This is a genomic window from Sporosarcina luteola (assembly GCF_023715535.1).
Classification (GTDB): Bacteria; Bacillota; Bacilli; order Bacillales_A; family Planococcaceae; genus Sporosarcina; species Sporosarcina luteola_B.
In genome coordinates, this window is record NZ_JAMBOI010000017.1 from 1 (window position 1) to 47772 (window position 47772).

Here is a 47772-nt window from a genome sequence, read left to right on the forward strand (position 1 = left end):
CGCAACTTTCGTGGAAGAGCAGTTGGCTTTTTAACTGCTCTTTTACGAAAGTACACCAAGCGCAGCGCGGTAGGCTTTTCGAAAAAAACGCTCATTTTCTCGTGTCCACTTTCTTGACCGAAGACCAGAAGGCCTCACTTTGAGCGCAGAAGGCCTCGCTTTGAGCGCGGGTGGCCTCACTTTGAGCGCGGGTGGCCTCACTTTGAGCGCGGGGGGCCTCGCTTTGAGCGCGGAATGTCTCGTTTTGAACGCGGGTGGCCTCGCTTTGAGCGCGGAATGACTCACTTTGAGCGCGAGCGGCCTCGCTTTGAGCGCGGAATGACTCACTTTGAGCGCGGAAGGCCCCGCTTTGAGCGCGAGAGCTCGCTTTGACTTAAGAGGTTTTCTTTGAACGCGGTGCTTTTTAAAAAAGCATCAGGGTTGTCCAGATACTGACTCTCTGGACAACCCCGAATTATTTTATCTTATTGATTTCCTTTTTTAACCCATTCTGCAACGGTTACTGTACGTTTTGCTTGATGTTTAACAGCTGCTTGCACATCCTCAATCATTTTACCGTCTTGACTAACTGTTACGCTTGTTCCATACGGATTTCCACCTGCTCCAAAGAGGACGGGATCTGTGTAGCCAGGTGTTGCAATGATTGCACCCCAGTGCATCATGGATGTATATAGAGAAAGCAGTGTTGCTTCTTGGCCGCCGTGTGGATTTTGTGCCGACGTCATGGCACTTACGACTTTATTGACCGTCTTTCCACTTGCCCACAGACCGCCTTGAGTATCAAGGAATTGCTTCATTTGCGATGGCATATTTCCAAATCGGGTCGGAACACTGAAGATAACCGCATCTGCCCATTCAAGATCTTCGGAAGTCGCGACCGGAACGTCTTTTGTCGCTTCAACAGTTGCCTTCCAAACTTCATTTCCGTCAATTACTGATTGTGGAGCCAATTCCTGTACTTTTAGCACTCTAACCTCAGCGCCTGCTTCTGTTGCTCCTGCTTCCGCCCATTGTGCTAATTGATAATTTGTACCACCCATACTATAAAAAATTACGGCGACATTAACATTTGTCATTTTTTTCATCTCCTTTGATTTTCCAAACAATTTAGCTAAAAAGCCCATCGTTGCACCTGTTTCTTTGGTATTTTCAAAACTGTATCCTTCTACTACTTTCCCAATAGAAACAGTTTTATTCTTTATTCCACATAAGCCAATGCATATAAAGAACTCATCAAAGCTTGAACGCCGACTGCCAATTGTTCCGGACTTGTATACTCCAGTGGATTATGACTGATTCCCTCACGGCTAGGCACGAAGATCATCGCAGTCGGCAAAACTGGTGCAATGATCTGCGAATCATGGCCCGCACCGCTATGCATCATTTTATAATTGAGTCCATTTTCTTTCGCCTGCTTTTCTATAGCTTCAACGATATGTTTATCCATCGGAATCGGATCCTCGTCCATCCACATATCGATAGACGTCTCCACCTTAGACTCGGCAGAAATCTTTTTAATAATAGTTGTCAGTTCTTCCGTAAATTCCAGTAAGGCCTCTTTTTCTGTATGCCGAACATCCAACGTAAATAATGCCTCCCCTGGAACAACGTTTACAGTGTTCGGTTTCACTTCAATCTTCCCGACTGTCGCAACTAGAGGATCGCCGTATTCTTTCGCCCTGCTGATGACGCTATTTATCATCTGACTTGCGGCAAATAAAGCATCTTTCCGATACCCCATCGGTGTAGTCCCCGCATGGTTCGCAACGCCGGACACTTCAATCGTAAAACGTCTTTGCCCGACAATGCTATGAACGACACCAATATCTTTTCCTTCTGTCTCCAAAACATTGCCTTGTTCAATATGGATTTCCACAAATCCTTTCAGATCATTGCGGAAAACTTTTGATTCATCCCTGAAAGTAAAACCAGCTTCTTTCATCGCATCGACAAATGGTACATCGTTGAAATCAGTAATGTTTTCAACCTCATCCTTCTTCGCGATGCCGACAAAGTTTTTCGAACCCCAAAACGCGTATGGGAATCGGCTTCCTTCCTCCTCTGCAAATGACACGACTTCAAGATTGCGGAGAGGCTGTCCATGTTTTTCTTTTAGAAGTCGAATTGCTAAAATACCTGCCAAGATTCCGAAGGCTCCATCCAATTTGCCGCCGTTTTTAACTGTATCCACATGAGAGCCTGTAAGAATAGTTTCGTCTTTATAAGTACTGCCCTCTAAACGGCCAAACAGATTTCCGATTTCGTCAAATTGAGTAGTTAATCCATCTTTCTGCATTACGTTTTCCAACGCTTTTTGCGCTTCCACCCACTCTTTCGTATAAAGTAACCGGGTGACCCCGCCTTCGGGATCTTTTCCGAATTCACCTAGCCACTCTTCGAGATGAGCAATTTCACGTGTTATATCTGTCACATTCATCTGCCCCTTTTTTAAATTTTTTTCATACAATTATTTACTGTTTACGGCATCTGTCACTTTTGCTTTTGGACCTTCTTTAAAGAACAGCATTAATACGAAACCGACTGCTAGAACAATGACCGCGGAGTAAAATCCTGCAGTCATGCTGCCTGTTTTATCCGCAAGAAAACCGACGAACCAAGGGGCGATAACTGACGAAATCATGCCTACAAAGTTAAAGAGACCGAAGGCCATCCCATACACTGATTTATCGACGTTTTCGGAAACAGAGGAGAGAAGAATCGGGTCCAGCGCAATCTTTCCGAATAACCCATAAATTAATAATGCCGTGATTAGCAATGCGGTAGTCTGAACGTATACAGTTGCCCATAATGCAATCGCAGCGATCGGAATGAGCACGAAAGCGAAAGGCTTCTTCCGCCCTAGACGATCGGATATATAACTGGCAACAAGCGCCCCAGGTATAGAAGCCAATGGAACCAAAGCAGATATTAACCCAACTTCACTGCCCTGAAATCCTCTTTCTGTTTGTAAAAACTTCGGCAGCCACGTAACTACGACCGTGAACCCATAAAGGGAACAGAATAAGACTAGAAACGTAATGAGCAGATTACGGTTTTTAAGTAAGGAAAAGATGGAAACTTTTTCTCCTCTATCTATCGTCTCTTCTCGCTGTTCGTTTGATGTATCCCGTTTCTTCTCTTTGACCAATATCGTAATTAAAATTCCGACAAGTATGGTCAGCACCCCGAAAATATAAAAAGGCACCGTCCAATTCATCCCTTTTTCCAACACTAATGTGCTCGATAGGATGAAGCCAAAAGCAATTCCTATCCCGGACCCACTGTTAATGATCGCACTTCCAACAGTTCTATTTTTTTCCGGTATCGCTTCAGATGATATTGCAAATTGGGGACTGAAATAAGTTGCAGATGAAAGTCCTGCAAGTGCACGAGCGACCAGGAAGCCTGTAAAACCAGCCATGAGCCCACTGACACCGGTCAAAACTCCATATAAAATAAAACCGATGACCAGTAACTTTTTCCTGCCAAATTTATCACTGAAAGCTCCTGCAGGAATTTGGGCAACCGTGTACGTTAGAAAAAATATACTATTGACCAGTCCGAGCTGGGAATTATTCAGGTCATACTCCAAACCGATATGCCCTAAGATAGGATTCAAGAAATATTTATTGGCATTTATGAACATCCATCCTAATGTGAATGCAAAAACCACTTTCCACCAATAGGGGATTGTGAATTTCTTGTTCTGTCCCGGTTGAGGTTGCACTTTCTTCGATGTCATGTAAGAAATCCCTCTCCCCTAAATAATGATTTTCCATCCAACCAGCCATTATTTCTTTGTTATTGGTTGCTCGTTTTCAAACACTACTTCACCGCCGACAATTGTCGTTTTCACATTCCCTTTAAATGTCCTGCCAACATAAGGAGAATGTTGGTGACGGTAAAACAGATCTTCCTTTTTAAGTTCAAAGCTTTCATTCAAATCAACGAGCGTCAAATCAGCATCATAATCGGCTGCGATTGTTCCTTTCGTATCAAGGCCAAATATCTTTGCCGGGTTCGTTGCAGTCAATTCAACAATTTTCTCTAGCGGAAGATTCCGTTTGAAATGCCCCTCCGTCAAAAGAATATTCAACATGGACTGGGCTCCGGAAATTCCTCCCCATCCATCAAAAATATTATCCGATATTACTTTCATCGACGCTGGCGCCGGGGAATGGTCAGACCCAATCGTGTCGATTTCTCCGTTCGCGACTGCCGTCCATAAATCATCCACTTCTTCTTGATCTCTTAATGGAGGGGCGCATTTTGCGATGACTCCCTGTTCCTCCAGATCTTTTACAGTCAATGATAAATAATGAGGGCATGTTTCGACCGTGATATCGACGCCTCTTTGTTTCGCATCATTGATTACTTCAACGACTTTCCGGCTGCTTGCATGCACGATATGAAGTTTGCAGCCCGTCAGTTCTGCATAAGAAAGTATTCTTCGGACCGCTTCAATTTCCGAAATGACCGGACGCGATTCGACATAATCTCTTGCCGTAACTCTGCCTTGACCGATTCTTTCCTCCGCAAGCTGTTCACACATGACCGTACTTTCAGCGTGAACGGCTAAAAGAGATCCCAAAGACGCAATCTCTCTCATACCTTTATAAATTGTCTCGTCATCCACGTTATGGAAGTCATCTATTCCACTTGGCGACATAAAGGCTTTGAATCCGATGACGCCGCCTTCGTGTAGATCTCTTAAATCAGCCAAGTTTTCTGGTACAAGCCCGCCCCAGTAATATGGATTCACAATTGATTTTTCCTCCGCCAATTTTCGCTTCAGTTCTAAATTGGCTTTATTGACCGTAGGGGGCTTACTATTCAGCGGCATATCGAAAAATGATGTCGCTCCACCGGCGGCAAGACTTCTGCTTCCCGTCTCTAACCCTTCCCACTCAGTTCTGCCCGGCTCGTTAAAATGCACATGTGAGTCGATGACGCCAGGAAAGACATGAAGCCCTTCCGCATTTATCTCCCGATCCGCCGTTGCCTCCAGCGGCTTGCCGACAGAGACTTCCACGATTTTACCATTCTTGACTGCTATATCTCCTTTTGCCGTTGAATCTGCTGTAACAACCGTTCCATTTTTAATGATCAAATCGTATTTTTCCATAATAAACCCCTCCACATTTTTAATTCATTAGTAAGCCTTAGCAGCTCTTCTCATCTCCAGTACGCTGTAAAGGACAAAGGCTGATATAATGCCCACAAACCACGACATATCATAAAGCGGTTCAAAGAACGGGACGAAATTGCCGATTAAGCAAAGAACCCCTGAGACAACTAGGGTTATAAGGGCATTTTCATTAAAACCATTCTTGTAATTATATTTTCCGTTCTTTGAATACAATTCGCCCAAGTCAATTTCCGTTTTTGAAACTACATAATAATGAGCGAGCATAACACCTGCGATTGGAGCCAATAAGCCGCCAATAATATTCAGGAATGTAAAGATGCTAGTCGCATTTTCCATCAGCTTCCACGGCATGACAAGAATTCCAACGACCGCAGCAATCGTCGCACCCGATTTAAAGGTCAGCTTTTTCGGGAATAGCGATGCTAATTGGTAACCGGCGGGAACAATATTACCTGTCACGTTCACTGATAAGGTCGTCAAACAAAGGGTTAGGACGGATACCGCTATTGCAAATGTACTGTCAAATCGGGCAACGACATCTAGCACATTCCAGATGGGAGTTCCAAAAGCAATCTCAGATCCGACAATAATTGAAATACTAGCGACGGCAAACAATAAATAAGTTACAACCAGCCCTACTGTTTGACCGATCGCCTGGCTTTTCGTCGAGCTGGCCAATCTTGTGAAGTCCGATACACTTACCATCGGAGCCGCCCATGCAGCAATGACTGCCGTGACCGCGGCAATAAAGATGACCACTTGATTTCCACTGACCCCGGTGCCTGTGTAAGCTAAGATGGGGGCAACCCCTCCAGCTAGTTTAATCGCCCAGATCGCCATACCCCCGAAGACAAAATAGACAATTGGCGAAAGGATATTTGTAAATTTCCCCAGAAACTTCATTCCCCCATAAATTAAAGCGACATTGAACAGCCAAAATATAAGGAATGAAATTAATGCGGGCAATGACAACCCTAAAAGATTCCAGTCCCCGCCCAATGTCAAAAATGGCGGCCACATCTTCGCGATGAGAATGGACAAAGCTTGGCTCCCTGCATATGTTTGAAAACCAAACCACATGATGGCGGCAATTACCCCTCTTAATATCCCCGGGACCATTGCGCCTTTTGTCCCAAAAGAAGAGCGGATCAGCATAGCAAAGGGTAGACCATATTTCGAACCCGCCTGTCCGTTTAACACCATCACTACCGATATAATAATGGCTGCGACCATAATTGCAGCAAAAACTTGTCCAACAGACAGCCCTAAAGCAAAAAGTGCGCCAATGGCAATATAGTTCGGAATATTATGTACGGACCCCATCCATACGGAAGCAAAATTTCCGATACTCCAGCTTCGTTCCTCCGGCTTCGTAGGCAAGATGTCATCATTAAAGCCTTCTTTTTTCAATTGCTCTCGATTGAGTTCCTCCAATCGGATCGACCCCCTGGTTCGGATGAATTAGCATTTATGCTTGGAGCAAAGTCTTTATCGCACTTGTATGTTTGACTAAACTGCCCTTATTATGTGTCTCATCTTACTTCTATATCCACTAACCTTTGCCTCGCAAACATATAACAGCAATAATCACCAGCAAATAGGAATTCCGTATTGTGGGCACTCTCAACTTCTATACAAAAAGTGATGATTACGCTATGATGGAATATCAGCTCATAAATAGAGGAGGAATTATGATGGCAAGAAAGGCTTATGAAGTAAAGGGCTCAACAGCATCAGGTCCATATTCGGCTGCGGTGGACGCAGGTGATTTAGTTTATTTATCCGGGCAAACCGCAATGAACTCCGCTTCGGCAGAAAACATTTCAGGTGACATCGGGGCACAAACGGAGCTATGCTTCGATCATTTGTTTGAGGCATTGGATGCAGCTAATCTGACACCTGATGATATTGTAAAAGTGAATGTATATTTAACGGATATGAAGTATTTTTCCGCAATGAATGAGGTATATGCGACGAAGTTCTCCAAACCTTACCCTGCAAGGACATGTGTCGCAGTTCTAGCGTTGCCACTGGGCGCAGACGTAGAAATCGAAGCGATTGCAAAAAAACCTAACTAAACTGATGCAAAACAATATAGAAGGCGTCCGGAAAGTAAGTGAAAACCCATCTTTCCAGACGCCTTTTGTCTTTCTTCGAATGAATTTATTGACGGTGAGTTATAAGCATGTTATTATTACCTTGAATTAAAGATAAATTAATTTGAACAGAATTTAATAAGCTGAAATACTGTTAGTGTACCCACTAACAAAATTTTTTACCTATATATCTCGAATTCAAGATAAAAATAAGGAGGAACTTGCATATGAACGAATTGAAAGGCATTCACCACGTAACAGCCATTACGAGCAGTGCAGAGAAGATCTATGATTTCTTCACGTATACATTAGGTTTGCGCTTAGTTAAGAAAACAGTGAACCAAGACGACATTCAAACGTACCATCTGTTTTTCGCAGATGACTTAGGCAATCCAGGTACAGATATGACATTTTTCGATTTCCCCGGAATTCAAAAGGGAGTTCATGGAACAAATGAAATCTCCAAAACCTCCTTCCGTGTGCCGAGTGATGCTGCGCTAGCATATTGGGTAAAACGTTTTGATAAATTCAACGTGAAGCATTCAGGCATCCAGGAACAATTCGGTAAAAAGACCTTGCCGTTCGTGGATTTTGATGATCAGCACTACCAGCTCATTTCTGACGAGTTCAATGAAGGGGTTGAATCTGGGACCCCATGGCAAAAAGGACCAATTCCTTTGGAGTTCGCAATTACAGGACTCGGCCCTATCCATATCAGAACTTCCTTCTTTGATCACGTGAAAGAAATCTTGGAAAAAGTCTTCGTAATGAAGGAAATCGCACAAGAAGATGCATTCCATTTATTCGAAATGGGCGAGGGAGGCAACGGTGCTCAAGTCGTTGTTGAATTTAACACTGTTCTCCCGCAAGCACGTCAAGGTTTTGGCACCGTCCACCATACAGCGTTCCGTGTAGAGGATCGCGCTGACATAGAGGCCTGGCAAAAACGTCTTCACGGCTTCCAACTGCCGAGCTCGGGCTATGTAGAACGTTATTATTTCGGCTCTTTGTATACAAGAATCACCCCTTCTATTCTGTTCGAATTAGCCACGGATGGTCCTGGATTCATGGGGGATGAGCCGTATGAAACGCTTGGCGAAAAACTATCATTGCCGCCCTTCTTTGAAGAAAAACGTGAAGAAATCGAAGGGCTTGTACGACCGATTGATACAGTCCGCAGTACAAAGAACTTTGAAAAAGAGTACTTGTGAGGAGGTGAACAATAAAAGATGGGACTTTTTGATAAACTATTCGGTTCTAAACAACAGGAGGAACAAACAATGACAAATTTAAATATCGGTATTATTTTAGGATCAACTCGTGATGGACGTGTGAGCCCTCAAGTAGGAGCTTGGGTAAAAGAATTAGCAGATCAACGCGGAGACGCTACTTATACAGTTATTGATATCGCAGATTATAAATTGCCGTTGCTAGGCGAGCCGGGAAGCGATGCTTCAGGAGCGGCAGCATGGTCAGAAATCGTTGGAAAACAAGATGGATTCGTATTCATCGTCCAAGAATACAACCACTCCATTACAGGAGCTCTTAAAAACGCGTTGGACTACCTTCGTGAAGAATGGAACAACAAAGCAGCCGGCATCGTATCATACGGTTCAGTCGGCGGCGCACGTGCTGCGGAACATTTACGCGGCATCCTAGGCGAACTATCCGTCGCGGACGTTCGTGTCCACCCAGCTCTATCTCTATTTACTGACTTTGAAAACGGAACGGAATTCAAACCAGCAGAAGTACAAGCCTCGTCCGTAAACCAAATGCTTGACCAAGTCATCCCCTGGGCAACAGCTTTGAAAACAATTCGATAATCTCTTTCTATATGATGGGGACTGATTCAGAAAGTCGGCGTTATTCCACTTTCTGAATCAGTCCTCTTTATATTCCCGCCGCGCTGTAGCCCATTTATTCGCACATCAGGCGGTTTCAACCATACTAAAGACCCGCACTTCCGCTTCCACGGGAGTGTGGGTCTTTTTCAATAAACTCGGTTCTGCATGGCACGGACAATCAGCATATTATTCTCGTACTCCCCCTCCGTACTTATCAATCCCATAACCAACCACTGCAGCTACAAACGCCGGCACGATCCAGCCTAACCCGTGCTCAAAGAACGGCACAACGTCTAGCAGCCATCCGGTTAAGGCTTCCATTTTATAACCGATATTCGTCAATACCTCGTAAAACGCAAAGATCGCTGTCACAGATACCGATAGTCGGTACATCATCTTCCCTCCGCCCGCAAAATGCTGGAACAAGGATAGAATCACTAACACAATCGAAATCGGGTAAATGAAAACCAACAACGGAACTGCCAAACTAAGTATCGTATTCAGCCCTAAATTAGACACCAACAAGCCGATTAACACAAAAACAGCGACATACGAACGGTAATGAATTTTCGGATAAATTTCGTTGAAGAATCTCGCACAAGCATTGATCAAGCCAACACATGTCGTCAAACATGCGAGAGTTACAATTAAGCCGAATAGAAGCCCGCCGCCACTGGCGAACAATAAGTCTGATGCGACTGTCAAAATTTCAGCGCCATTTGCAAAGCCGTTTTCGTTCGGTATGACCTTGCCGATCCACCCTAACGAAACATATACAATAGCTAGTCCAAGGCCAGCTATGATACCAGCCCATAATGTTCCTTTCACAAGCTCTGACTTGGATGCCGCGCCTTTATCCTTCAAAGCATTGATGACGACGATCCCGAACGCCAGCGCCGCTACAGCATCCATCGTGAAATATCCTTCCACGAATCCTTTGACAAATGGGTTTGTCGCATAATTTTCCGCCGCAGGAGATGCGATATTTTCAAATTTCATGAAAGCACGGATAACGAGTATAGCCAATACGAGCAATAAAATAGGAGTCAAAAGCTGTCCGATGCGATCGACGATTTTCTTAGGGTTTAAGCTAATGAAGTATGTCACTCCGAAAAACACTAAGGAGAATATGAGAAGCGCAACCCAGCCATTTACGTCTACAATTTGTTTGACGCCAAGCTCGTAAGCAACATTTGAAGCTCTCGGTATCCCATAAAAGGCCCCGATCGACATATAGATGATGACTGCAAAAACCAAGCCGAACAGCCTATTCACCCGGCTCCCAATAGATACTAGTCCATTTTCAGACAAGGCAATGGCCATGATTGCCATGAACGGCAGCAGTACACCCGTAATTAGAAATCCGGTAATCGCCGGACCGAAATTATTCCCCGATTCCAATCCTAGAAGAGGTGGAAAGATAAGATTTCCTGCCCCAAAAAACAATGAAAAAAGCATGAGCCCTGAAAATAACACATTTTTTCTAGTCATCCGTAAACCCTCCTAATTCTTTGCGAAAACACCATCTACTTCAACAGTCTCAAATATATTTATAAACGCAGTCTCGTCATAATCACGTACAATCTTTTTCACTTGCAACATTTCATAACGTGTAACAACCGTCATTAAAATATGTTTCTTTTCTTGGGTGTAGCCACCGTACCCTTCCGTGATTGTAATGCCTCGGTAGATGGATTTCAATAAATCTTCCCGGATTGCCTCGCCCTTCGAAGTGACAATCTGCATCGTCAGTTTAATATGATTCGTGTGGATGCTATCAATCAGTTTGCCCGTCAAATAGATGGATAAAAGTGTGTATAAGGCAATATCCCAGTTTAATACGGCACCGGAAATAAGAACGATGACGCCATTCATGCCCGTTAGAAGAAGGCCAATACTCATATTGCTCGTTCGGGAAAGAATGATTGCAATAATATCAAGCCCACCGGACGTTCCAGAGTATTTCAATATCAAGCCAACACCGATTCCACTTATGACCCCGCCAAAAATCGTCGATAACAGGATATTATCTGTCACAGCAATGACTGGCAGCATGTATAAGAAAAATGAAAGTGACACTACACACACGAGCGTATTAAGCGTAATCAACCTTCCCAATTTAAAATATCCTAAAATGAGCAATGGCAGATTCAGCAAGAGATTCATTACACCTATATCAAATGGAGTAATCAACCCAATCAAAATAGCTATCCCACTAATTCCACTGCTCAGTATCCCATAGGGGACGAGAAAAAAATTGAAAGCAAATGCTACAATCAACGAACCAGCGACGACAACTACATTTTTCATAACGATGAACCTCCCTAGTAATATGTGACTTAACTCTCGAGTTTTCCACATAAAAAAACTCGCCCCTAAATCAGGGACGAGTTTGTGCTCGCGATACCACCCATTTTCCGCAAGTTCCCCTATAGAAGAAACAGTGCGGCGCTCAGTCAACGTACGATCATACGTGTTCCATATAACGGTGGAAATCCGGTAAAGCTTACTGTTTTCAGCTTTACATCTCGGAGATGATTTTCGGATAAGATCTGTCCATCGACTTTCACCAAGCGTCGACTCTCTAGAGAACAGGGTTCTTCTCTTACTATTTCTCGTCACAGATTATTGTTATTACAATACAATCTAGCAGAGAGTGATTCGAAAAGTCAATATGCTTTAGTAACTTCGGAATTTTCTGCCCACTAACCAACTAACACAGCTGATTTTTCAGGACGAATTCTGACACCGGTTTCCTTATCAAAAAAGTGGGCGCAATCCATATTGAACGTCAAATAGACGTCTTCACCAGCAGTCACATTCGTTCGCGACTCGACTTCAGCAATCATTTCTTGCGTGCCGAGCATCGAATAAAGGAGTGTATCAGCCCCAGTGAGCTCAGAAACGATGATTTTAGACAGGATTGAGTTCGTCAATTCCGCCTCTTCCTCGCCTGTCAACAGATGGATATGCTCCGGCCGAATTCCCATCGTCAGTTCTTTGCCGGCATAACCTTGCTCCCGCAAGTACGCCATCTTCTCTTCGGGTATATTAATATGTACATCATCCGCTATGAATTGGCTATTCACAATCCTTCCATCAAAAAAGTTCATGGAAGGCGAGCCGATGAAGCCGCCAACAAACGTGTTTTCCGGGTTATCGTATACGTCTTTGGGCGTTCCAATCTGTTGGATGACACCATCCTTCATGATGATGATTCGGCTCGCCATCGTCATTGCTTCCGTCTGATCATGTGTGACGTAAATCGAAGTCGTTTTAAGCCGCTGATGCAGCTTAGCGATTTCAGCGCGCATTTGGAAACGCAGCTTCGCATCAAGGTTTGAAAGCGGTTCATCCATAAGAAACAGTTTGGCATCCCTGACAATTGATCGTCCAAGGGCGACTCGTTGCCTTTGCCCGCCTGACAGCGCCTTCGGTTTCCGATGAAGAAGATCCTCAAGTCCTAATAGTTCAGCCGCCTCTTCTACACGCTTCTTTATTTTGTCCTTTTGGAACTTTCTTATTTTCAACCCGAAAGCCATATTGTCAAAGACCGTCATATGCGGGTAGAGAGCATAGTTTTGAAAGACCATCGCGATATCCCGGCTTTTCGGCGGGACATCATTCATCAGCTTCCCGTCGATGTAAAATTCACCGGATGAAATTTCCTCCAAGCCTGCAATCATCCGTAGAACGGTCGATTTCCCACATCCAGAAGGTCCGACGAGAACGATGAATTCACCGTCTTCCACGGTCAGATTGAAATCGGAGACGGCAGTCACCTTTTTATCGAAATGCTTATATACGTTTTTTAACACAATTTTTGACATTCAGATACCCTCTTTCGATAATAATCACAGGCTACTGGTCACTTCCCTCCAGACTGCAAGTTAATGCCTTGGATGAAGTACTTCTGGAAGAAGAAGAACAGAATGATGACTGGTAAGAGTACGAGGAGCGACCCCGCCATTAGATAGTTCCATTGTGTATTCATTTCTCCTTTGAACACTTGCAGTCCGAGTTGGAGCGTATAAAGGTTCTCATCGTTCAAATAAAGGAGCGGCCCTAAAAAGTCGTTCCATGCGCCATTGAAGGAAAAGATCGCTACGGTCGCAAGCGCCGGCTTCGTAAGCGGAAGACCGATCGTCCACCAAATGCGGAAATGGCTCGCCCCTTCTATTTTGGCCGCTTCGATCAGCTCGTTCGGAATCGTCATGTAAAACTGCCGGAGAAGGAAGATGAAAAATGCACTTCCGAAAAAGGCTGGAACAACAAGCGGATAATACGTATTGATCCATTGCAGTTTTGAGAATAGGACGTATTGCGGAATGAGCGTTACAAATCCAGGAATCATCATCGTCGATAAGACGATGGCAAATAGGATGCCCCTCCCCTTAAATGGCACTTTAGCAAAGCCATATGCGATGAATGAGTTTACGAGGACACTCCCGATCACGACAAGCATCGTTATCGTAATTGTATTGATCGCATAGGTATCGAATGGAGCTGCTTTCCATGTTTTTATATAGTTGCCCCAATTCCACTCATGAGGGTAAAACGTTGGCGGATACGTCATCACTTCCGCCATCGATTTAAGGGAAGTTGAAATCATCCACCAGATCGGCGAGAGGATGAGGAGGCTTCCCGCTGCGAGCAATATGAAATTAATGAGCGAAAGAAGCTTCCTTTTCGTATGTATATTGTCGAAATATGCAGGGGCTGAAGCAACCCGCTCTTCATCCCTCTTTTTTGCTGCCATTTCAACTTCCTCCATCATCTCTCCTCCCCTTCGTAATGAACCCAGCGCGGTGCAAGCTTCAAGTTGATGATTGTAATTAAGAAAACGATGATAAAGAGAATCCAAGACATCGCCATCGCATAGCCCATATCAAACGATTCGAATGCCTTTTTCCACATGTATAAGTTATAGAACAGCATGGAATTCACCGGTCCGCCCTCTCCATTCGACATAACATATGCCTCCTGGAAAATTTGGAAGCCGCCGATCAAGCTCGTGACAATATCAAAAAAAATGACTGGCGTAATCATCGGGATTGTAATAAACCGGAATTGCTGCCAGCTACTCGCGCCATCAATTTTCGCCGCTTCATACAATGATTTCGATACCCCTTGCATGCTCGCAAGGTAGAGAAGCATTCCTCCTCCAACACTCCACATTTTCATGAAAATAAGTGCCGGCTTCGTCCAATCGGGGTCGAACAGCCAATTTGGACCCGGAATACCGAACCATCCAAGGGCGGTGTTCACCAAACCAGTTCCCGGATCGAGCAACTGCATCCAAAGAAGGTAAACCCCTACCCCGGAAAGTACTGCCGGTAAATAGTAGATCGTCCTGAAGAACCGGATGCCCGGTACGTCTTGGTTGAGCAAGGCCGATAAAAAGATCGCCCCGGCAGTCGTGAGCGGGATGGAAAACAGCACGTAATAGAGGGTGTTATATAAGGATGTCCAGAATAGATTATCGGCAGTGAACAGATTTTCGTAGTTTTTAAATCCGATGAAATCCATTTGGGACGTTATATTGTAGTTCGTGAAACTCGCCGCAAACGAAAAGATGAGCGGTCCCGCCGTGAAGGCGATAAATCCGACTATCCAAGGAAGTATGAAAACATATCCTTGCAGCCCTTCCATCCGTTTATAATTCAATTTCTTCCGCATTTGCTATCCCTCCCCCGGTAACATCTGTTTACGTAGTAAAACGAGGAGAGCTTCTATGCTCTCCTCATGCTTCCGTTCACTTGCTTTTCTCTATCAGTTTTTCAAGGGATTGCTGTGCGTCCTTCAATCCTTGTTCAATAGATTTTTTTCCAAGAAGAATCGAATCCAATTCAGGATTGACCAAGTTCATGAAATCCGGTGCATGGACAGGGACAGGTGTAAGGAGAGTATTTTCCATATTATCAATTGCCATTTGATAAACTACCTTGTCCTTATCAGGCATCTCGCTGTTTTTAGCCGCATTTTCGGCAGCTTTGATATTCGCGACGTTGTCAAAGTTTTTCACAGCCCAGTATTCCTGTGCTTCTACATCCGTCAAATGCTTGATGAATTCCCAAGCTTCTTCCGGATGCTTAGAACCTTGCGGAATCTCAGCGACGAAACCCCCGCCCCAACTTGTATTGCCGCTTCCCGGCTCACGTTCAGGCAACATCGCTACACCGAAATCGAGGTCCGGTGCATAGTCACGGATTTGCGTGTAAAATGTCGGTGTATTCACATACATCGCAAGCTTGCCGTTAAAGAACGGGTTCCCTTGCTGGCTGTCGATTTGCGACTTATAGGAATTGATCGTATTGGCCCCGTATTTCTCATGCCAATCCATTACCCATTCAAGCGTTTCACGGTTCGCTTCCGTATCGATGATCGGTACACCATCTTCATCGAAGAAGTTTTTTCCGTCTGAGTTTAGCATCCAAACATCCGAGTTTACTCCCCAAAGCGGATAAAACCCGATCCGGTCATATGTATCTCCGTTCTTAACATCCAGTTTTTCAGCATACTCCCAAAGCTCTTCCCAAGTAGCAGGTGGCTTTTCCGGGTCTAGTCCAGCCTCTTTGAAAGCTGTTTTATTGTAAAATAGAATTCTTGTATCTGTATTGAAGGGAATGCCATATGAATCTCCTTCGTAAAGGGTTGCATTCCAAAGTTCTTCATAGAATCGATCTGAAATATCGTCTTTTTCCAGGAACCGCGATAGGTTCATCGCTTGATTCTTCTGGCCGCGGAGCGCTGTTGCATTGATGTCGTTAATGACGACATCAGGCGGGTTCTTGGCCGCGATTGCCGCCAGCTCCTTCGTCCATATGTCTCCCCATGGAACAAATGTATGCTTCACTTCAATCTTATCCTGTGATTCATTGAAATCCGCTACGATCTTATCGATGACCGGACGCCTGATCTCAGAGCCCCAGAAGCTCCAAAAATCGATAACAACTTTATCCCCGCTGTCCGCGCTCTTACTGTCTCCGGTCTTGAAGCCGGCACATCCTGACAGGATCAGCAACAATACAAAGAACAGCGGCATAAGTTTTTTCCTGAACACTTCCTCATCTCCTCCTCAATTTGAAGCACTTCTTACTAAAATTTACTTACCTACCTATCTACTTACCCAGTTAGCCTTTCAATAAACCTATTCCTATGAAAAAATCGAAAATTCACGCTTACTATTAGTAATCTGCCTCATATAATGATTCAAACTTCACAACAAAAAACCCCTTCCCGAAGTTGCTCGAGAAGAGGTTGTAGTAATCAATAATTATAGAATTAGGTTCGCCCATTGAACAGAACGATATTTTATGGTAAGTTTATAAAGATAGACCTCATTTAATTTATATGAATATATTATCCCTACTTTAAGTATACAACAAAACCTATTTGCCGGTCAACCCTTTTACTCATTTTTTTTAAAGGAGTGTTTGCAATGGAATCAAATTTTCAGCAGGAGCAGCAAAGAGTGGACGAAGTTATGAAAGTCATTACGGGACGGATTCGCCAATTGGAGGAGGACACGTCACGTCAACGGAATGAGGTTGTACAGATCCGAAAGCATTTCTGGGATGAAGTCAAAGTCAATTTGGATACGTTTGACGATTACCTAGAAACAATTATCGGATTACGACAAGAAGCGCAAGCACTGGCTGTCAGCCAAACGACTCATCGTCATGCTTCCAAACGATTGGCGACATTGCATCGGATGAGCGAAGCTCCATACTTTGGCCGAATTGATTTCATTGAAGAAGGCGAGACAACTGAAGAACAAGTCTATATTGGAATTGCCACGTTATCTGATGACAGTGGTGAAGACTTCCTTATCTACGACTGGCGGGCACCGATTTCTAGTGTCTACTATGATTATCAGCCAGGCGACGCTTCATATGTAACCCCCGGCGGCGTAATCCAAGGCAGATTGGAGAAAAAGTGGCAATATCTTATTCGCGGCGGAGTTCTGCAATCGATGTTTGACACGAGTCTCACAATTGGAGACGAGGTACTGCAGCAAGTGCTAGGCAAAGGCACTGACAAACATATGCACAGCATCGTTGCTACGATTCAACAAGAGCAAAACAGAATCATCCGGCATGATCACCGAAAGCTTCTTATCGTTCATGGACCTGCCGGCAGCGGTAAGACATCAGCCGCCTTGCAACGGATCGCTTATTTGCTCTACAAATACCGTGACAGTCTGAATGCCGACCAGATCATTCTATTTTCACCGAACACATTGTTCAACAGCTACGTGTCCAATGTACTGCCCGAGCTCGGTGAAGAGAATATGCAACAAGTCACATTTCAGGAATATGTAAGTCATCGGTTAAGCAAGAATTATCAAGTTGAAAATCCATATGATCAATTAGAATACGTTCTAACTGCAACGGATTCTCCTTCCTATCAGTCAAGGGCAGCAAGCATCCGATTCAAGGCTTCCCCCCTCTTCTTCGAAGCGATTGAAGCCTATAGAGAATCATTAGAGGTATCCGGCATGCTATTCAAAGACTTGCTCTTACGAGGAAAACCGATTGTATCCGGGGAGCAAATTGCCGAACGGTTTAACCGGAAAGACACTTCCCTCCGCTTCCATAATCGGCTTGAAAAGCTGAAGGATTGGCTGCTGAACAAACTAAAAGAAGCACAAAAAGTTGAACAGCATGAATCGTGGGTGCAGGAGAGAATCGAACTGCTTAGCGATGAGGAATATAATAAAGCACATGCGTACTTAGCAAAAAAGCGAGGGTTTAAAAGAGACTCCATCGCCGATTATGAGATGGACACCAAAGAACTGGCCCAGTTGATTGTACAGCAAAGATTGAAGCCTTTACGGAAACAGGTGCGGGAATTTGAGTTCATCGACATGAAGGGCATCTATAAGCAGCTATTCACCGATCCTTTGGCAATAAAACAATGGATGAACGGGGACACACCTGCGGAATGGCCAGCCATCTGCCAAGCTACCCTAACCATGTTGGATGAAGATCAATTGCATTACGAAGATGCTACGCCATTTTTATTATTGAATGAGCTTATCAAGGGATTTCAGGCAAATCGTACAATTAAACATATCGTCGTTGACGAAGCGCAAGATTATTCACCTTTTCAATTCGAGTTTTTGAGACGACTGTTTCCATCTGCCAAGATGACGGTGTTAGGTGATTTTAATCAGGCGATATTTGCCCATGCAAGTGATACTTCTGATTTCAATATACTTACAAATATATTTAGTTCCGATGAAACGGAAGTGATCAATATGGCAAGAAGCTACCGATCCACAAAGCCGATCATTGAGTTTACACGGAAACTAGTGCCAAATGGAGATCAGATCGTCCCCTTCGAACGCGAAGGCGACATGCCAGTTCTGAAGCAAGTGGACAATCATGTAGAGCTGTACCGCAGCATCGTTTCCAAAGTCGCTGATTACCAAGACGCCGGCTATAACACCATTGCAATCATATGCAAATCAGCCGATGAAAGCAGAAGTGCATTTGAAGCCTTATCGGCAATTGATGACATCAAGCTGTTAAGGATCGGTTCAATGGAATATGAGCAAGGTGTCATTGTCGTACCAGCATATTTGGCTAAAGGCATCGAATTCGACGCCGTCATTATTTATGATGCATCGAAGCATGTTTACTGCGACGAGAGCCTTCGCAGGATTTTCTATACCGCATGCACAAGGGCGATGCATGATTTGCAACTGTACAGCGTTGGAGAACCTACCCCGCTGTTAGAAACCGTTCCACGGGATTGTTTCATCTTAGCTAAATAGAAACTTCAAAATTGTGAAGTTCTTCGGGAACTCCGGATATAAAACTGGCGTCCTTTTGTAGGCGTAGTTTAAATATTTTTGATATTCTATATATAAATTCAGAGGAGGGGAAATTACATGAAATCCAAATTATTAATAGGTTCGATTGTTCTTGTGACTGGTATTTCAATCACGGTGGTATGTATATACACGGGTATGAAGAACGTAAGCGCCGACAACGAAATAGAGAACATAAAAATGGAGCACGCAAAAGCTGACAACGATATAGAGAACATAAAGGTTGTAGAAGAAACAAAGGAATCGACCGAACCCCTAACTAAAGCCTACGACAAGGAAGAAATCGGCATGTGGATTTCTGAAATAAATGCAATCCTTTCCGCACCGTTGGATGATCCTCGTTTGATAGAAGCGAACTACGACGAAGGGTTCGAATATTACTTGAAAGCACAACAAGTCAAGGACTTGTACCCAAATACAGAAGATTTAAGTGGCACTGAATTTGGAATTGAATATGATAATTTGACCATGTTTGCGAATTGGATATTGCATGAACAATTTGTTCGCACGGCTCATTTAGACTCGTACGGGCGAGCAAAGGAAGATACATCTCTTTCCGACAAATGGAAACCGGTCCATCATAATATGAGACAATCGTTCGAATACTTGAAGCAGCTAGCGAATGACCTTGACGTTGCGCTTAATCATGACGGGCAAGGCGAAACGTTTGGCGTGACCCATCTATTGAAAGGCGACAAGGTTTCCAAAATGGAAGCCTTTGGCACAGGGAAATCGAGTAGGATGGATGATTGATTAACTCCCGACTTCTTCTCGCACCATGGAATCCTTGGAAACTCCGATGGAAGTACCCCTTATTTCAACTTATTGCAGTCGAGCATACGGGTGCTTTTTATTATGGTAGAGTGACAAAATGAAAAAAATGATATATATCGCTTCCTTAACCTTATCCTCCATCGTTCTATTGTTTCTTATCATGAAGTTTTTTGGATTTGCTATTGTAGTCAATAGAACAATTATTGATAAATGGATGGCATTGATTGCCCTCTTTTCTTTACCTACTTCTATTCACATGTTAATAAATAAAGAAAACTTAAATATGTTGAATGTACGCACAATTCTTGTAGCAATCATCGTACTCATGTGGTGTAACTGGTCATTTCGCGTACAGCCTATTTATACAGCTTATGTCGAAAATAATAATATTCTTGCAAAACCGTACTTAATCTCTGAAAAGAAGAATTCAAAAACACCACTAATTGAAGATGTTATTTATACTAAGTACACTATATATAAATCCATTACCCCCGTTCTCTTTAAAAAAGACTCAAAAGTCGTTGAGGAACGTGGCATAATAATGTTCAAGGAAAATATAGTAAAAACGGTTGAAATAGATGGAAAAATCTATATTAAAACTGACAATAGTCGTTTATTGCCGATTAAATAGCAGAGGACGCAAGTTATAAATTTTGCAGGTAGCGAGTATCCTAGGTTTCCACTAAACCCAGTAGACAACCACCTTATAAAACTGTAACTTACTCCCGCAATTTTAGAAACCTCAATACAGAGTGCCCGCGGACCATACACACTAAATTTTGGCAATTTAGAGCCTTTAGCCGCGGTGATGACTACAGTCTTTTGATTACAAGAGCCATTTGTATTTTTTCAATGGATCGGCACCGCCTGTATCATCGGCATGATTTGATTGCTAGCGGTAAATAAAAAAACACCATAATACAGAAAAGGGTTGCCCAGAAAGTAAGTTTTCACTGACTTTCTGGACACCCCTTTTGTTATGCTTCCGTTTCTTGTAATGTACCTTTAAATCTCGTTTACGGTTCCTTTTTCTTACTACGAAATCTAAGGTACATACTATATAAAAGCAGCGATATGATAATGAAAATGGTGCCTATTTAATCATAGGCCGCGATGCTTACACCTTGGAATACTTGAATGAAAGAAGGGGCTATCCTGCTCCTAGATATTACGGAAGTTTCTTATGAGGGTATTCAACAGTCTGTCCTTGCTTTAAAATAATTAATGGATGTTCAATAGACAGCTGTCGTAGATTTGCATCCGAAGGCAGAAACAGAACAAACAGTTTATCACTTTCTACATTTTTCTCTAATTTCAAATGATACCTGATAGACTATCTTCTTCACTTCATTATTTTGCACAGCTCCAACTATAATATCCATTTCACCCATATTGAAAACAGTATAATCAAAATATACGTCTTGATTAGTTCGATATATTTGTGACGCAGTGGTTTTCTTTTTAAAAATAAAACCTTCTCTGAGGACGGGTTGATAGTTATTCCCATCAACATAGATTTTAATACTAGCATCACCTAATACATACTTCTCAAAAGGTTCCTTATTGGATTTGGAGCTTAATAAGAGGATGGGCAATCCAATTGCTATTATAACCAAAGTCACTACAGTTTTCCAATTCCTCATTCGGCAACCACCTTATTAATTGGCTCTTATACGCCCACTGCTAGATGGACCAGCTACTTCATACGGCATACCAAGATTATTGATGAGACAAATAGCCAATAGCTTTCCAATAACTTTTAAATAATTGGAAACCACTTGATTACACTAACGCTTTAAACTATTTGTCAATATACACTGAATCTAACTAAAGATATCTTGTATCCCGATATAACTACTCTACTTTTTTCACTATATGAAACTTATTACATATCTCTCCTTGTGTCTTTCCTATCGACCTAATAAAAAGCTTACGTTATTTACCCCCAGAGAATGAACAGAGTATTAGCGAAAACACCGATACTTGGAAAAATATGTTGCCGATTTAAACCCCTTTGGATATGATAATCGTAAAGGGATGGTGAATTTTCAATGAAGAATGAAATTGAAGATTTATTTGACAGGGATAAACCACATGAATCGAAAATGAAAGTGGAAAGAAAAGACGGAGAACCAACTGCGGCTTTCAAAGGTGCTTCCTGGGCAGCTCTGCTTATTGGGGGCTCGGCTTATCTGATAGGGTTGTTCAATGCAGGAATGGAGCTGAATGAAAAAGGGTATTATTTTGCAATATTGATATTCGGACTCTATTCGTCTGTGTCTTTACAAAAAGCCGTAAGGGATAAAGATGAAGGAATTCCCGTTACGAATATTTACTACGGCATCAGTTGGCTTGCACTAGTTATATCGATTTCATTAATGGGCATTGGTCTATACAATGCAGGCAGTATTGTCTTAAGTGAAAAAGGGTTTTATGCCATGGCTTTCGTTCTGAGTATATTTGCGGCTATCACCGTCCAGAAAAATGTCAGAGATACGCAGAAAGCTAGAGGGTTAGAGTAAAGATAACTTTTAGGGGCTGTCCAGAAATTCAGTGAAAACTGATTTTCTGAGACAGCCCCTTTGTTATGCTTCCGTTTCCTGCAATCTGCCTCTGAAATCCTCTTTCGATTCCCTTTTCTTCTGCTGTAACCGAAGAAAAATATTGTTTAACAGTAAGGAAATAATAATGAAAACGGTACCGATATAATCATAAGCTGTGACACTTGCGCCTTGAAAAATTTGAATGACTAACGTTGTGACGGGTACAAAGTTAAGAAATAACAACCCGTTCAACGGCGTGATAACACTCACGCCGTAGTTCCACCCGACCAGTGCAATAACACCTGGGAAGATTACCATAAAAGCGATATGAGGGCTTGTAATGGTCAACGTTTCGACGGTTGGAACCGAGACATATCCTGTAAGCGTCACTCCAATTACGACAACAGCCGCAGTAGCCGTTCCGAGCAAACAGCTTAATGCGGAATAACGCAATGCAGACCAGCCATCGTTACTGAATCGGGTACCACCAATTGTGTACACAACCCACCCAACGACTGCGATAAAGATCAATAAAGATGGAATGATGGCATTAGATGCTGTAAAAAAGGCACCTATATCACCTTTTGTTACGACTAGCGATGCACCAACGAAGCCAATAACCACGCAAAACATCGTAAATGCATGAGGCCGTTGTTTTATAAACACCCAAGCAATAATGATAGATATCATCGGCATTAATGATTCCATAATAGAGGCAATCATTGTACCTGGGTTGCCTAATAGATCCTGTCCCCAGAAAATGAGTAAATTATATACCGCAAAGGCCATTGTTCCGAAAAACCAGAGGAGCAGTCCCTTCCCTTCAAAGCGAAAAGCTTGCTTCCCTTCCTTCCATAACAACCAGACAACTAAAATGATCGTTACAAAACCATAACGTAAAAGTGTAAAATAAAATGGGTCTATATGGTGAAACGCATGATTCGCTACGGGAAACATTGCTCCCCAGGATATTGCGGATATCAAGCATAAAATAGCAGCCCATACTACAGTGTTCTTCATGATGTTCTATCTCCTCTGCTTACTATCTCCGTATAACATTAAACCACAGGTTCGGTATCTCTCAAAATGAACATTAATGATGTCCTCCATCTCAATTAGTGATATCATAGAAAAAGTGTCAGCTGATAGGAGTGATCATATGGAATTTAAAGACTTAGAGATTTTTCAAATGGTTGCACAAAAAGGTACGATTACCGAAGCTGCAAAAGAATTAAGTTACGTCCAATCCAATATCACCTCTAGAATAAAAAAACTTGAGACTGAAATGAATACAGCTCTATTTAACCGCCATAGCCGCGGAATGACGCTAACACCTGAAGGAAAAAAACTACTGGTCTATTCCGAGAAAATTCTAGATCTAACAAATGAAATGAAAAAAGTTGTTCAAAGCAAAACTGAACCAGCGGGCAAACTTGAGATTGGAACTGTCGAAACCGTTATGAAATTGCCGGTTATATTAGCTGCCTATAATAAAAAGTATAAAAATGTAGACTTATCACTCCTTACAGGCGTTACACACCAACTCCAAAACGATGTATTACATCACCGATTGGACGGTGCATTCGTAACAGAAATCGATCACCATCCTGAATTAGTTTCCCATGACGTTTTTCAAGAGGAGCTCGTCCTGATCTCAGATAAGACGAAGACTTCACTTGAACAACTTATAGGGGAGCCAATCCTTTGCTTTAGTGAAGGATGCGGTTACCGGGCAAGACTGGCAAATTGGTATAAAGATCAGAACATAACACCACAAAAACTGATGGAGTTCGGGACGTTGGAAACGATTTTGGGAAGCGTTACGATGGGGCTTGGCATTACGTTCGTCCCCAAATCAGCCGTTGCCCATTTGGAAGAAAGAGGACTCGTCCACTGCCACTACTTGCCTGAGAAATATAGCAAAGTCAATACAGTGTTTATACGTAGAAAAGACGCTTATTTAACATCTACACTCGAAAAGTTTATCGAAACGTTCGAGCAGGTCGATGGGGAAATGGCTTACCCGCTAGCGAAGTAAAAAGCCCTCGTAAAATATAGAAAAAGCCTAATTTCTCTGTTGTTTCCAGAAGAGAGATTAGGCTTTTTTCAATCAACTTATTATGCGGCTTTTTCAGGTCCGAAAATCTTGTTATTTAAAGATAGCAATTGGCTTCCACTAATCAATAGAACAACCGCCATTGCTAATAAAGCTACATCTAGTTCATATCCTGCAGCTTCTGCTCCCATAAAACCTAGGGACAATTTAGATGTAAAGATCGCTCCCACCATCACAATTGCAATTAAAGCTGAGAAGATTCTTGTTCCGATTCCTAGGATTAATGCAATTCCTCCAAGGAGTTCAATAAAAGCAACTACATAGCCTAAGAAACCTAAAATCCCAATGCTTTCAAACCAACCTGCTACATTTCCAAGACCCATTTGGAATTTTGCAACCCCATGGATTAAGAATGTTATCCCTAAAACTACTCTCATATTTACGTTCCATTATTCATTCTCTCCTGTCTAAGATGTTTTTCTGACTATTATTTACACGCCTACAGTACGTTTTCTTGTCTTGTTGCTTTCCTCACGATTGGCGCCACCTAGGTCGCTAACATTCCCCATAAAAGCACTCACCTCCAAACAAGATGTAAATTAATAATTAAATTAAAAGGAAAGTAAGTTGCTTACTTAACGTAAGTTACTATATAATTAACACAAGCAATAGTCAAGTAATTAATTAACGGGAAATATTTCAGTTGGTTAGTATAGAGAGTTATACTATTAGTTAGGGGTGGTTCTAAAAACACTTTGCATTTAGGTCGTTACTATCTGACCGAAATGGTTACGTTAAACATATACATCAGTGTAATTTGAAAGCGGGGAAACCTCTTTCAAAAAATCTTACAAATAAAAGGAATGATCTTATGGTACATGCGAAATTGGCTCCTCAAGTTCTTGAGGTCTTAAAAGATAAAATACAATTGATTAAGTCGGGTGAAGGAGCGATCTACTTGGTCGGCCCCATTAAATTGCCAGTGAATTTGTATGGGGAGACCGTTATTTTCCAATGGTATTGTTGGCTGAATCAATGCCAAGTGACGGATAACTACCAAGAAATTATCGATCAACTGGCTTCCGCCAATTTAGCGGAGTACCAACAGTCAAGCGTACTCGTATACGGAGATTTCGAAAACGCGGATGATGCACTCATCCGGATGCACTCCATCTGCCATACCGGGGACATATTCGGTAGTAAAAGATGTGACTGCGGTTATCAGTTAAAACAATCGATGCAAAATATTGTCGATCACGGGACTGGTGCTTTGTTCTATCTGGCAAACCATGAAGGCCGTGGAATTGGTTTATTTAGCAAAGCGATGGCATATGTGCTTCAGGAAAACGGTTACGATACAGTGGAAGCAAATGAAAGCCTTGGCTTTGTCGATGATGCAAGAAATTACGAAGATGCGATTCGTGTGTTAAAGAAATTACGTACAAAACCTGTCAAACTCATGACGAATAACCCGAGAAAATTGGAAGCGATGCGGAATGCCGGTCTTCCTATTACGGAAAGAGAACCTTTATGGGGCGATAAATCCGAGTTCAATGAAAAATATTTGCAAACAAAAATTCAACGTTCCGGCCATTTAGGTGAAGAAGGGAATCACAATGACTAACCATGAATTTTATATGAAGTTGGCTCTTGATAATGCACAAGCAATGAAAGGCCAAACAGATCCAAACCCTCTTGTCGGTTCAGTGATTGTAAATGACAACCGAATTGTCGGGGTTGGTACCCATCTAAAAGCTGGGGAACCTCATGCTGAAATTCATGCGATTCGTATGGCTGGTGAGCAGGCAAAAGGTGGGACAATTTACGTCACCCTTGAGCCATGCTCGCATTATGGGCGGACCGGCCCTTGTGCAGTAGCAATTGTTGAAGCGGGAATTAAGAAAGTCGTCATCGCTACACTCGATCCAAACCCGGTCGTTGCCGGAAACGGGGTTAAAATTTTGGAAGATGCAGGAATTGAAGTTGTCATCGGTGTATTGGAGGAGCAATCGCGAAAGATGAATGAAGTGTTCAATAAATTCATCGTTGAGCAGAAGCCTTTCATGACGATGAAAGCAGGAAGCACATTGGACGGAAAAATCGCTACACATACAGCAGATAGTAAATGGATAACTTCCGCCGAAGCAAGACACGATGTACACATATTGAGAAATCAACATATGGCTATTTTAGTCGGTGTCAATACAGTCATTGAGGATGATCCTGAATTGACGACGAGAATCCCAAATGGCAGAAATCCGATTCGCGTAGTTTTAGATTCCTCGCTGCGCATCCCACTTCATTCAAAGGTTGTAACGGACGGGCAGGCGAAAACATGGATCTTCACTTCTTCTACGTATAATGAAGAGGCTAAGAAACAGCTGGAGGAACAGGGCATTGCGGTTTTCCACACTTCAGGCACTCGCCAAGTCGATTTGAATGATGTTGTTCGGATTCTTGGTGAAAAACTTGTTTCTTCGGTCTTAATTGAAGGCGGAGGGTCGATTCACGCAGCTTTTCTTGAACAGCAGCTTGTCGACAAAGTTGAGATTTATATTGCGCCAAAACTAGTTGGAGGCACAAATGCGCCGACATTCCTTGAAGGTACTGGTGTTGAAATGATGCGTGATGCCGTGGATATCGAAAATCTAACCATTACGCAAATCGGGAAAGATTTTAAGTTTACCGGCTATCCGAAATATATAACAAACTGAGGGGTTTACTATGAAATTTGGTTTCGATATAGATGATACGTTAATTAATTTACGAGAACATGCTTTTCACATATACAATAAAAAATTGAATCAGAATGTGGATATAGAACTTTTTCACGCCTTGGACAAGGTTGATATTCATGAGCTCTTCGGCATGACGGCTGAAGAAGGAGGTAAGATGTGGAATGGTTCACTAGAAGAGATTTATTTCACATCGTGCCCTTCTTATCCTGATGCAGTTGACACGTTGCAAAAACTGGAGCACGACGGACATGAAATCTATTATATTACCGCAAGGCCGAAAGAACATGGCGAGCGTACAATGGAATGGATGATTGAACAAGGTTTCCCAGTCCACAAAGATCGATTTTTTTACGGCATGAATGATGAGGACAAGGTTCACATTATAAAAGATTTGCAACTTGATTATTATTTCGATGACAAGCCTGCGGTTCTAGAAACATTAGGTGATTGTCAGACGAAACTGTTTGCCAAAACGCAGCCTTATAATCAACATTTGGATATTCCACGTATTGCGAACTGGCCTGAACTTTTTGATTTACTACTCAAAGAAAAGAAGTAAAATAACTCTGCGTGTTACTAATTAAAAGCCTAATCCTGTTTTAAAAAGGGTTGGGCTTTTTGCATGTTTTAACAGCGCCAATGAGCTGTCTAAAGTTAATTACGTCTTGTCTTACAGGTATGAAGTTGAAGGAATTCTTACCTACACAAATATAAGCAATCAAGATATCTTAAACCAAGTATGGTATAATTTATGTTAATGCGCGAAAATACCGTCAATCCGAAAAGTCAAACAGAGAAACCATTGTAGCCAATGCGACTGTTTTCGTATAGTTAAGCAGAAATGCAAGCGCAATAAATGATAGTATGCAGATTTGAAAAAGGTTAAGCAAGTAACCATTGAATTTTTTTATTACGTTGAAAAGGGGGATGGCTTTTTAGAAACCAGGGAAAATAATAGATGATTGAATGGAGAGAGGGTAACTTGGATAGTCAAAAGAAAGTTCCGGTAGAAAAAAAGAAAAGGAAGTTTCAACTACCACACATTTACGTCATTTTATTTACATTAAGTGCAATTGCTGCTATAGCAACCTATCTTGTGCCAGCAGGTCAATATGAAAGAATTCCCGGTCCAAATGGGCGCGAAACGATTGACCCTACTTCATTTGAGTTAGTAGAAAAAACGCCAGTGTCAATTACTGATTTTATGCTTGCCTTTCCGAAGGGTCTTTTATCAGCTGGTGAAATTGTGTTTTTCACATTTGTTATTGGTGGAATGTTCATGGTCCTTCGTAAGACAGGGATCATTGAAATCAGTGTTGACAAATTATCCAGAAGGTTTTCTAAGCGGAGTATCTTTATCATTCCTGTTTTGCTTTCTATTTTTGCATTAGTTTCTGCTTTAATTGGTGTACCTGAATTAAGTTTAGTTTACATACCAGTTATTTTACCTTTAATGATTATGCTTGGTTATGATTCGATGGTAGCAGCGGCTATAGCTTTAATAGGAACTGGCGTTGGCTACACAGCAGGAGTTTTAACACCTGCAAATACAGGAATCGCACAACAAGTATCAGATGTTGAACTATTTTCCGGAGCAGGATATCGTGTGGTTATTCTAATCATTTCAGTTATCGTCGCCGTAATTTATACGATGAGATATGCGAAAAAGGTCAAGAATGATCCGACATTAAGTATTGTATATGAGGACGATTTAGAAAAAAGGAAACTATATGAACGTGGAGATATAAGTGAAGAAAGATCAATGAATACGAGGCAAAAGCTTGCTTCAGTTGTGGCACTAGCTTTCTTTGGAATATTAATCTACGGGGTTTTAAACCTTGGATGGTTTATGGTTGAAATGTCAGGACTATTTATCTTTATGGGGATTGCAGTAGGGCTTATTGCAGGCTTATCAACATTGCAAGTTAGTGAAGCATTTAACGAAGGTTTTCGTGACGTGTTAGTCGGTGCAATGATTGTAGGGGTTGCCCGATCCGTTTCGGTCGTTTTGGAAAATGGTAATATCATGGATACCATTGTTCATTCCTTAGGCTTATTAGTTGGAGAATTTCCACCTGTACTTGGTGCAGTGGGAATGTATCTAGTACAATTGCTTCTGAATTTCATTATACCTTCTGGAAGTGGACAAGCACTTGTTACAATGCCGATTATGGCTCCATTATCAGACATAATCGGGGTTACTAGGCAAACAGCAATTCTTGCATTCCAGCTCGGAGATGGGTTTTCACATATTCTTTACCCGACATCAGGATACTTTATGGCAGCTTTAGCGCTTGCTGGTGTTACGTGGCAAAAATGGGTTCGATTCTTTTTACCATTGTTTTTGATATTTGCTGGACTCTCTATCACATATTTAGTTATTGCTCAACTTACTCAGTGGACAGGATGAACAATCCCCAAGGGCGCCTGTCACTTACTGAGTTTTTCCAAAGTGTAACATAGCGGCATTGACTGGGTGTTGACGCACCCAGTCTTTTTAATACCTGTTTCGTTTACCACAATTATTAAAAATAGACATATGCAATCCCCTTCCTTCCCCATCAAATCCAAATAGAAAACCTCCCCCATCTATGCGATAATGAAAGAACAAATGTTTCACTACTAGGAAAAGAGGTGTACTGATGAAACCAGTTATCCTTGCTGAAAAACCATCACAAGCGAAAGCGTATGCGGACGCTTTAAACAGGTGAATGACGTGCTTATAGATAGTTTTAGTGAACTGTTCAATTTCCTCAAAAAGTGGTTGGTTTAAATAAACCTTAATTGGATGGTTCTTAAAACTTTTTTATATTATAAAATTATAACGTATAGAATAAAAAATGTTTATAAAAAGGAGTAAGGCATGAAGGTAGCTCTCATAGTTTCAATCATTTTTGTATTTATTGTTTTAGCTGTCGGACTAATTTTGACCATATCCGAAGCTAATTCTATGAATAAAGATTACAAGGGGAAAAACAGTTTTTCTTCTCTGCTATGGGCTTATGTTCTAGCAATCCCATTCATTATTATAGTAGTTCTTGTAGGTATATTTATATTATTTTAACAACAGAGGACGGTTCGGAACCAGTGAAATAGTACATTTGTTCTCGTATCTCAGGAACCGTCTAAGATTGTAAAAATGGGGGAACTAAAAAGTTATTGGAGTTCTTTAGAATTTACACATTTTCAAACATTCCCCCGTTATCTCTTAGCGCGTAGACAAACCTAGAAATGCCTTCTTTTATTGAAGCTTCGTTCCCTTTGCCATAAGTAAATCGAACGTATCCATTTTTTGAGCCCATTATTCTCCCAGGTACAAATGAAACGCCTTTTTTCATGGATTCTTCAAGTAACTTATATTCATCAATTTCGTGATTTATTTTACACCATAAATGAATTCCGCCTTGTGGCACTAAATATGTAACCTCATCTTTAGATAAGCTGTCCAATGCCAAAATTAACGCATTCCTTCGCTCCCTCAGTTGAATCCTTATATCTGAAACGTGTTCGTCAAATTGGGGGGAATCTAGAAATTGATTCGCTATCCATTGCGGAAAAACACTATGGCCAAAGTCAATTTGATGTTTGCCGTCTGACAAGCGTTTAATCACTTTTTCCGGACCAATAATCCAACCAATGCGCAGTCCTGATGCAACCACTTTTGATAACGAACTAATGTATAAAACATTATCATTATCGTCCATTGACTTTAACGTAGGTCCAATGCACCCGTCGAATGACGTCAAATTATAAGGATCATCCTCTATTATGGGGAAACCGTGCTTTGATGATAATTCCAATATTCTCTTTCGGCGTTCTAGCGACATTTTCGTGCCAGTAGGATTTTGATAATCAGGATTTAAGAAGAGCATACGAATTCGATGTTTTCTTTGTAAAGCTTCAATATCATCAGGATTTACACCATGTTGATCAACTGGGAGTAAGAGCGTTTTAACACCAAATGATTGAAAGATCGGTAAAGAGAATGCATAGGATGGGTCTTCAATCGCTACTGTATCGCCTGGTTTTAACAAGCATTGAACGATTAGGTGTATTGCTTGCTGAGCACCCGATGTAATCAATATGGAGTCTGGCTCAACTACCATACCTTTATACGTTTTCATATGTTTACAAATGGTCTCCCGTAATCCCGCATCGCCTAAAGGATGATCGTAACCTAAATGCTCATCAAACGCATGCTCCTTAAGAATCCTAGCGAATTGGACGTTAGGTAGTAAATCTGCTGCAAGTTCCCCGCTTGATAGGTTAATCATTCCTTTTTGCTCAGTTTCATTACGAAGTTTCTGTACCAACGGAAGATTCGGAAGAAACGAGCCGTCCTCTACATATCTCCCCCAATTGGGAACCCTTTTATGAGTTAGCCCCCATATATCCGTATTTATATATGTGCCGCTCCCTATCTTTCTGACAATTAATCCGACTGCCTCTAGCTCATCATAAGCAGTCACCACCGTACTCCTATTAATCAGTAATTTTTTTGCCAACTCACGTTCAGATGGTAATGGCTGGTCCTGAGATAAATCTCCCGATATAATTGCATTCTCTATTTGTTCTACAAGTTGCCTATACATAGGTTTTTTTATTGAACGGTCTAGCATAAATTGCATTATACTCCACCCTTTATTTGTAAGTTTTCATATAACAAATTTTGTACTATGCTCATAATGATACAGTAAATGCTATTATAGCATCTCCTGACATCAGTATTCTGTAGTAGTGTTAAAGATGACCTTGTCCATGAATCGGATGACAGTCACTCAAACAAATAAAACAAACGTGAATTTCCCCACTTGTTCAACCTTTCATGAAGATTATTCTCACTTTAGATCCTTGCTCCCAACTCGTAAACTTCTTCCATTTATGCGATAATAACAGAACGAACGTTTCATTATTTAATGAAAGGAGGGGCTAGTGTGAAGCCAGTCATCCTAGCTGAAAAACCATCTCAAGCAAAAGCGTATGCAGACGCTTTTTCCGTACGAAAACATGAGGGATTCCTGGAAATCAATCCTTGTCCTATTTTCCCTGATGGTGCGTACATCACATGGGGTGTCGGCCACTTAGTCGAGTTGAAAGAGCCGCATGCGTACAACCCTGCTTGGAAGCGTTGGTCGCTTGGGAGTTTGCCGATCCTGCCCGAACGATATGAATTTCAAGTGGCGAAGGGAAAGTTCAAACAGTTTCAGATCGTGAAGAAGCTCATTCGTGGGACAGATACGGTAATAAATGCTTGTGACGTGGACCGTGAAGGCTCGAACATTTTCTATAGCATTTATTATCAAACGGGCGCCCGAAATCAAACGATCAAGCGGCTATGGATCAATTCACTCGAAGTGGATGAAGTGCGAAAAGGATTTTCAAATTTGCGGGATAATCGCAAGGACTTGCAACTTTATGAAGAGGCAAAGTCCCGGCAGATCAGCGATTGGCTTGTTGGGATGAATGCTTCCCGCTTGTATACACTTTTATTGAAAGCGAAAGGCGTTCAGGAAGTGTTTCCGATCGGACGAGTGCAGTCGCCTACGGTCTATTTAATCTATCAACGGCAACGAGAGATTGAGACATTCGTATCGGAACCGTTTTTCGAAGTGGAAGCGACGTTCAAAGCAGAACACGGTACGTATAAAGGCAAAGCGAAAGCGAAGGAGCCGAAACATGAGATCATTCAGGAGCTTCTTGCGAAACATGGCATCCAACCGAATTCGCCTGGTGTGATCACTTCTGTCACCCATACCGATAAGCGGACGCCGCCACCTCAGCTCCATTCGTTGTCAACATTGCAGGCGACAGCGAACCGGCGTTGGAAGATGAGCCCCGCGAATGTGTTGAAGACGATGCAAGGCTTGTATGAGAAGAAGCTTGTCACCTACCCACGGACGGATGCGCGCCATATAACACCGAACGAATTTGCGTACTTGAAGGACCAGGTCGGCGATTACCAACAGCTGATCGGACATCCCTTCCCCGTCGCTTCTCTTGCGCCGAAGAAACGGTATGTCGACAGTTCGAAGGTGCAGGAGCACTACGCTATCATTCCGACGAAGAAAGTGCCGACACAGGCGGTCCTCGGCAGAATGTCGCCGCTCGAACGAAATTTGTATGAAGAAGTCGTCCGTACGACGCTCGTGATGTTCCATACCGATTATTTGTATACCGAAACGAAAGTGACGACGGATGTAAATGGCCTTCCGTTTTTCACGACCGGCAAGACGGAAAAGGATTTAGGATGGAAGGCTTTATTCCAACGGTCTAAAGAGGATAAGGACGAGCCCGCTTTGCCGCCGTTGCGCATGCAAGAAGCAGTCCAATCCGATATCGGCATTAAGGAGGGCAAGACGATGCCGCCGAAGCCATATACGGAAGGTCAGCTAATCGCGATGATGAAGACTTGCGGGAAGTTGGTAGAGGACAAAGAGGAAACGGATATCTTGAAAGAGATCGAGGGTCTTGGGACGGAAGCGACACGGAGCGGCATCATTGAAACGATAAAAAAGCATGGCTATATCACCGTGTCCAAGAATATCGTGTCGATTACGGAGAAAGGCCGTGTGCTTTGCCAGGCGATCGAAGGTAATCTGCTTGCCAGTCCATCGATGACAGCGAAGTGGGAGACATATTTGCGGAAAATCGGTAATGGTGAAGGAAGCGGGCAGCATTTCCTTGAAAATATTTCGAAGTTCATTGCGAAGCTATTAGATGAGGTCCCGAAGCAGCTGGAGGCAAAGCCGATCGACGCAACGAAAGTTCCGCCGCGGCAATCGAAATCGCGCGGCTCTTATCAAGCTGTAGAGGTCGCCCCATGTCCTGCATGTCAAAACGGCATGCTTCTGGCCCGAAAAGGATTTTACGGATGCAGCAACTATAAAAATGGCTGTAAACAGACGTTGCCTGGCATCTTCTTGAAAAAGAAACTGACACCGGCGCAAGTGAAGCTCCTTTGCACAAAAGGCAAAACGAATACTATCAAAGGATTCACCGCCAGTAACGGAAACAAGTTTGACGCTAGCCTTTCCTTAGAGAACGGGAAGTTGAATTTGGTGTTTCAAAAATAAAAGTAGTAATAAGAGTGGCTGATGTGAAGACGGTATTGTCCCGGACTCATGTCAGCCATTTTTTTGTATCCATTCAGTTCCCCCGCTCACCTATGGTATTATGGACAAGGTTCCAAAAAGAGGTTCGCAAACTCCCTCTCTAAAAAACTAAGGAGATATGTACAATGAAAAATGAAAAAGCAGTGGTCGTCTTCAGCGGCGGTCAAGACAGTACGACGTGCCTTTTTTGGGCATTGAAGAATTTCCGGGAAGTCGCAACGGTGACGTTCGACTACGGACAAAGGCATTCAGATGAAATCGAATGCGCCCGAAAAATCGCCGAGGAACTTGGCGTATCATTCAAAGTGCTGGATATGAATTTAATTAACCAGTTATCGGCCAATGCGCTCACACGAGATGACATTGAAGTGACGGAAGTGGATGGCGAATTGCCGTCAACGTTCGTACCCGGAAGAAATCATCTGTTTCTATCTTTCGCGGCGGTTTACGCCGATGCGATTGGCGCGCGGCACTTGATCACCGGTGTAAGTGAAACGGATTTTAGCGGATATCCTGATTGCCGCGATAATTTTATTAAATCTTTAAATGTGACGTTGAATTTAGCCATGGATGGAAAATTTGTCATCCATACGCCGTTAATGTGGCTAGATAAATCCGAAGTATGGGAGCTTTCCGATGAACTTGGCGCACTCGATTTTGTGCAGGAGAAAACACTCACTTGCTACAACGGCGTTCCAAGCTCAGGTTGCGGAGAATGCCCTGCGTGTGTGCTGCGCAATGAAGGGCTTGCGGCGTATCAAACACGAAAGACTGCAGGTGCCGCTAAATGATGCAGCAATTTTATCCGCAAATACAACATGACTATCGATTTGAATTAAATAAAGATATGCATTTTTCGGCTGCGCATTTCATTCCCAATGAAGATGCAGGTAGATGCCAAGTGATGCATGGACACACGTATTTCATTAATGTCACCATCGGAGGAAATGAGCTGGATCCACTCGGTTTTTTGATTGATTTCAAGCAACTGAAAGATCTTATTCACAAAAAATATGATCATTCCGTATTGAATGATCATCCAGAGTTCCAAAATACTTTTCCAACAACTGAACGATTGGCAGAACAAATTTGGAAATCCATTCAGGACGCTCTCCGGACAAAAGACAACCGTCCTATGTGTCTCCAAGTGATCGTTCGGGAAACGCCAACCAGCTATGTTGTCTACCGTCCGTTACGGGAGGACTTACAATGAAAATACCTGTAATGGAAGTGTTTGGCCCTACCATCCAAGGTGAAGGAATGGTCATCGGTCAAAAAACGATGTTTGTGCGGACGGCGGGCTGCGATTATTCTTGTTCTTGGTGCGATTCCAGTTTTACATGGGACGGAACTGGCAAAAGCGTTTCGAAACGCCCCCAGGACATTATTGAGGAACTGAAAGCCATCGGTGGCCAATCCTTTTCTCATGTAACGATTTCGGGTGGAAATCCAGCTTTGCATAAAGGAATCGGAGAACTAGTCGATCTCTGCCATGCAGAAGGTTGGAAAGTTGCAGTCGAAACGCAAGCTACATTTTGGCAAGATTGGTTGTTGAGAATTGATGATATTACACTTTCTCCAAAACCACCGAGTTCAAAAATGATAACGGATTTCAGCAAACTGGATCGTTTCATGGAGAAGTTGACAGATGCAAACGCAAGTCTGAAAATCGTCGTCTTTGATGAAATAGACTTCAAATTTGCTGAAGAAGTCCATCTTCGTTACCCGTTTGTTCCTTTCTATGTTCAAGTAGGTAACGATGACACGACAACAATAGATGATGCCTATCTTGTCTCCCACTTATTGAAACGGTTTGAATGGCTTATTGATTTGGCTGTCGCTTCCCCGGTTATGAACGACGTGAAGGTTCTGCCGCAATTGCATGCCCTTGTATGGGGGAATAAGAGAGGTGTTTAGAGCTCTTCTAAAAGTAGTAAGATAAATAAAAAGGTCGATTTTCATTTTTGTGAATCGACCTTTTTATTATACTTAATATAATATTTGTTGACTCTCATGCTCCTACACATTATATTAAGAATGAGATTGAGAATCGTTATCAATCTAAAGACATAAGTTGGGAGAGGAAGTACTACATGAAGAAAAGTATAATGCTCCTGCTTGCCTCTTTGCTACTCGTTCTCGCGGCATGTGGGAATAGTACGAAGCAAAGCAGCAACGCAGGCGAAAACGAGAGTCAAAAGAAAAATGAAAAATCCGAAGTGAATTTGTATACGAGCAGACATTACGACGTCGATAATGAACTGTACAAAAAGTTTGAGGACAAAACTGGCATTAAAGTGAACGTCATTAAAGGTGAAGCTGATGAGTTGATCGAGCGTATAAAACGTGAAGGAACAGCTACGAAGGCGGATCTTTTCTTAACGGCGGATGTCGGTAGATTGTACCGTGCAAAAGAGCAAGGATTGCTTCAAGCCGTGTCAAGTGACATTTTGTCGAAACAAATACCTGAAAAATTCCGTGATTCTGATGATATGTGGGTAGGTTTGACCAAACGTGCGCGCATTCTCGTATATAATAAAGATAAAGTGAAGCCCGAAGAGTTATCAACTTATGAAGCGCTCACAGACGATGCGTGGAAAGGTCGCGTGCTCGTCCGTTCGTCTGAAAGTGTTTATAACCAGTCTCTATTAGCTTCATTCATCGGAATCGATGGTGAAGAAGAAGCGAAAGAATGGGCACAGGGCATGGTGAACAATATGGCACGCAGTCCGGAAGGCGGGGACCGTGATCAAGCGAAGGCCATTGCTGCAGGCATTGGTGACGTTGCAATCATGAACACATATTACTTAGGACAAATGCTGAACTCTCAAGAACCTGAAGAAGTCAAGGTGGCAGAACAGCTAGGCATTTTCTTCCCGAACCAAGATACGACAGGCACTCATGTTAATATAAGCGGAGCTGGAGTAGTTAAAGGTTCGAAAAACGCGGACAATGCGTTGAAACTTCTTGAATTCCTAACTGGTGAAGAAGCACAATTCACTTTTGCAGAAGCAAACTACGAATACCCTGTAAACCAGGATGTCGAGCCAGCGGAACTTCTAAAATCTTGGGGTGAGTTCAAGGAGCAAGACATTCCACTCACAGTTCTTGGTGAAAATAATGCAAAAGCGATTATGATTTTCAACGAAGTAGGTTGGAAGTAATAGCTTGCCCCCTGTCGCTTTTGCGATAGGGGTTTATTGCGGAAAAGGCAAAGGATGGGTTTGGTCATGAATAGGCGAATTGCAAACGTGAATGGTTGGACGATCGGTGCAGTACTCATTATTACTTTACTGTTTGTTCCTAATTTATCAATTGTTACAGGAATTTTTACACCCGCAAGTGAAAATTGGGGGCATATTCGCGAATTCATGCTTCTAAACTATATTAAGTCTTCGCTGACGCTCGTATTTTTCACTGCAATATTCACTGTTGCAATTGGTCTTAGCCTAGCGTGGCTTATTGCACAATACGACTTCCCCCTTCGCAACTTCATGAAATGGTCACTCATCTTGCCTTTATCGATACCGCCCTTCATCGGTGCATATACTTATCACGGTATCCTTAATTATACGGGCATTATTCAAAAGACGCTTCGAAATCACTTTGATGTATCAGTAAATCAAGCCTATTTCGATATAATGAATGTACCTGGTGCCATTTTCATTTACACGATATTCTTATATCCGTATGTTTATATGATCACTAGAATTTTCTTGTCCAATCAAGCTGCCTCTCTCGTTGAAAGTGCACGGACACTTGGAAAAGGTCCAATGGAAATTTTCTTGAAAGTCATTGTTCCTATATCACGTATTTCAGTCATCGGCGGCGTTAGCCTAGTCATATTAGAAGTGTTAAATGACTATGGCGTTGTTAAGTATTTTGGCATTCAAACGTTCAGCACCGCAATTTTTCAAACGTGGTTCGGCTTAGGAGACTTGGATTCTTCCATAAAGCTTGCGGCTTGCCTGATGGGTATCGTCATTTTCATCCTTGTAATCGAGTGGATTCTCCGCGGCGGAAAGAAATACAGCTTTTCATCAACAAAACTTAGACCGCTGCCGCTCGTCAAATTGACCGGAAAAAAAGCAGCATTGGCAACAGCGTATACGCTAGTTATTTTTACGATTGCCTTCCTTATTCCAGTTCTTCAGTTGCTGGACTGGGTTGTTCTCACATTTGGTAAAGTTCCGATGGAAGAAGTGCTGACATACACGAAAAACTCAATCATTGTTGCCGGAACAGCAGCATCGCTTATCATCTTTTTCTCGCTCGTCATTGGGAACTTTAGCCGAATTACGAAGCACAAGTTTGCGAAAATATTACCGAAATTAACGGTTCTTGGCTATTCCATACCAGGTGCGGTCATCGCCGTGGCTGTTGTCACGACATTCATTGCCATTGATCGGTATTTAGCGCCTGTCTATCTATTTTTAGGTTTGGATTCCGAGCTTGTCTTAAGTGTCAGTCTCGTCATGCTGATTAGTGCATACATCATACGGTTTTTCGCGATCGGATACAATTCGATTGAATCGGGTTACACGAAAATCGGTACAGATTTTCGTGATGCCTCACGTATGCTAGGCGTCAGCAGCTTACGCACCTTTTTCAAAATCGATATTCCGATGATGAAAGGTGCCATTATAAGCGGGTTCATCCTTACGTTTGTCGATATTTTAAAAGAAATCCCATTGACGCTCATTTTACGACCGTTCAACTATGATACACTTGCAACCAAGGCGTTCCAATATGCTAGTGATGAAAAAATTATGGAAGCGTCACAAGCTTCCTTGCTAATAGTCGGTGTAAGTGCAATTGCAATATTTGTTTTCAACAAATTGCTTGGAGAGGGGCGGGAATAATATGTTTATTGATATACAAAATATGAGTTTCTCTTATTCCAATTCACCTGCAAATGCAGTCGAAGATTTCACTCTTACAATAAACAAGGGTGAAATAATCTCCATTCTTGGGCGAAGCGGAAGTGGAAAAAGTACCATTCTTCGACTGATTGCCGGACTTGAGATGCCGAAAGGTGGTTCATTTTCGTTAGGCGACAAAACATTATTTAACAACCACATATTCGTCCAACCCGAAAAGCGCGGCATTGGCATGGTGTTTCAAGATTATGCGCTCTTCCCGCATATGAGTGTTCAAGATAACGTATTATTCGGGCTCCCTAAAATGAGCCGTAGCAATAAGTTGAAACGTGTGGAGGAAGTATTGGAACTCGTAGAACTTGAAGGTTACGAAAAACGGTATCCGCATCAGCTAAGCGGCGGTCAGCAACAACGTGTGGCACTTGCACGTGCAATTGCACCGCAGCCTGAGCTCATTCTTTTGGATGAACCCTTCAGTAATCTAGACACCGAGCTCCTTGTTAAAATACGTGAAGACCTTCGCCGGATTTTAAAGAAAGCCAACATAACCGCAATCTTCGTTACACACAATCAAAACGATGCCCACGTACTCGCGGATCGGATCGTGAAGATCAAGGATGGTGTAATTGACCAGGTCGGACGTCCTTGCGACTTGCTGGGCAGTTCAACGGATGAAAAAGGCGATATCGAGCTTTTGCCTGAAAAAGAACTCGTAAGTGTATGATGTTAGATTGAAGGACTTAAACGCTATAAAATACACATAATGACAGCCGAGTGATTCCTTAGATAGGGGCTGTCCAGAAGTTTTGTATAATGAGCTTTCTGGACACCCCTATTTATCTTATAAAATGACTGTTGATTACCGGATTTTCAGCTCCAGGTGGGCGCTTCCTCGGGCAAGTACTTAGCCAATCAAACAACGAAGGGTCAATTCGTATAATTTTTATGGCTTTTGCAGAAATTAACAGCCGCTCCTAACGCTACACTTTACTTATTGGCCTATGCAAAGCTCCATCTTAACTTTCATGTAAACATTGACAATAAACAGACAACTATATATAATCAATTTGAACAGTGGTCAAATAAGGAGGTACTATGTCATCTCGAAAATCTGCGCAACGTGAACTAACTCGCGAGATGATTATGGATGCTGCAAGGGATTTATTCATCTTAAAAGGATACGAACACGTTTCAATGCGTCAAGTAGGGAAAGTGCTTGGTTATAGCCACGGAGCCATTTATTATCATTTTACAAATAAAGCAGAACTGTTTTATGCACTTGTCGAAGAGCATTTCGACATGTTGGAACATAAGCTGAAGGAGCTCGCACAAGCCCCTCTCGCCCCTCGGGAAAAACTTGAAGCCATTTTGCTTGGCTATATCGAATTTGGTTTAAACCATCAAAGCCATTATGAAATCATGTTTTTAATCAAAGATGAAGAAGTGCGAGACTTCCTTAATCAAAGCCCTTACGAAACTTATGAATTGTTTGCGCAAACAGTGCATAGTTTGAGTGAGAAGCAACTTTCCATTCAAGAGATTTGGTCTATTTTCTTATCTTTGCATGGGTTTGTTACACACTATTTACGCCATGTGCTCAAATACGAAGACGTTTTGGATATGGCGAAGCAACATGTCCAGTTTTTGTTGAAAGGAATATTTCAAAGTTAGCCATTTATTGGCTTTCTTTTTTCACCTCATTTGAACAGTGGTCAAATAAAATGGTAGGAGGGTTTTTTATGAAGAGAGCTCTAGTTTTGGGAGCGTCCGGCGGAATGGGCTATTCGATTGTGAAAGAATTAATTGATAGAGGGGTGGAAGTGACTGCATTCGCCCGTTCGGAACAGAAACTGAGGAATCTGTATAATGAGCAGCGGGAAATTAGCATACAAACCGGGGATATTTTCAATTTGCAAGATATTAAAGATGCAGCTAAAGATGTAGATATTATATTCCAAGCAGCTAATATACCTTACCCCGAATGGGAGGATAAATTAGTCCCTTTCATCGGAAATATCTTAAAGGCAGCAAAAATCCAAAAAACAAAGCTTGTATTAGTTGAGAATATTTATGCGTACGGCAGGTCGACCGGGGCCAAGGTAACGGAAAACACACCAAAACAACCGCATACAAAAAAGGGAAAGATCCGTTTACATGTAGAGCAGCTCGTTAAACAATCAAGTGTTCCAACAATCACTGCCCATTTTCCCGATTTTTATGGCCCAAACGCCGAAAACACACTAATGCACTATACCTTAAAGGACACCGTTCAACATAAAAAAGCGATGTTCGTCGGTAAACAAACGATGGCAAGGGAATTCATTTATACACCGGACGGGGCTAAGGCTGTCGTCAACCTATCAATGCACGACAATGCCTATGGCCAAAACTACAATATTCCTGCTAATGATGTCATTACTGGGGAGGAACTCGTACAAATTATCCGCGAACTTTCGGGATATGACAAACCAGTTAGAACTGTCTCTAAAAATCTAATTCGGTTCCTCGGCATATTCAGCATTGATATGCGCGAAATGGTTGAAATGTTCTATTTGTATGAAGAACCTGTTGTGTTGGATGGCGGTAAATATGAAAATGATATCGGTCCCCTTCCCCGCACTTCCTATCGGGAAGGATTGCAACGTACGATGGAATATATGAGTGGTGCAAAGTGAATAGTAGACAAAACGCCACTCCCAACAGAGGAAGTGACGTTTTTCATTTATCATATCCTTTTCGGCCAAAAACTCCATTTGCCAAGCAAAATCAGTATAGCAGGAATGAGCAATGGCCGGACGATGAATGTGTCGATCAAGATGCCTAATGCCATGATGAAACCGAATAGCTTCAATTCATAAATCGGCATCGTCGCAAGCACGAGGAATGTCGCCGCTAATATTAATCCTGCCGAACTAATGACTCCGCCGGTCCGCTCTACTCCTCTTCGCACCGCATCGTCAAAAGGCAGTTCTCTCATCTCTTCCCGGATCCTTGCAATCAGCATGATGGAATAATCGACGCCAAGTGCAACAAGGAAGACAAATGCGTAAAGCGGAATTCGATAGCTAAGCCCTTCCAAGTCTAAGAAAACTTCGAATAAGAAGTAGGCCAAGCCCACTGTAGCCCCAAACGATAGCAATATGCTCCCAATCATGTAAACCGGTGCAATGATAGACCTCGTTTGTAAGCCTAGCATTATCGTTATCAAAACGGTCATTAAAATCATAACAATCCACGTATCCCGATCATTGATATCCCGTACATCGGCATTGACCGCCGTCTCACCGGAAATATACATAGATGTGTCGGATTGGTTCGCATCCTTTAAGATCCTTTCGCTGTCTTCCCGGAGCTTTAAGACCGCATCGAACGCTTCCTCATCATAAGGATTACCTGCAAATGTGACGGTGAATTTTGCCGCTTTCCCATCTTCGCTCATAGGATTGCCTTGCGTTGTGACACTGGCGATGGCAGGATCCTCTTCAATTCGTTCAATCACCGCCTGCAGCCCTTCCATGCCCAATTCGTTTTCAGATACGAATAGCAACGTCCCCGGAGCCAAGCTTCCTTCTGAAAAGTCCTTTCCTAACCGCTCATACCCAACCCTGGATGAAAGATCTTCCGGAAAAGACGCAATTAAATCGTATGACTCTTTCATGTTTGTCATATTCCAAGCGCCAAGCCCTAGTAATACTAGAATAGGAACCATGAATAGGAACGGCTTTTTTGTAACGACAGCCGCCACTTTCCCCCAAACCGTTTTCTTCTCTACTGTCTTATCCCCGTATTTCGGGATGACTGGCCAGAATGCCTTCCTGCCGATTACCGCAAACAACGCCGGCAATAATGTCAATCCTGCTATAAGCATCGCGCCTGCCGCAATGGCGAATACCGGTGCAAAATTACGGTACGGCTCATACAAGGCTAGGAACAATGTCGCCACGCCCAACACAATCGTGCTGCCACTGAAGAAAATCGGCTCCTTGACATGGCGCATCGTTTCCTGCATCGCAACATTTGCATCCTCATGCAACTTCAATTCTTCCCGATAGCGTGAGAAGATGAGCAAAGAATAATCCGTAACGACAGCAAATAAAAGAATCGTCATAATTGACAGCGCTTGGCTGTCCACACCGAACCAGCCCTGTGCAGTCGTAAAACCGACCACTCGATCGACTACTGCGTAAACGATTCCTGCACCAACTAAAGGGATCAACGTCAATAGAGGCGACCGGTAGATGACTAACAACAAGACCAAAATCAGACCTACTGTAGATAGCAACAGGACAATATCTGCTTGGCTGAATAGCTCAACTGCATCCGAGGCGATTCCAGCCGGCCCTGTCCAGGACAGTTCAATACCTTCCGCTACTTGATCGCCGACAGATTCCTTAATGGATTGAACTAACTTGTGCAAATCCTTTCCTTCAAGGTTTTGCGGTAATGATAGCGGAATGAAAAATGTTTTTTCATTTTCCGATAGGAATGACGCGCGTTGCTCAGGCTGCAGTTTGGATAATGGAATGACATCCACTTCGTCAAACGCTTTATCCTCTTTCAATGCTTCAATAGCTTCCGCAAAGTTGACGACCTCTTCATCCGATAACCCGCTATCCTTATGGAAGACTGCAAATAGCGGGATGCCGCCGTCATTCGGAAAATACTTTTCCAGCTCATGCGCTGCCACGATGGACGGTGCATCTGTAGGCAAGCCGGAGTCCTTATTGGCAATGACATTCTCCTTGCTGCCCGGTGCAAACGCGGATAGCATAATTGTCATCAGGAGCCAAATCCCTATGGAGGTCCACCAAAGACGTCTGCCTTTTAATTTTCCTTCTAGCACTATCGTCTTCCTTCTTTCTCAATTAAGAATGTCACCAAAACAAATAGCACGAAGCTGATGAGCAGGACGCTTCCACCAACAATATAGAAGATGAGCGAGAATGTTTCATTCACACCGAACGGGTTCATAAATTGTAACCACATACCTGCCGTCAGACCGATGGATCCGATGATTGCGGTCCAACCGTGTGCGGCAACCATCTTTTTCGCGCGGACTTTAAAAACTTTGTAGAAGACGCCCCAAGCGAAGACCGATAACCAACCAACGACTAGGATGTGCGCATGGATTGGACGGAAGGCATATGATCCAGCCCCCGCCATATGGGAGCCTAAAAATGCCCCAATTACCCCAAAGATCGCTGAAATCCTAATAAGTCGTAAACTCCATTTTTCTTGCATGTCATTTCCTCCTATTTCGTTTATGTTATATTCCTATCATAGGAGGTCAACATGAACGGAACATGAACAGGACATTACAATTTTGGAAGTGTGACCGTAAATGTTGTGCCGACCTCTTCCTCACTTTCAACTTTAACGCTGCCTCCGTGGAGCTTCACGACTTGATGGACAATGGAGAGTCCGAGCCCTGTCCCCTCGACTTGCTGCGTCCTGGAATGGTCTACCCGGTAAAACCGGTCAAACAGCCTTCTCAAATGTTCCTCTGCAATCCCGGCGCCATTGTCCCGGAAGATAACTTTCAATTCATCCGCACTTTCTGTCAGGCGAACCTCTATCTCGCCGCCCATCCGCGTATATTTCAACGCATTGGAGAGTAGGTTCTCCCATACTTTTTCAAGGAAAGCGGGATCTCCTACCATCTCCACTTCATCCACCTCCATGACGAGTGACATCTGTTTCTCTTCCAGAAGCCATCTTTGTTTTCGGATGACTTCTTTTAATTGCTCATCCAGACGGAATTTCATTTGCTTCAACGGTGACTCCAATTGGTCGAGTGACGTCAACAGCAATAACTGCTTCGTCAATGAAGAGAGCCGCTCCGTCTCGGATTGGATGACTCTCGCATAGTTTTTCCGCTCCCGTTCAGGCAGTCCGCTGTCCATCAGCAAATTGGCATATCCTTTAATATTGAGCAGAGGAGATTGGAAATCATGTGACACGTCACTGATGAATTCCTTGCGCACCCGGTCATTTTCACTAAGCTTCTCCGTCATCCGCTGAAAACTTTGCGCCAGTTGGCCGATCTCATCACGACGGTTAATATCAAGTGAGCCCGTGAACTTTTCATCGCCGACCTTTTTTGCAGCCGTGGTCAGCTTTGTAATCGGTTCAATCAATTTCTTCGCTACAATCAACATCGACAGCAGACTGACAATCGCCATGACGACGACCATGCCGCCCAATAGGTAATGAACTTCCGTAAACAACAGTTTAATATCAGGCCTCATGAACAGGGCATATGTTTCCCCATTGTATGTAAACGGAACGCCTACCGTGTTCGCAAGTTCATCGGAGAAAAAACCGGTCATGAACGTCTCCGTCTTCAAATCCCGCATTCCGTGATACGGGCGGCCATCCAGTACTTGATCCACAGAAGCGGTCCTCAAGTTCTCCACCCGGAATGGCGCTCCATACTTAGTTGCTTTCAGATCCTCGTTCACGACGAACAATTTATAACCGGTTGCGGCCTGCGTCTTGAAATACTTTTCCAAATCGGCAGGTTCCTCCGTTTCAATGTAGTCGGCCATCGTAAGTGCGATACTCATGTTTTTTGCGTCATTCTGCCCTTTCAATTGCTGATGATAATATGTATTCACTACAAGAAATGCGATGACGGTACTTGTCAGCATAATGCCCGTTGTGAAGGAGAGGAACTTTCCATAAAGCGATCTCATGTATCGGACACCTCGAGCTTGTAACCGACTCCACGTACCGTCGTTATGTGAATGCCCTCCGGAAGCCCCTCAAGCTTGTCGCGCAGCCGTTTGATATGAACGTTCAGCGTCTGTTCATCCCCTTCATAATCGAAGCCCCACACGCGTTCGATAAGGAAATCACGTTCAAACACCTGATTCGGCTTGGAGGCAAGAACGGATAGCAGCTCAAACTCCTTCAGTGGCAGCAACAGTATCTTTTTCCCGACCGACACTTCATAGCTTTGCCTGTTGATCTTAAGCGGACCTGTTTGTATGAGCACATCGACTGCCTTGTCATATCTCCGTAAGATGGCATTGATTCTGAACAAAAGCTCCTTAGGCTCAAACGGTTTGACGACATAATCGTCGGATCCAGCCAAAAACCCCTTCTCTTTATCCTCCAGCGCACCCTTAGCCGTTAGCAATAATACCGGGATACCCGCTTCCGCCCGCAGTCTCTTCGTTAAATCAAACCCATCCATCCCGGGCATCATTACATCGACAACCGCCAAGTCGGGAAGCTGTTCCTTCAATATCCCAAGTGCCTGCTCCCCATCAGCCGCCTTGATCACTTCATACCCCGCCTGGGATAGATGGATATTCACCAACTCCAATATATTCGGATCGTCATCCACCACGAGTATTTTCATATTTATCTACCCTTCCCTTTCAAAAATGCTCGCAACTCTGCATTGAGCAGCCCTGAAACCATCAGAATGACTGCCGTCAAATAAAACCATAGGACGAGCAGAATTATTCCGGACAACTGTCCATAGAGCCTCGTATAATCGACATTTGCCACATAGCTTCCGAAGAAGAGTGAGAACAGCTGCCAGCCGATTGCTGAGAAAATCGCACCCGGCAACACTTCCTTCACTCTCATTCTACCTGTGGGAACTACTTTGTAAAACAATAGGAAAAACAGGAACAAGAACAGCGTGCCAATGCCCCACTTCACCATCGGCCACACAGTTTGCCATCCGCGCCATTGCTCTACCGTATCGTAATATGTCACCACTTCATGCAATGCCCTTTCAATTAGCGGAAGAAACAGTGACAAGGATAGGATAAGCATGAATAATAGCGTCACACCCAAATCCCTGATCAACACTTTCCAAAAAGGATATTTCCTGACATACCCATACGCCTGATCCAACGAGCGCGCCAACGATTGCACAGCAACCGATGACAGCCAAAAAGCGACCGCCAAGCTCGTGTACAAAACATTGCCCTGCACTTTGAAAATAATCGCCCTCACATTCTGCTCAATGATTACATACGCCTCACTCGGCGCAAATGGCCGAAGAAATGCTAAAAACATCTCCTCATCTACCGGCAAATAACTAAGCAAGGAAAACAGGAATATGAGAAAAGGAAACATCGATAATAATAAATAATATGCCGTCTGCGCGGCCTGATCGAAAAAACGCTCTTTGAAAAATCTCATCGCCACATTGCGTACAATCACCTTCTCCCACCTCCTCCTTTCAATATACCCTATTCTTCCAGAAGAAATTGAATGCGTGGAGGAGAATTTTTGATGGTAGAGCAGGGGGAGATTGTTTTGGGCGCGCGGGGGATCGCTTTGGACGTGGAATTGCATTCTTTGGGCGCGCGGGGGCTTGTTTTGGGAGCGGAACGACTATTTTGAGCGCGCAGCGGCATTCTTTGAGCGCGGAACGACTATCTTGAGCGCGCAGCGGCATTCTTTGAGCGCGGAACGGCTATCTTGAGCGCGCAGCGGCATTCTTTGAGCGCGGAACGACTACCTTGAGCGCGCAGCGGCATTCTTTGGATTGAGTCCATATAATTGTGTAAATAGGAAAAGGCCTTTTCCATCCCCTGTGATAAAATGTTTTCAACCACGATAAACATTTGGAGGAATGGAAAATGGCCCACCTTAATTTTAACCTAGATATGGATATTTTAAAAGACTCTGTGATGAATTCAAACATTGACGCTGTCGTCAAATCCACAATCGTTCTGGTGTTGAATGAATATATGGAAATGGAACGGGACGAGTACC

Annotated in this window: 41 protein-coding genes, 2 pseudogenes, 1 riboswitch and 1 other annotated feature; of the genes and pseudogenes, 23 read left to right on the plus strand and 20 right to left on the minus strand. The window is 43.0% G+C overall.

Annotation, left to right across the window (positions count from 1 at the left end; genetic code table 11):
• Positions 1-464: 464 nt before the first annotated feature.
• From wrbA to allW, 5 genes are all read right to left on the minus strand, one after another.
• Positions 465-1076, minus strand: coding sequence for an NAD(P)H:quinone oxidoreductase (gene wrbA, locus M3191_RS17225; RefSeq protein ID WP_251692961.1), 612 nt, complete (start codon positions 1074-1076; stop codon positions 465-467).
• Between the two features lie 122 nt (positions 1077-1198).
• The gene (gene allC, locus M3191_RS17230; protein ID WP_251701574.1) at positions 1199-2437 is read right to left on the minus strand and encodes an allantoate deiminase; all 1239 of its coding nucleotides are present in this window, start codon (positions 2435-2437) and stop codon (positions 1199-1201) included.
• A 30-nt stretch (positions 2438-2467) separates the two neighbouring features.
• A complete protein-coding gene (locus tag M3191_RS17235) occupies positions 2468-3742 on the minus strand; it encodes an MFS transporter (RefSeq protein ID WP_251701575.1) in 1275 nt (424 codons plus the stop codon).
• Positions 3743-3790: 48 nt separating this feature from the next.
• Positions 3791-5125, minus strand: a complete 1335-nt coding sequence (locus M3191_RS17240) for an allantoinase (protein WP_251701576.1) — start codon at positions 5123-5125, stop codon at positions 3791-3793.
• A 27-nt stretch (positions 5126-5152) separates the two neighbouring features.
• Complete coding sequence (gene allW / locus M3191_RS17245; RefSeq protein WP_251701577.1) at positions 5153-6583, minus strand: allantoin permease; 1431 nt, start codon at positions 6581-6583, stop codon at positions 5153-5155.
• Positions 6584-6843: 260 nt separating this feature from the next.
• On the opposite strand from allW, the gene M3191_RS17250 reads away from it, so the two are divergent.
• From M3191_RS17250 to M3191_RS17260, 3 genes are all read left to right on the plus strand, one after another.
• Complete coding sequence (locus M3191_RS17250; RefSeq protein WP_251701578.1) at positions 6844-7227, plus strand: RidA family protein; 384 nt, start codon at positions 6844-6846, stop codon at positions 7225-7227.
• 245 nt (positions 7228-7472) lie between these two features.
• On the plus strand, positions 7473-8456 hold the full coding sequence (locus M3191_RS17255; protein WP_251701579.1) for a ring-cleaving dioxygenase: 984 nt from the start codon (positions 7473-7475) through the stop codon (positions 8454-8456).
• A gap of 18 nt (positions 8457-8474) precedes the next feature.
• Positions 8475-9068: an NADPH-dependent FMN reductase gene (locus tag M3191_RS17260; RefSeq protein WP_251701580.1), complete on the plus strand. Its 594-nt coding sequence runs from the start codon at positions 8475-8477 to the stop codon at positions 9066-9068.
• Positions 9069-9275: 207 nt separating this feature from the next.
• On the opposite strand, the gene brnQ is transcribed toward M3191_RS17260, so the two are convergent.
• The 6 genes from brnQ to M3191_RS17290 form a co-directional block, all read right to left on the minus strand.
• Positions 9276-10580 carry a branched-chain amino acid transport system II carrier protein gene (gene brnQ, locus M3191_RS17265; RefSeq protein ID WP_251701581.1) on the minus strand — a complete coding sequence of 435 codons (1305 nt, stop codon included), beginning with the start codon at positions 10578-10580 and terminating at the stop codon, positions 9276-9278.
• Between the two features lie 12 nt (positions 10581-10592).
• Positions 10593-11399, minus strand: coding sequence for a YitT family protein (locus M3191_RS17270; RefSeq protein ID WP_251701582.1), 807 nt, complete (start codon positions 11397-11399; stop codon positions 10593-10595).
• Positions 11400-11468: 69 nt separating this feature from the next.
• Positions 11469-11720 (minus strand) — a binding site (T-box leader).
• A 74-nt stretch (positions 11721-11794) separates the two neighbouring features.
• Positions 11795-12919 carry an ABC transporter ATP-binding protein gene (locus M3191_RS17275; RefSeq protein WP_251701583.1) on the minus strand — a complete coding sequence of 375 codons (1125 nt, stop codon included), beginning with the start codon at positions 12917-12919 and terminating at the stop codon, positions 11795-11797.
• Between the two features lie 38 nt (positions 12920-12957).
• Positions 12958-13863 (minus strand): carbohydrate ABC transporter permease, encoded by a 906-nt coding sequence (locus M3191_RS17280; protein WP_353056541.1) that lies wholly within the window; start codon positions 13861-13863, stop codon positions 12958-12960.
• Positions 13863-14768: a carbohydrate ABC transporter permease gene (locus M3191_RS17285; RefSeq protein ID WP_251701585.1), complete on the minus strand. Its 906-nt coding sequence runs from the start codon at positions 14766-14768 to the stop codon at positions 13863-13865. The genes M3191_RS17280 and M3191_RS17285 overlap by 1 nt, the downstream gene beginning before the upstream one ends.
• A 76-nt stretch (positions 14769-14844) precedes the next feature.
• A complete protein-coding gene (locus M3191_RS17290) occupies positions 14845-16152 on the minus strand; it encodes an ABC transporter substrate-binding protein (protein WP_251701586.1) in 1308 nt (435 codons plus the stop codon).
• Between the two features lie 378 nt (positions 16153-16530).
• On the opposite strand from M3191_RS17290, the gene helD reads away from it, so the two are divergent.
• From helD to M3191_RS18790, 4 genes and pseudogenes are all read left to right on the plus strand, one after another.
• Positions 16531-18870, plus strand: coding sequence for an RNA polymerase recycling motor HelD (gene helD, locus M3191_RS17295; protein ID WP_251701587.1), 2340 nt, complete (start codon positions 16531-16533; stop codon positions 18868-18870).
• A gap of 117 nt (positions 18871-18987) precedes the next feature.
• Positions 18988-19680: a hypothetical protein gene (locus M3191_RS17300; protein WP_251701588.1), complete on the plus strand. Its 693-nt coding sequence runs from the start codon at positions 18988-18990 to the stop codon at positions 19678-19680.
• Between the two features lie 118 nt (positions 19681-19798).
• Positions 19799-20332, plus strand: coding sequence for a hypothetical protein (locus tag M3191_RS17305; RefSeq protein WP_251701589.1), 534 nt, complete (start codon positions 19799-19801; stop codon positions 20330-20332).
• 147 nt (positions 20333-20479) lie between these two features.
• Positions 20480-20590: pseudogene (locus M3191_RS18790) on the plus strand (DMT family transporter); the annotation flags it as partial.
• 400 nt (positions 20591-20990) lie between these two features.
• Here the strand turns inward: M3191_RS18790 and M3191_RS17310 are convergent.
• The gene (locus tag M3191_RS17310; protein WP_251701590.1) at positions 20991-21344 is read right to left on the minus strand and encodes a hypothetical protein; all 354 of its coding nucleotides are present in this window, start codon (positions 21342-21344) and stop codon (positions 20991-20993) included.
• Between the two features lie 408 nt (positions 21345-21752).
• Between M3191_RS17310 and yiaA the strand changes: the two genes are divergently transcribed.
• Positions 21753-22223, plus strand: a complete 471-nt coding sequence (gene yiaA, locus M3191_RS17315) for an inner membrane protein YiaA (RefSeq protein WP_251692924.1) — start codon at positions 21753-21755, stop codon at positions 22221-22223.
• Between the two features lie 63 nt (positions 22224-22286).
• Here yiaA and M3191_RS17320 read toward each other — a convergent pair whose 3' ends face one another.
• Positions 22287-23264: a DMT family transporter gene (locus M3191_RS17320; protein ID WP_251692922.1), complete on the minus strand. Its 978-nt coding sequence runs from the start codon at positions 23262-23264 to the stop codon at positions 22287-22289.
• A gap of 139 nt (positions 23265-23403) precedes the next feature.
• On the opposite strand from M3191_RS17320, the gene M3191_RS17325 reads away from it, so the two are divergent.
• Positions 23404-24282: a LysR family transcriptional regulator gene (locus M3191_RS17325; protein ID WP_251701591.1), complete on the plus strand. Its 879-nt coding sequence runs from the start codon at positions 23404-23406 to the stop codon at positions 24280-24282.
• Between the two features lie 80 nt (positions 24283-24362).
• On the opposite strand, the gene M3191_RS17330 is transcribed toward M3191_RS17325, so the two are convergent.
• Complete coding sequence (locus tag M3191_RS17330; RefSeq protein WP_251701592.1) at positions 24363-24737, minus strand: DoxX family protein; 375 nt, start codon at positions 24735-24737, stop codon at positions 24363-24365.
• Between the two features lie 434 nt (positions 24738-25171).
• Between M3191_RS17330 and M3191_RS17335 the strand changes: the two genes are divergently transcribed.
• The 4 genes from M3191_RS17335 (at position 25172) to M3191_RS17350 (ending at position 29448) form a co-directional block, all read left to right on the plus strand.
• Positions 25172-25924, plus strand: a complete 753-nt coding sequence (locus M3191_RS17335) for a GTP cyclohydrolase II (RefSeq protein ID WP_251701593.1) — start codon at positions 25172-25174, stop codon at positions 25922-25924.
• Positions 25917-27014 carry a bifunctional diaminohydroxyphosphoribosylaminopyrimidine deaminase/5-amino-6-(5-phosphoribosylamino)uracil reductase RibD gene (gene ribD, locus M3191_RS17340; RefSeq protein WP_251701594.1) on the plus strand — a complete coding sequence of 366 codons (1098 nt, stop codon included), beginning with the start codon at positions 25917-25919 and terminating at the stop codon, positions 27012-27014. The genes M3191_RS17335 and ribD overlap by 8 nt, the downstream gene beginning before the upstream one ends.
• 10 nt (positions 27015-27024) lie before the next feature.
• Positions 27025-27597 (plus strand): HAD family acid phosphatase, encoded by a 573-nt coding sequence (locus tag M3191_RS17345; RefSeq protein ID WP_251701595.1) that lies wholly within the window; start codon positions 27025-27027, stop codon positions 27595-27597.
• Between the two features lie 399 nt (positions 27598-27996).
• Positions 27997-29448: a YfcC family protein gene (locus M3191_RS17350; protein ID WP_251701596.1), complete on the plus strand. Its 1452-nt coding sequence runs from the start codon at positions 27997-27999 to the stop codon at positions 29446-29448.
• A 766-nt stretch (positions 29449-30214) separates the two neighbouring features.
• On the opposite strand, the gene M3191_RS17355 is transcribed toward M3191_RS17350, so the two are convergent.
• Positions 30215-31666, minus strand: coding sequence for a PLP-dependent aminotransferase family protein (locus tag M3191_RS17355; RefSeq protein ID WP_251701597.1), 1452 nt, complete (start codon positions 31664-31666; stop codon positions 30215-30217).
• Between the two features lie 306 nt (positions 31667-31972).
• On the opposite strand from M3191_RS17355, the gene M3191_RS17360 reads away from it, so the two are divergent.
• From M3191_RS17360 to M3191_RS17400, 9 genes are all read left to right on the plus strand, one after another.
• Positions 31973-34111, plus strand: a complete 2139-nt coding sequence (locus M3191_RS17360; protein ID WP_251701598.1) for a type IA DNA topoisomerase — start codon at positions 31973-31975, stop codon at positions 34109-34111.
• A gap of 113 nt (positions 34112-34224) precedes the next feature.
• Positions 34225-34268: riboswitch (PreQ1 riboswitch) on the plus strand.
• A gap of 7 nt (positions 34269-34275) precedes the next feature.
• The gene (gene queC, locus M3191_RS17365) at positions 34276-34941 is read left to right on the plus strand and encodes a 7-cyano-7-deazaguanine synthase QueC (RefSeq protein WP_251701599.1); all 666 of its coding nucleotides are present in this window, start codon (positions 34276-34278) and stop codon (positions 34939-34941) included.
• Positions 34938-35363: a 6-carboxytetrahydropterin synthase QueD gene (gene queD / locus M3191_RS17370; RefSeq protein ID WP_251701600.1), complete on the plus strand. Its 426-nt coding sequence runs from the start codon at positions 34938-34940 to the stop codon at positions 35361-35363. The genes queC and queD overlap by 4 nt, the downstream gene beginning before the upstream one ends.
• Positions 35360-36067: a 7-carboxy-7-deazaguanine synthase QueE gene (gene queE, locus M3191_RS17375; protein ID WP_251701601.1), complete on the plus strand. Its 708-nt coding sequence runs from the start codon at positions 35360-35362 to the stop codon at positions 36065-36067. Before queD ends, queE begins: the two co-directional genes overlap by 4 nt.
• 176 nt (positions 36068-36243) lie before the next feature.
• Positions 36244-37314 (plus strand): Fe(3+) ABC transporter substrate-binding protein, encoded by a 1071-nt coding sequence (locus M3191_RS17380; protein ID WP_251701602.1) that lies wholly within the window; start codon positions 36244-36246, stop codon positions 37312-37314.
• Positions 37315-37380: 66 nt separating this feature from the next.
• Complete coding sequence (locus M3191_RS17385) at positions 37381-39012, plus strand: ABC transporter permease (RefSeq protein ID WP_251701603.1); 1632 nt, start codon at positions 37381-37383, stop codon at positions 39010-39012.
• Position 39013: 1 nt separating this feature from the next.
• A complete protein-coding gene (locus M3191_RS17390; RefSeq protein WP_251701604.1) occupies positions 39014-39754 on the plus strand; it encodes an ABC transporter ATP-binding protein in 741 nt (246 codons plus the stop codon).
• A 371-nt stretch (positions 39755-40125) separates the two neighbouring features.
• Positions 40126-40701, plus strand: a complete 576-nt coding sequence (locus M3191_RS17395; protein WP_251701605.1) for a TetR/AcrR family transcriptional regulator — start codon at positions 40126-40128, stop codon at positions 40699-40701.
• A gap of 50 nt (positions 40702-40751) precedes the next feature.
• Entirely contained in the window at positions 40752-41705 is a 954-nt protein-coding gene (locus M3191_RS17400; protein WP_285853436.1) for an SDR family NAD(P)-dependent oxidoreductase, read from the plus strand.
• Between the two features lie 50 nt (positions 41706-41755).
• On the opposite strand, the gene M3191_RS17405 is transcribed toward M3191_RS17400, so the two are convergent.
• The 5 genes from M3191_RS17405 to M3191_RS17425 all read right to left on the minus strand — a co-directional run bounded on the left by M3191_RS17405 (position 41756) and on the right by M3191_RS17425 (position 47214).
• A complete protein-coding gene (locus M3191_RS17405) occupies positions 41756-43873 on the minus strand; it encodes an MMPL family transporter (RefSeq protein WP_251701607.1) in 2118 nt (705 codons plus the stop codon).
• Complete coding sequence (locus tag M3191_RS17410; protein WP_251701608.1) at positions 43873-44271, minus strand: hypothetical protein; 399 nt, start codon at positions 44269-44271, stop codon at positions 43873-43875. The genes M3191_RS17405 and M3191_RS17410 overlap by 1 nt, the downstream gene beginning before the upstream one ends.
• Before the next feature lie 74 nt (positions 44272-44345).
• The gene (locus tag M3191_RS17415; RefSeq protein ID WP_251701609.1) at positions 44346-45725 is read right to left on the minus strand and encodes a sensor histidine kinase; all 1380 of its coding nucleotides are present in this window, start codon (positions 45723-45725) and stop codon (positions 44346-44348) included.
• Positions 45722-46396, minus strand: a complete 675-nt coding sequence (locus M3191_RS17420) for a response regulator transcription factor (RefSeq protein ID WP_285853437.1) — start codon at positions 46394-46396, stop codon at positions 45722-45724. Before M3191_RS17420 ends, M3191_RS17415 begins: the two co-directional genes overlap by 4 nt.
• Positions 46397-46398: 2 nt before the next feature.
• Positions 46399-47214: a YihY/virulence factor BrkB family protein gene (locus tag M3191_RS17425; protein ID WP_353056542.1), complete on the minus strand. Its 816-nt coding sequence runs from the start codon at positions 47212-47214 to the stop codon at positions 46399-46401.
• Between the two features lie 422 nt (positions 47215-47636).
• On the opposite strand from M3191_RS17425, the pseudogene M3191_RS18795 reads away from it, so the two are divergent.
• Positions 47637-47772, plus strand: a pseudogene (locus M3191_RS18795) (IS256 family transposase); the annotation flags it as partial.

Coding starts and splice junctions, on each gene's coding strand:
- yiaA (WP_251692924.1), top strand. CDS start 21,753: ATGAAGAATGAAATTGAAGATTTATTTGACAGGGATAAACCACATGAA.
- M3191_RS17240 (WP_251701576.1), bottom strand. CDS start 5,125: ATGGAAAAATACGATTTGATCATTAAAAATGGAACGGTTGTTACAGCA.
- M3191_RS17270 (WP_251701582.1), bottom strand. CDS start 11,399: ATGAAAAATGTAGTTGTCGTCGCTGGTTCGTTGATTGTAGCATTTGCT.
- M3191_RS17305 (WP_251701589.1), top strand. CDS start 19,799: ATGAAAAAAATGATATATATCGCTTCCTTAACCTTATCCTCCATCGTT.
- wrbA (WP_251692961.1), bottom strand. CDS start 1,076: ATGACAAATGTTAATGTCGCCGTAATTTTTTATAGTATGGGTGGTACA.
- M3191_RS17310 (WP_251701590.1), bottom strand. CDS start 21,344: ATGAGGAATTGGAAAACTGTAGTGACTTTGGTTATAATAGCAATTGGA.
- allC (WP_251701574.1), bottom strand. CDS start 2,437: ATGAATGTGACAGATATAACACGTGAAATTGCTCATCTCGAAGAGTGG.
- M3191_RS17350 (WP_251701596.1), top strand. CDS start 27,997: ATGATTGAATGGAGAGAGGGTAACTTGGATAGTCAAAAGAAAGTTCCG.
- M3191_RS17400 (WP_285853436.1), top strand. CDS start 40,752: ATGGTAGGAGGGTTTTTTATGAAGAGAGCTCTAGTTTTGGGAGCGTCC.
- M3191_RS17300 (WP_251701588.1), top strand. CDS start 18,988: ATGAAATCCAAATTATTAATAGGTTCGATTGTTCTTGTGACTGGTATT.
- M3191_RS17390 (WP_251701604.1), top strand. CDS start 39,014: ATGTTTATTGATATACAAAATATGAGTTTCTCTTATTCCAATTCACCT.
- queE (WP_251701601.1), top strand. CDS start 35,360: ATGAAAATACCTGTAATGGAAGTGTTTGGCCCTACCATCCAAGGTGAA.
- M3191_RS17330 (WP_251701592.1), bottom strand. CDS start 24,737: ATGAGAGTAGTTTTAGGGATAACATTCTTAATCCATGGGGTTGCAAAA.
- M3191_RS17345 (WP_251701595.1), top strand. CDS start 27,025: ATGAAATTTGGTTTCGATATAGATGATACGTTAATTAATTTACGAGAA.
- M3191_RS17320 (WP_251692922.1), bottom strand. CDS start 23,264: ATGAAGAACACTGTAGTATGGGCTGCTATTTTATGCTTGATATCCGCA.
- M3191_RS17325 (WP_251701591.1), top strand. CDS start 23,404: ATGGAATTTAAAGACTTAGAGATTTTTCAAATGGTTGCACAAAAAGGT.
- M3191_RS17420 (WP_285853437.1), bottom strand. CDS start 46,396: ATGAAAATACTCGTGGTGGATGACGATCCGAATATATTGGAGTTGGTG.
- M3191_RS17335 (WP_251701593.1), top strand. CDS start 25,172: ATGGTACATGCGAAATTGGCTCCTCAAGTTCTTGAGGTCTTAAAAGAT.
- M3191_RS17235 (WP_251701575.1), bottom strand. CDS start 3,742: ATGACATCGAAGAAAGTGCAACCTCAACCGGGACAGAACAAGAAATTC.
- M3191_RS17275 (WP_251701583.1), bottom strand. CDS start 12,919: ATGTCAAAAATTGTGTTAAAAAACGTATATAAGCATTTCGATAAAAAG.
- M3191_RS17380 (WP_251701602.1), top strand. CDS start 36,244: ATGAAGAAAAGTATAATGCTCCTGCTTGCCTCTTTGCTACTCGTTCTC.
- M3191_RS17385 (WP_251701603.1), top strand. CDS start 37,381: ATGAATAGGCGAATTGCAAACGTGAATGGTTGGACGATCGGTGCAGTA.
- helD (WP_251701587.1), top strand. CDS start 16,531: ATGGAATCAAATTTTCAGCAGGAGCAGCAAAGAGTGGACGAAGTTATG.
- M3191_RS17355 (WP_251701597.1), bottom strand. CDS start 31,666: ATGCAATTTATGCTAGACCGTTCAATAAAAAAACCTATGTATAGGCAA.
- M3191_RS17415 (WP_251701609.1), bottom strand. CDS start 45,725: ATGAGATCGCTTTATGGAAAGTTCCTCTCCTTCACAACGGGCATTATG.
- M3191_RS17410 (WP_251701608.1), bottom strand. CDS start 44,271: ATGCAAGAAAAATGGAGTTTACGACTTATTAGGATTTCAGCGATCTTT.
- M3191_RS17250 (WP_251701578.1), top strand. CDS start 6,844: ATGGCAAGAAAGGCTTATGAAGTAAAGGGCTCAACAGCATCAGGTCCA.
- brnQ (WP_251701581.1), bottom strand. CDS start 10,580: ATGACTAGAAAAAATGTGTTATTTTCAGGGCTCATGCTTTTTTCATTG.
- queD (WP_251701600.1), top strand. CDS start 34,938: ATGATGCAGCAATTTTATCCGCAAATACAACATGACTATCGATTTGAA.
- ribD (WP_251701594.1), top strand. CDS start 25,917: ATGACTAACCATGAATTTTATATGAAGTTGGCTCTTGATAATGCACAA.
- M3191_RS17280 (WP_353056541.1), bottom strand. CDS start 13,863: ATGGAGGAAGTTGAAATGGCAGCAAAAAAGAGGGATGAAGAGCGGGTT.
- M3191_RS17285 (WP_251701585.1), bottom strand. CDS start 14,768: ATGCGGAAGAAATTGAATTATAAACGGATGGAAGGGCTGCAAGGATAT.
- M3191_RS17255 (WP_251701579.1), top strand. CDS start 7,473: ATGAACGAATTGAAAGGCATTCACCACGTAACAGCCATTACGAGCAGT.
- queC (WP_251701599.1), top strand. CDS start 34,276: ATGAAAAATGAAAAAGCAGTGGTCGTCTTCAGCGGCGGTCAAGACAGT.
- M3191_RS17260 (WP_251701580.1), top strand. CDS start 8,475: ATGGGACTTTTTGATAAACTATTCGGTTCTAAACAACAGGAGGAACAA.
- M3191_RS17395 (WP_251701605.1), top strand. CDS start 40,126: ATGTCATCTCGAAAATCTGCGCAACGTGAACTAACTCGCGAGATGATT.